Source organism: Pseudomonas sp. Lz4W (genome assembly GCF_000346225.2).
GTDB lineage: Bacteria > Pseudomonadota > Gammaproteobacteria > Pseudomonadales > Pseudomonadaceae > Aquipseudomonas > Aquipseudomonas paraversuta.
Genome location: NZ_CP017432.1, coordinates 2,452,573 through 2,510,243 on the forward strand (window position 1 = coordinate 2,452,573; position 57,671 = coordinate 2,510,243).

The window sequence follows — 57,671 nt, forward strand, 5'->3', positions numbered from 1 at the left end:
AAACTCGGCAGACTGGGCAATGGCTCCGCCAAATATCTCCTCTGCGCCCAGCAAGCGCTGCACGATCAGCGGGTCATCCTTGACCAGCGCCTGACAATAGTCAGCCCTGGGGTCGGGTATGGCATAGGTCTGGCCATTCTCGTCAACCCCCTTGAGATACAGGGCCCAGGCCGCCACCACCAGCGCTGCACGCTTGAGCTCGCGACCATCGGCAATCAAGCGGTTAATGGTCGGTACGGTGAATTTGGGGAATTTTGACGAACCATCGGAGCACACGCGCTCCAGCTGGTCGGCGATGGCCTGGTTGGAGAACCGTTGCACCAGGGTGTCTTTGTACGCCGTGAGGTCAATCCCGGGCACCGGCGCCAGTTGCGGGGTCACGTCCAGGTCCATGTAGGCGCGCATATAGGCCACGAACAGCGGGTCATTCATGGTCTCGTGGACGAAACGATAGCCCTTGAGAAACCCCAGGTAGGTTAGCGCCAGGTGACTGCCATTGAGCAGTTTGATTTTCATCTCTTCGTAGGGCGTGACGTCATCGGTCATTTGCACGCCAACGGTTTCCCAGGCCGGGCGGCCAGTGCTGAACTTGTCTTCAAGTACCCACTGGATAAACGGCTCGCAGACCACCGGCCAGGCGTCGTCGATGCCCAGTTGATCGTGCAGTTGCAGGCGATGAGCGTTGCTGGTCATGGGGGTGATGCGGTCAACCATGGCGTTGGGAAAGCTGACATGGGTCGCGATCCAGTCATGCAGGTCGGCATCGCTCAGGGCTGCATAGGCCAGCAGGGCTTTGCGCGCCACACCGCCGTTGTGGGGCAGGTTATCGCACGACATCAGAGTAAAGGCGTCCGTACCCGCAGCCCGGCGTCGGGCCAGGGCGGCAAACAGCACGCCAAACACGGTTCGCGGTTGTTTCGGGTGGGCCAGATCCCGCTGAATCCGGGGCAGGGTGGCCATGAATTCGCCGCTGCTGTCGTCGATGCAATAACCGCCTTCGGTAATGGTCAGCGAGACAATCCGGATGTCCGGGCTCGCGAGCTTGTCGAGCACCGCCTCGATACTGTCTTCGGCCAGCAGCATGTCACTGATGGAGCCGATGATGCGGCTTTGGGTGTCGTCGCTGTCGCCCAGTTCGAACAGGGTGTAGAGATAGTCCTGCCCGGCCAGGTCATCGCGCATTTTGCGGTCTTCGGCCCGCAGGCCGATGCCGCAGATGCTCCAGTCCAGGTCGCGGCCCTGATTCATCAGCGCATCGGTATAAAAGGCCTGATGCGCGCGGTGAAATCCACCGACCCCGATATGGGCTATGCCGTGCCGTCTGTCGCTCGCGAGGTAGGCTGGCTTTTCAACTTTACTGGTCAGGTTATCGAGGTTGCGGCGATTGAGTTTCATGGGTGCGATCTCAAAAAACGTTAGGCAGCAGCGCGCAGCGGGCGGGTGATCGCCAGCCCCTGTGCGTCGAATAGGTGGCAATGTTCACTGTCCAGGTGCAAGTGCAACTGCTCGCCGTACTGGCTCGCCATGTCCCCGCGAATGCGCATGGTCAGCGGTTCGCCGCAGGCAGTAATCACATGGCAATAGGTATCGCTGCCCAGGCGCTCGCCGACATCGGCGGTGACGGTCAGGGTGCAATCACCGGGTCTGGCCAGGTTCAGGTGTTCCGGGCGGATCCCCAGGGTAACCTCGCCGCCAATGCTCAATGACGCGCCGCTCAGGGGCAACTGGATACGGGTACCGGCGTCCAGTTCAACTTCGCAGCTTTGGCCATCGACCCGGCTGACCTTGCCTTTGAGGAAGCCCATTTTCGGGGTGCCGAGAAAACCGGCGACAAACAGGTTGACCGGCTGGTGGTACAGATCCAGCGGCGAGCCGACCTGCTCGACCTTGCCGGCGTTGAGTACCACCACCTTGTCGGCGAGGGTCATGGCCTCGACCTGATCGTGGGTCACGTAAATCATGGTCGCCTGCAGTTCCTGATGCAGACGCGCCAGTTCCAGGCGCATCTGTACCCGCAGGGCGGCATCGAGGTTGGACAGCGGTTCGTCAAACAGGAAAATCTTCGGGTTGCGCACGATTGCCCGGCCGATTGCCACCCGCTGGCGTTGCCCGCCGGACAGGTGCTTGGGCTTGCGCTCGAGCAAAGGCGCAAGCTCGAGAATACGCGCCGCTTCGTTGACCTTTTTTTCGACTTCGGCTTTGGCCACACCGGCCAGGTCGAGGGCGAACGACATGTTTTTACGCACGGTCATGTGCGGGTACAGGGCGTAAGTCTGGAACACCATCGCCAGATCACGCTTGGCCGGGCTGACTTCGGTGATGTCGCGTCCGTCCAGCTCGATGGTACCGTCAGTCACTTCTTCGAGCCCGGCAATCAGGCGCAGCAGAGTGGACTTGCCGCACCCCGACGGGCCGACGAAGACCACGAACTCACGGTCGTTCACTTCAAGGTCGATGCCCTTGATGATCGAGAAACCTTCAAAGCCTTTTTGCAAATTCTTGATTTTCAGGTTGGCCATGATGGGCCTCCAAAGGTGATTTTTATTTGACTGCGCCAAAGGACAAGCCGCGAACCAGCTGTTTCTGGCTGATCCAGCCAAAAATCAGGATAGGGGCACAGGCCAGGGTCGAAACGGCAGACAATTTGGCCCAGAACAAGCCTTCGGGGCTGGAGTAGGAAGCGATCAGCGCGGTCAGTGGCGCGGCGCTGGATGACGTCAGGTTGAGTGACCAGAAGGCCTCGTTCCAGCACAGGATCAGCGACAGCAGCAGGGTCGAGGCCAGCCCGCCCTTGCTGATGGGCAGCAGTACGCGAAGCATTTCCTGCCACAGAGTGGCGCCATCAAGGCGGGCCGCTTCCAGGATGTCCATGGGGATGTCCTTGAAGTAGGTGTAAATCATCCAGACCACGATCGGCAGATTGATCAGGGTGTAGATGATGATCAGCGCGGTCCGGGTGTCCAGCAGGCCGAAGGATTTGGCCAGCAGGTAAATCGGCATCAGCACCCCCACCGGCGGCAGCATTTTGGTGGAGAGCATCCACAGCAACGTGCCTTTGGTCCGTTTGGTCTCGTAAAAGGCCATGGAGTACGCGGCCGGGATGGCAATCAACATGCTCAGGGCAGTAGCGGTGAACGAGATCACCACCGAGTTCCAGGCGAAGTGGAAATACCCGCTGCGTTCTTCGATGTGCAGGTAGTTCTCCAGGGTCGGAGTGAAAATGAACTGCGGCGGCGTGGCGAATGCGTCGATCTCGGTTTTGAAGCTGGTAAGCACCATCCAGAAGATCGGGAAGAAAATCAGGATGGCGATGGCCCAGGCCAGGGTGCCCAGCAGCAGGCTTTGCAGGCGACGCGATTGTTGCAGTGTCATCACTTGGCCCTCACGGCTTGTCAGTCAGGTTTTTACCCAGCATGCGCACCAGGATGATGGCTGCGATGTTGGCAATCACGACCGCGATAAGACCACCGGCCGAGGCCATGCCCACATCGAACTGCACCAGCGCCTGGTTGTAGATCAGGTAGGCCAGGTTGGTCGACGCGTAGCCGGGGCCGCCATTGGTGGTGGTGAAGATTTCGGCAAACACCGAAAGTAAAAAGATGGTTTCGATCATCACCACCACGGCGATGGGGCGCGCCAGGTGTGGCAGGGTCAGGTGCCAGAAAATCGCGATGGGGCCGGCGCCATCCAGGCGAGCGGCTTCTTTTTGATCCTGGTCGAGGGACTGCATGGCGGTCATCAGGATCAGAATGGCGAAGGGCAGCCATTGCCACGACACAATGATGATGATCGACAGCAGCGGGTAGTGCGCCAGCCAGTCAACCGGCTGGGCGCCAAACAATTTCCAGACCGCGGCGAGCACGCCGGACACCGGGTGAAAGATCAGGTTTTTCCAGATCAGCGCGCCCACGGTGGGCATGATGAAAAACGGCGAAATCAGCAACACCCGCACGATGCCGCGGCCCATGAACTCACTGGCCTCCAGCAGGGCGCTGATCAACACCCCGAGGACCACACTGATCAGCAATACACTGCCCACCAGCAGCAAGGTATTGGTGGCGCCGGGCAAGAACCCCGAGTCGGTCAGGAAGTAGGTGAAGTTTTCCAGCCCTACAAACTGGTTTTCGCCCGGGTACAGCAGGTTGTAGCGAATCAGCGAAAAGTACAGGGTCATGCCCAGCGGTACGATCATCCACAGCAGCAATAGCGCCACCGAAGGCGTGACCAGGAACCAGCCGGGGTTGAACAGCCGTGATTTACGCACCGGCAACGGGGCGTCAATCGCCGGGGTAACAGTCGAAGTGGTCATGGTGAATGGCACCTGTGCTTTTGTGGGAGCTGGCTTGCCTGCGATGGCATCTACTCAATCTGAAAGTCAGATCGGGTTGTTAGCATCGCTGGCAAGCCAGCTCCCACAAATTCGGGAGGCTATCCCGCTTTTATTTTGGGTAACCCGCGCGTTTCATTTCGCGCTCGGTGGTCTGTTGTGCTGCGGCCAGGGCCTGGTCAACCGTCATCTGGCCAATCAGCGCGGCGGAGAACAACTTGCCGACCTGGGTACCCACGGCCTGGAACTCCGGGATGGTGACCAGCTGTATGCCGACGTAAGGCACAGGTTTGAGGGTAGGGTCATTGGGCTTGGCGGCCTTGAGCGATTCCAGGGTCACCTTGGCAAAGGGTGCAGCCTTGAGGTAGGCGTCACTGTAGGTCGAGGCGCGGGTGCCCGGCGGCACATTGGCAATGCCGTCTTTCTCGGCCACCAGTGCCCCGTACTCCCTGGACGTGGCCCAGGTGCTGAAGGTTTTGGCGGCGTCCTTGGCCTTGGAGGTAGTGGGGATGGCCAGCGCCCAGGAATACAACCAGGCGCTGCCTTTGTCGGTCACTGCATGGGGGGCGAAGGTGAAACCGACCTTGTCGGCCACTTTGCTCTGGGTCGGGTCGGTAACGAATGAACCGGCGACGCTGGCATCGACCCAGATCGCGCATTTGCCGCTGTTGAACAGCGCCAGGTTTTCGTTGAAGCCGTTGCTGGTGGCACCCGGAGGGCCCGAGGCTTTCATGGTGTTGACGTAAAAGTTGAGGGCGTTCTTCCACTCGGGGCCGGTAAATTCAGGCTGCCACTTCTCATCGAACCAGCGCGCGCCGTAGGCATTGGCGACCGTGCTGATCAGCGCCATGTTTTCACCCCAACCCGCTTTGCCCCGCAGGCAAATCCCGTATTGCTCTTTTTCGGGTTTGTTCAGGGTTTTGGCGAATTCTGCAATCTGCTCCCAGGTCGGGTGCTCGGGCATGGTCAGCCCGGCTTCCTTGAACAGGTCGGTGCGGTAGTAGGTCATCGAGCTTTCGGCATAAAACGGCAGGGCGTAAAGCGTGCCCTTGACTGACAAACCATCGCGTACCGAGGGAAATACATCTTCAATGGCGTAGGACGCAGGCAGCTCGTTCATCGGTTCCAGCCAGCCCTTGGCTCCCCAGAGTGCAGCTTCGTACATGCCGATGGTCAGTACATCGAATTGGCCGCCCTGGGTGGCAATGTCTGTGGTGAGGCGTTGGCGCAGTACGTTTTCTTCCAGCACCACCCAGTTCAGCTTGATATCCGGGTGTTCGCTCTCGAAGGTTTTGGCGAGCTTCTGCATGCGGATCATGTCGCTGTTGTTGACCGTCGCAATGGTCAGCGTTTGTGCGCCCAGGCTGATACCGCTGAGGGTCATGCACATGGCTACACATAACGCTTTGACAGGAATATTCATTGAGCACTCCACTTCTTCGGCCAAGGCGGCCTTGAAGGACGGTTATTGTTTTTATGGCTGCCCGCTGACACGAGCGCATAGGGCCGATTACAGCCCTCAATCACCGGCGTGACAAATCACTGGTAGCACTGCAACCGATACTATTTTGCAATGCGCAGACGTTCGCTCAGCACCGGCAGGTTTTGCTCGGTCAAACGCTGTACGGCCAGACGGCGGTAGTGTGACGGGGTCATGCCTTTAAGTTGCTGAAAGCGCCGGTTGAAGTTGGAAATATTGCTGAAACCCGACTCGAAGCACACATCCGTTACCGCTTTGCGGCCATCGGCGAGTAATTCGCAGGACTTGCTGATGCGCAGGCGATTGACGAATTCGATAAAGCAGCGCCCCGTGGCTTGCTTGAATACCCGGGAAAAGTAGGTAGGTTTCATGCCCATGTAGTCGGCGACTTCTTCGAGGGTCAGCTCCCGGGCATAGTGACTGAAGATGTAATCCACGGCGCGGTTGGTCCGCTCTATGGTGTGCTCGTCGGCCAGGTTGCCTGAGGTGACGCCGGACAGCAGTTGATAGTTGTCGCAGTCGGCCAGCAGCTCCATCAGGATCAGAAAGTGCCCGAGGCGAGTCACTCCGGTGGCATTGGCAATGGTCTGCATCAAGGCCATGGCTTTGCGGATGGTGGGCTTGCAGTGAAACTCGATGCCGTACTGGGCCCGCTCCAGCATCGGCGTGAGACCTTTGAGCTCGGTAAACACCGAGGCGGCGCTGCCCAGCAGTTCATCGGTAAAATTGACCAGCATGTCGCGCTTGGGCACCACTTCATCTGCGGCCACCTGGCTGATCCAGTTGTGGGGCAGGTTGGGGCCGGTGAGGAACAGCGTCTCGGGGTAGAAGTTACCGATATAGTCGCCTACGAACACTTTGCCGCTGCTGGCCACAATCAGGTGCAGCTCGTATTCCTTGTGGAAATGCCAGCGTACCAGCGGGCAAGGGAAGCCATGCTGGCGATAAATGATCGACAGGCCATTATGGTCATCCATCAATTCGTATGAAGGGTCTGTAGCTCGGGCGAGACGAGTCATGGGCTTGGCCGTTGGTGGTCTTGTTATGGGGCTGATCATGCTGTCTTTTGAAAATTCCTGCCAGCCACGGCTCAATTTCCTGCCTGTTCAAGGATAGACACTATGAAAACACTGTTATTGATTGGCATGGGCTCGGGCAATCCGCAGCAGATCACCGTGCAGGCAATTGAGGCACTGAACCGCACCTCGGTGTTCTTTGTGCTGGACAAGGGCAAAACCACTGACGACCTGGTGCGGTTGCGGCTGGAAATCTGCGAGCGTTACATCCGTGAGCCGGGTTATCGGGTGGTTCAGGTCAGTGATCCGCAGCGTGACAGTGCTACCCCGTCCTATATACAGGGGGTTGAGGACTGGCATGAGCTGCGGGCCGAGGTGTTTGCGCGGCTGATCGAGGACGAGCTGGGGGAGGGTGAGTGCGGGGCATTTCTGCTCTGGGGCGAACCGGCTTTGTATGACAGCACCTTGCGCATTCTGCAGCGGGTGCGGGCCAATGGCTGCAGCGGGTTCGACTATGAGGTGATCCCCGGTATCAGCAGCGTGCAGGCCCTGGCGGCCCGGCATCGGGTGGCACTCAATGACATCGGTCAGCCGATCCGTATCACCACGGGGCGGCGACTGGTGGCCGAAGACCTGGACAATGTGGTGGTGATGCTCGATGCCCACTGCGCGTTCCAGGCTTTTGTCCATGAAGACCTGGATATTTACTGGGGCGCCTATATCGGCACAGCGGACGAGATCCTGATTGCCGGCAAGCTGGCGGATGTCAGCCAGCAGATCAGGCATGCCCGCGAGGCGGCCAGGTTGCGCAAGGGCTGGATCATGGACACGTATTTGCTGCGCCGGTCAGCGAAATCGGACTGACCCCATCGCGAGGCAAGCTCGCTCCTACAGGCGACAGGAGGGATCTGTTGGGGTGACCTGTGGGAGCTGGCTTGCCAGCGATGGAGGCGACCGGGATGGAGGCTGGTGTTCTGTGGGAGCTGGCTTGCCAGCGATGGAGGCAACCGGGTGGTGGCCGGGTGCTGCCATCGCGAGGCAAGCTCGCTCCTACAGGGAGTGGCTACGGTTCTTGGCTTCGATCCACTGCGACATGTATTGGGTACTCTTGTGCTGGTGATGACGCAACATGGCCCCGGTGAAGTTGTTGCGCCGGTGCTGTTCAAGCTCCGCGCGGCAGGCTTCGATGCGTTGCACCAGCGCCGGGCCATGGCTGGCTTTGAGGTACCGCGCCTGCAGTAACGCCTGGCCGTTGTGTTGCGCCTGCTGCCACGCCTGGGGGTTGCGGTACAGCTCGACGGCCGCCTGCGCAATGGCGCTGGCACTCTGTTCTACGGCTCCGGCCCACGGCATGTCACCGTGCATGCCTTCCGCACCCACCGGGGTCGTGACATTAGGGGTGCCGCAAAGCATGGCGTCGGCGATTTTGCCTTTGATGCCAGCGCCAAAGCGTAAAGGGGCCAGGCAGATCCGTGCGTTGCTCATCACGGCCAGGGCATCCTCGGCCCAGTTGAGTACATGAAAACCCTGGGCCGGGTTATGCAGGGCCGTGGCTTTGGGCGGCGTGTAGGCACCGTAGACATGCAGTTGGGCGTCGGGCAGTTGCTGGCGGATCAGCGGCCAGATATGGGTTTTCATCCATAACACGGCGTCCCAGTTCGGCCCATGGCGGAAGTTGCCGATGCTCAAGAAATGCTGGCGCTGCTCGTAAGGCACGAATTGCTCAGGGACGCTGTCAACCATCAGCGGACACCAGTGCAACAGTGCCTCGGGTACCTGAAATTGCTCCACCAGAAGATCGATTTCATATTCGGAAATCATCAGGTTCAGGTCGCTGCGGTAGATCGCGGCGATTTCCCGTTGCGCAAGGTCGGCATCGGCCATGTGTTCAAAGGTGGTGCGTTGCCCCGGGGCGAACAGGCTGCTGAAGTCATCCTGCTCCGGGTTGTGCTTGAGCCGCGCCTTGAGTTGCAGGTGACGGGCGTCGCGCAGGCTTTGCAAGTCGGAGGTTTCCAGGACACGCAAGGCATTCGGGCAGTGCTTCTCAACGCGCCAGCCGAACTGCTCCTCCATCATGAAACGGTCGAACAGGACGATATCCGGGGCCAGTTCACTGATAAAGGTGTCGAAGCTGCTGTTATTGAGCTCGATCCCCACTTCATCGATGCCCAGCGCTGCCAAGTCGGCCTTGTGCTCGCCAACCCCGGCCGGGCTACTGAAGGTGATCTGCCAGCCGTGCTGCAAGAAACTGTCGATGATTTGCATCATGTGCCCGCCCGCCGCAGAAGAGCGAGGCTCGGGCCACACGTAGCCAATGATCAGGACGTGGGTTGGGCGAGGGGACGACATGGGCGGTTCCTTGAAGCCTGAGGCTGAAAAAAGGCGGCAATTAGAACACAACACTGCATTGATCATGTGTGGGAGCTGGCTTGCCAGCGATGAGGTCGCCATGATCGGTCCTGCAAGCCGGGTTGAATCCATCGCTGGCAAGCCAGCCGCCACAGGATGACATTGACCTGTTACAAAGCACTGCGTAGCCTTGCACGTTCGAGGTTCTTCGCCACGCGAAGCTAAGAAGGGAACGCGGTATGCCGCGGCTGCCCCCGCAACTGTAAACGGTCGATGACCTTGCAATGCCACTGCTGAACAAGCGGGAAGGCGCAAGGTCGGTGTCAGCCCCGGCTGATACCCCGCCGTAAGCCAGGAGACCTGCCTCGTCACAGATTCTTACTTCAACCGGGCGGGGTGATCCGGTGGCGAAGACTGACCGCGCACAGCCTGCGGTCGTCGTCCCGTATGCCCGCCGCTTGCCAAAGGGCATCCGATGAAAACACTGGCCAAAATCCCTGTCACTATCGTTACCGGCTTTCTCGGTTCGGGCAAAACCACACTGCTGCGGCACATGCTGGATAACGCCCAGGGCCGCCGTATTGCGGTGATCGTCAATGAGTTCGGTGAGCTGGGTATCGACGGTGAAATCCTCAAGCAGTGCACCATCGGCTGCACCGAAGAAGAAGCCAACGGCCGCGTTTATGAACTGGCCAATGGTTGCCTGTGCTGCACCGTGCAGGAAGAGTTCTTCCCGGTGATGCGCGAACTGGTGGCCCGTCGCGGCGATATCGACCATATCCTGATCGAAACCTCGGGCCTGGCCCTGCCCAAACCTCTGGTGCAAGCCTTCCAGTGGCCGGAAATCCGCAGCGCCTGCACGGTTGACGCGGTTATTACCGTCGTCGACAGCCCGGCTGTGGCTGCCGGCACTTTTGCCGCGTTCCCGGATCAGGTCGACGCCCAGCGCAAACTCGACCCGAATCTGGACCACGAGTCGCCTCTGCACGAGCTGTTTGCTGATCAGCTGGCCAGCGCCGATCTGGTGATCCTCAATAAAGCCGACCTGATCAGCCCTGAAGATCTGGCCCGGGTGCGCGCCGAAGTCGCCGAAGAGCTGCCACCTGCGGTGAAGGTGATCGAGGCCAGCAGCGGCCGCTTGCCTCTGGATGTGCTGTTGGGGCTGGGTGCCGGCTCCGAGGATCATATCGATGACCGCCACAGCCACCACGATCACCACCACGACGGTGATGATGACCACGACGATCATGACCACGATGCCTTCGATTCGATTTCCATCGAGCTGCCTGAAGGCGAAGAAAGCGTATTGATGCAAGCCCTGACGCAACTGGTGGTCCAGCACGGCATTCTGCGGGTCAAAGGCTTTGCCGCCATCCCGGGCAAGCCGATGCGCTTGTTGATCCAGGGCGTGGGTACCCGCTTTGACAAGCACTTCGACCGTGCCTGGGGCCGCGATGAAGCACGCAGCACCCGGCTCGTGCTGATCGGTCAGGATCTGGACGCGGCACTGCTCGAGTCCACCCTGCGCACAGCGTTGAGCGCTTAAACCATGCATTTGCTCAGGACCCAGCCTGGTGGCTTTGTATCGGACGACAACATTGCCGACCTCGGACAGACCCCCGCCGAGCTGGTGATCCTGTGCAGCGGTGATTCAAGCCTGGCACTGCTGGCGCAAGCCGCGCAGCAGTTGCCTGAAAATTATCCTGGCCTGCGTCTGGCAAACCCGATGCAGGTACAGAACCACGGCTCGGTCGACCTGTATTTCGATCAGGTGCTGCAACACGCCAAAGTGATCCTGCTGTCATTGCACGGCGGCATAGGTTACTGGCGCTACGGCATCGAGCGCTTGATGCAGCTGGCCGAACGTGGCGTCACCCTGATTCTGGTGCCGGGCGATGACCGTCCCGACCCGGAGCTCAGCGCACTGAGCACGGTGGCGGCTGGCGAGGGTGAGCGTCTGTGGCATTTCCTGCGCCAGGGCGGGTTGCACAATGCCTTGCAACTCTATCGTTGCCTGGCCACCCAGTGGCTGGGCCGCGACTATGGGTGGGACGAGCCGCAAACCTTGCCCCGTACCGCGATTTATCATCCGGTGCATTCCAGCCCGCAACTCAGTCACTGGCAGGCTGACTGGCAACCCGGGTATCCGGTGGCGGCGCTGCTGTTCTATCGCTCGCATTTGCAGGCGGCCAATACCGCGTTTGTCGATGTGTTCTGCCAGCGCATGCAGGCCGCAGGTCTCAATCCCTTGCCGGTTGCCGTGGCCAGTCTCAAGGAGCCGGGTTGCCTGGCAATGGTGGAGGACTGGCTGGATGAGGTTCAGGCCGCAGTCATTCTCAATACCACCGGTTTCGCTCAGTCGAGCCCCGAAGCCCCGCACCTGCGGCCGTTTCGGCGCAATATCCCGGTAATTCAGGCCATCTGCGCCCAGGACAACGAGCCCGGCTGGCGCGACAGCGAACAAGGCCTTGGCCCGCGAGACCTGGCGATGCACATTGCCTTGCCGGAACTGGACGGGCGAATCATCAGTCGCCCGATCAGTTTTAAAGACCTGGCCTGGCGCAGTGAGCGCAGCCAGTCGGATGTGGTGTGTTATCGCGCGCAACCGGAACGCATGGACTTTGTCGCGGAGCTGGCGCGGCGCTGGGTCGAATTGGCACGGGTGCCAAACCCGCAAAAGCGCATTGCGCTGATTCTGGCCAACTACCCGACCCGCGACGGTCGCATCGGCAATGGCGTGGGGCTGGACACACCGGCCGCCGCGCTGAATATCCTGCGGGCTTTGCAGCTCGAGGGGTATCCGCTGGATTGCCGGTTGCCCGAGACTGGCACTGCGCTGATTCAGGAGCTGCTCGGCGGGGTCAGTAATGATCCCGACAGCCTGGACCTGCGGCCCTGCATGCAAAGCCTGGCCCTGGAAGAGTACTGGACCATGTTCAATCGCTTGCCCGAGGCCAATCGCCAGGCAGTGATTGAGCGCTGGGGCATGCCGCAGACCGATCCAATGTTCCGTAGCGGACGGCTGATGGTCGCGGGGCTGCGTTTTGGCCTGACGTTTGTCGGGATTCAACCGGCCCGGGGCTATCAGGTGGATGCCAGCGCGGTGTATCACGACCCCGATCTGGTTCCGCCCCATGGCTATCTGGCGTTCTACTTCTGGTTGCGTAACACCTACAGCGCCCATGCCGTGGTCCATGTGGGCAAGCATGGCAACCTGGAGTGGCTACCGGGCAAAGGCGTCGGGCTGTCGGAACAGTGCTGGCCGGACGCAATTCTCGGCCCAATGCCCAACGTCTATCCGTTTATCGTCAATGATCCCGGGGAAGGCGCCCAGGCCAAGCGCCGGACCCAGGCGGTGATCATCGATCACTTGATGCCACCGCTGACCCGGGCTGAAACCTATGGTCCGTTGCGCGACCTGGAACTGCTGGCCGACGAATACTACGAAGCGCAGCTGCTTGATCCGCGCCGGGCCCGTGAATTGCAGCGTGACATCCTCAAGCTGGTGCGCGAAACCCGGATCGACCGCGAGTTGCAGCTGGACGAGAAACTCGACAGTGATGCCGATGCCGCGATCTGGTTGCCACGGCTGGATACCTATCTGTGCGACCTGAAGGAGTCACAGATCCGCGACGGCTTGCATATATTCGGCGAATCGCCGGCCGGGCGTTTACGTATCGACACGCTGCTGGCGCTGTTGCGCATCCCCCGTGGCGATGGCCGCGGGGCGCAATCCAGTGTGCTGCGGGCGTTGGCCAAAGCCTTTGAACTGGCGTTTGATCCGCTGGACTGTGCGCTGGCAGAACCCTGGACAGCACGCCAGCCGGCGGCGCTGGTGGCGGTCAGTGATGCGCTGTGGCGCACTGCCGGGGATACCCGCGAGCGTCTGGAACTGTATGCCGGGCAGCTGATTGAACAGGCATTGGCCGGCACTCTGCAATTGCCCGAAACCCCGCAATGGCTGGAAGTGCGGGGGATTTTCCAGGCCTTGCTGGAGATCGTGGCGCCGCGTCTGGATGCTTGCGGCCCGGCCGAGATGCAAGGCTTGCTGGATGCCCTGCATGGCCGCTTTGTGCCAGCGGGGCCCAGTGGTGCGCCGAGTCGCGGACGGCTGGATGTATTGCCCACCGGGCGTAATTTCTTTTCGGTGGATGTGCGCAACCTGCCAACCACCACCGCCTGGCGCATAGGTTTTCAGTCGGCCAATCTGATTCTGGAGCGTCACTTGCAGGACCACGGCGATCACTTGCGCCAGTTGGGCCTGTCCGTGTGGGGCACCGCAACCATGCGTACCGGCGGTGATGATATCGCCCAGGCCATGGCCCTGATGGGCGTGCGCCCGGTGTGGGCCACCGGCAGTCAGCGGGTGGATGATTTCGAAATCCTGCCGGTCAGCTTGCTGGACCGGCCGCGGGTCGACGTGACCTTGCGTGTGTCGGGCTTCTTCCGCGATGCCTTTGCCAATCTGATCCGCCTGTTCGATGCGGCGGTGCAAGCCGTGGCCGCACTGGACGAGCCGGATGATCTGAACCCGCTGGCTGCCAAAGTCCGCAGTGAACGTGAGCAACTGGTGCAGCAAGGGCTGGCGCCCGAGCTGGCGGCGCGGCAAGCAGGCTGGCGCATATTCGGCGCCAAGCCCGGGGCCTATGGCGCCGGTGTGCAAAACGCCATTGACGGTCGTTTGTGGCAGAGCCGCGATGATTTGGCGCAGGTGTATCTGAACTGGGGCGGTTACGCCTATGGTGCCGGTGATGAAGGCACCGGTGCCCGTGACCAGTTCGCCCGGCGCTTGAGTCAGGTGCAGGCAGTGGTACAAAACCAGGACAACCGTGAGCACGATGTGCTCGACTCCAACGACTACTACCAGTTCCAGGGCGGCATGCTCGCGGCGGTGGAGACCTTGAGCGGTGAAAAAGCCGCCAGTTATCACGGCGACCACAGTCAGCCGGACCTGCCGAAAATCCGCACCCTCAAGGAAGAGCTGAACAGGGTGATCCGGTCCCGTGCCGCCAATCCGAAGTGGATCGACGGGGTCAAGCGTCATGGCTACAAAGGCGCGTTCGAAATGGCCGCGACCCTGGATAACCTGTTTGCCTTTGACGCGACCACGCATCTTATCGATGACCATCAGTACGCGTTGCTGGCAGATGCCTATTTGCTCGACCCGGATACCCGTGAATTTGTTCAGCAGCACAACCCCCATGCCTTGCGCGATATGACCGAGCGTCTGCTCGAAGCCCAGCAGCGCGGGTTGTGGGAGGCGCCCGGGGACTACCGCGAGGCGCTGGAAAACCTGTTGCTGGATATCGAAGAAGATTGAGCTTGGCTCTACTGCAGTGCTCTTCGGCCCCCGTTGCCGGCATCGCGAGCAAGCTTGCTCCTACAGACTTTACGCAAGGATTTGGATACATGACTGACACCCCGCATTTCCCGTTGTCGGCGGTGGTCGGCGCGGACTCACTCAAGCTTGCGCTGTGCTTGACGGCTATCGACCCGAAAATTGGCGGAGTGCTGATCGAGGGCCCCCGCGGCATGGCCAAATCCACCCTGGCCCGGGGCCTTGCCGACTTACTGGCAAGCGGTCAGTTCGTCACCTTGCCATTGGGCGCCACCGAAGAACGGCTGGTGGGCACGCTCGATCTGGACGCCGCGCTGGGGCAGGGCAAGGCGCAATTCTCCCCAGGAGTGCTGGCCAGGGCCGATGGCGGAGTGCTGTATGTCGATGAAGTGAACCTGCTGGCCGATCATCTGGTGGACGTACTGCTGGATGTGGCTGCCAGTGGCACCAATGTGGTCGAACGCGACGGTATTTCCCATCGGCACGCTGCGCGCTTTGTCTTGATTGGCACCATGAATCCGGAAGAGGGTGAGTTGCGCCCGCAATTGCTTGACCGCTTTGGCCTTAATGTGGCCATGAACAGTCAGCCGCAGCCTGCCGAGCGCGGCGAAATCATTAGGCGGCGCTTGAGTTTTGACCTGGATCCCCAAGGGTTTTGTGAGCAGTGGGCGGCTGCACAGGATGCGTTGCGTGAGCGTTGCCAGCAGGCTCGTGAACGGCTGCAGGGCATTGAACTGGATGACCAGTCGCTGGCAGTGATCACCGCGCGCTGTTATGCGGCGGCGGTTGATGGCATGCGCGCGGATCTTGTCTGGCTGCGCGCGGCGCGGGCCCATGCCGCTTGGCGTGGGGCCGGGGTGATCAGTCTGGAGGATATTGATGCGGTGGCCGAGTTTGCCTTGCGCCATCGACGTCGCCAGCAGCCTGCTGAGGCGCCGACGCCACAACAGTCGCAACCGCAAGCGCAATCCGGCAGTGCCTCGTCCAGTACCGGCCAGGGCCAATGGGGCGAATTGCCTGCGCAGCCTCAGGCCATGGGTGGCCGGCGCGAAGTGCCGAGCTGGCCAAAAAAGCCTTAGGCATTCGCCCCCGATCCAGTGTGGGGGCGGATGCCAGACCCCGGGCAGGCCAACTGGGTGAGGGCAAACTGGGTGCCAGCCGCAGTGCAGCCGGCGGTACCGTGGACTGGGTGCAAACCCTGCTGCGCGGCCGCCCGCAACAGCGTACAGATCTGGCCTACAAGACCCGCCAGAGTGCAGCCCAAGAGCTGTGGCTGGTGGTGGTGGATGCTTCGTCTTCCACCCGTCGGCATCAGGCGCTGGGGGATGCCAAGGGGTTACTGGCCCAGGTGTTTGAGGATGCTTATCGGCAGCGGGTGCGGGTGGCGGTGATGACTGCCAGTGGCAGTGCGCCGCAATGGCAGGTCTGCGGCGCCAAAGCATCTGCGGCCTTGAACCAGTGGTTGCTGACGCTGGGAGCGGGGGGTGGAACGCCGTTGCTGGAAGCCCTGGCGGATGTTGCACAGTGGCTGAAAACCCGTCGCAAGCAGTTTGCAGAAGAACAACAACGTTTTTTATTGCTCACCGACGGTCGTCTCAAAGACGGTCCGGCTCTGCCCGCCATTGAATGTCCGGGGTTGTTGATCGATATGGAACGGGGGCCGATTCGACTTGGCAAGTCACGGCGGATGGCGGCTGATCTGGCTCTTGAATACACACATATCGATGAGTTGAAACAACTGTAGGAGCGAGCTTTCAAGCGCTCGCTAGCAAGCTCGCTCCTACAGGTTCGGGATCAGGCCGGCATTACCCAGGGTTGCAAGGTGTAGCCTTCGCTGCTCAGTTCGGCACGGGCTTGTGCCAGCAGGCTTGCAAGTTGGGCGGCGTCGGCGCAGGCGCTGCGCGGGATTTGTTTGCGACCGATACGGGTGTTGGTGCGGTCAATGACCGTCAGGCTCAATTCGCCATGACCGTCTTGTGCAGCCCAGGCAACACATTGAAAAGGTTCAAAGGCGTGGCCGGCAATCAAAAGTGCTTCGTTGAAACGGAGCGGGGCGTTCATAGGGTTGTCTCTCTGGTGTGCCCATCAAGTGATTAACCGTCGGCTGGGCTTACCGTTCGGTTGGTTACTTGTACTGATGACCTCAGACCCGCCTCAGGTCACACACTTTCATGACTTTTTTAAAAGTATTTTTAAAAGCCTGATGCAGATCAATTTTTAACCCCCTGAAAACCTCTGCCGCCGCTTTTCGATGGCCCCGCACGCCTTTGTACTCAAGTGCGTATTTGGCGATGAGGGTTATAGGGAATTGATCCAAGTGGCGGGCACAGTTTTGTCATACGTTACACCTACCTTAAAACCCTGCCTGTTCTCATCCCATTTATGCTTTTTGGCGTCAAGGAACAGTCATGCTTGTGATGTCCTCCCCGCGACGCCTTTTAGTTGTAGATCCCTGTGACGATTGCCACGCACTGCTGCCGGGGTTGCGTACCATTGGTTGGGCAGTGGACAGCTGTAGCCTTGAGTCGGTCAGCAGCCATTCATGTGATGTCGGATTGTTCCGGCTCCAGCCATTTCATCTAGAGCACCCCGAAGCCGTCAAAGACATGATCAGTCGCAGCGGTACCGAGTGGATCGCCGTACTCAGTGCTGACGTATTGAAGCTGAAAAACGCAGGCGATTTTGTTTGCGAATGGTTTTTTGACTTCCATACGCTTCCCTTCGATGTTTCGCGGGTCCAGGTCACCCTTGGCCGTGCATTCGGTATGGCCCGTTTACGTGGTCACGCCACCACTCACGCCAATAATCCAGGGCACGAGTTACTGGGCCAAAGCCGGGTCATTCATGACTTGCGAAAACTGCTGGGCAAATTGGCACCTACCGAATCGCCCATATTGATCCGTGGCGAAAGCGGCACGGGAAAGGAACTGGTCGCCCGTACTCTGCATCGAGAGTCCCAGCGCAACGGCAAGCCCTTTGTGGCGATAAATTGTGGCGCCATCCCTGAGCACTTGATTCAGTCAGAGCTGTTCGGCCACGAGAAGGGCGCCTTTACCGGTGCGCATCAGCGCAAGATCGGGCGCATTGAAACGGCCAATGGAGGCACCCTGTTTCTGGATGAAATCGGTGACCTGCCGCTGGAGTTGCAAGCCAACTTGTTGCGTTTTCTGCAGGAGAAGCACATTGAGCGGGTAGGGGGCAGCCAAGCGATTCCTGTTGATGTGCGGGTACTGGCGGCAACCCACGTCGATCTTGAGACTGCCATTGTCGACGGCCGGTTTCGTGAAGATCTGTACTACAGGCTTAACGTATTACAGGTTGTCACCGCCCCTTTACGAGACCGTACGGGTGATCTGGCGTTGCTGGCCAATCATTTTGCGCATCTCTACAGCCTGGAGACCGGGCGTCGCCCGCGTACCTTCAGTGATGATGCATTGTTTGCCATGGGCATACATTTCTGGCCCGGCAATATTCGCGAGTTGGCCAACCGTGTGCGACGTGGTCTGGTATTGGCTGAAGGTCGTCAGATCGAGGCCACTGATCTGGGCCTGGAATCGTATCTACCAGTGATAGAGGTATCGGGCACGCTGGAGGATTACAAAAGCCGTGCCGAACGTCAGGCGCTGCACGATGTGTTGCATCGACACAGTAATAACTTGAGTGTTGCGGCCAAAGTGCTGGGTGTGTCGCGCCCTACGTTTTACCGGTTACTGCACAAGCATCAAATCCGCTAGGGCAGTATCAAAAGAAAAGCCCCGCAGCCTGTATCTGCTGCGGGTCTTTTTTCGTGCGGGCCCGGGGGCAGCCTAGAAGTAGTACGGGAATTTCAGACTGAAGGTGAAGTCAGGAGCATCCTCTGTCAGGCCTATGGACAGATTGGGCACAATGGTCAGCTTGTCGGTTGCAGCAATGGTCATACCGACGTTGAAGTAGCCTGCGTTGGCATCGCTGGTGGCGACGGTTTGCCAATCACCACCATCCTGTTTGAGCTTGCTCTTTTTCTGAATCAGGTCTGACACGGAGAACGACATGCTCATTTTTTCGTTCAGGGCAAATGCCACACCGGCACCCAGCTGGAAGCTGTCGCCCAGTTTGACCTTGCCAGGCTGAGACAGGCCGACTGTCGAACTGATGTCGTCGAATGAGCCTTCAAGGTTATGGGTGTAAGACAGCGTTCCGAACAGCACGGCGGGATCGAAGGTTTTGACCAGAGAGATGCCGGGGCTGATCGACCACACGCCATTGCCGGTGGGCAAGTCTTCCGGAGTGAAAATGTTGGTGTTGGCCCCGGACTGGATCAGTTTGATGCCGAACGGATCTTTGCCGGTCGGCGCTTTCACCCGCACGGTAAATACGGCATCCGGGGTGTTGGCCGACTCGTCGAGGAACTTGTAGGCCACACCAACGTTGACGTCGCCAATGGTCGGGTCGCGGGTGACGGTCTGCTCGGAGGTCGCTTGAGCATCACCGCCATTGGCCCCCCCTGACTGATAAGCCGATTCGCGATAAACCACGGGGACGTTAATGTCGAACTGCCAGCGGTTGTCGAAGTTGTATCGACCGGTAAGGTCCAGAGTCCAGGTGTCAGCCTTGATGCGATCCAGGTTGAGATTGCCCAGAAATATTGAGTCCAGGGCCAAAAAACCATTGAGAATCAACTGCCGGGTATCGTAATGGGAGTAAGTGAGTCCGGATTCAAAACTGAACTTGCCACCGCCAAAAAAGCCACTGGCTTCGTCGTAAAGGTTGACCACACTTTTGGCGGGTGCGGAATCATCTTTCAGTGACTCTCCGTAAGAACTTCCGCCTGCTGCACTGCTACCGGTCGTGGCCACTTTCTGGTTGCCGGTCAAGTCTGCAGGCGACTTGGCCAATCGTTTAGGAACCGGTGTTGTCGGTTGATCTTCTACTTGTCGTACACGCTGTTCGAGTACGGCCAAGGCCTTTTGTTGTAGATCGTAACGCTGACGGAGCTCCAATAATTCTTGTTTTAATTGCTCTACATCAACATCAGGGGCTGCATAAAGCAGGGCTGATGGAAACAGAGTGCTTATGCATACAACTGCGCGAAAGGTAAACAATCGGTGCATGAAATAAGCCGTCCAGTGGTTCTAATTGTAAGGGGGGAGCCTAGTTCAATATCCCAAGTTGCGCAGGCCTATTAATTGATTAATATTGCAATTTGAAGCGGCGGTGGTCTGACTATTAGCGCCCATGACGACATTAAGTTGCGTCATATTCGTAATCGCATTACCAGCGCCCAATAGAGTTGTGCTCTGTAACACACCACCTTGAGCGATTTGTTGCAATGAGGCGCCTTGATTATTATTGGCCTCAATTGCCATTTGAATACCGCCCCCCGAGGCCGATACCGTCAAATTACCTGCACCGCTGGCGACTGAGACGGAATTATTTTCCGTTAATAATGTGCCTTGCTGATTAACCGCCGGTGCTTGACCGGCGTGGGAGATAGTGATGTCAACATTGTTGTAGGCGCTGTTATTGTCGCCGGCGGCCCTTACGCTTTGTGTGACCCCCTGTCCCGTACTCAGCCCTGCGCCCCCCGTGACGATGCCGGTACCCTTGGCCGCTGGCGTACCGTTCCCTTCGGCGCTGTAGGTCGATACATAAAACTGTGGCTTGACCGTATTTTGCAGTTGCATTGACGTGGTTGCACCGACCACATCCCCTTTGCTGCTGACCCAGGTACTACTCATGACGATCCCGAAGCTGATGATCCGGCCGGGCATGACAAAACGTCCGCGCAATTCAGCCATTTCATTGTCTTTGAGCTCCACCGGTTTGAATATCGAGGCTGCGTGGGCTGGCAGGCTGAGGGCAAGACAGGCGGCTATCAGCCAATAGGGCGTTTTCATGTGCTGCTCCAGGAGCGGGCGGCTCCATAGTCATCTTTGGCGCACTTAAAAAAAGTCGCTCTGGATAAACCCGAAATCCATTAGCTCTGCATCCTTGACCGGACTGAACATATCGAGCTTGTTCTTGACGGTCAGTGGGGCAGGGGGACTCAGCAAAGCGTTGGTCTTGTCGTAACCGGGGCCAATAATGGCGAATACAATGCCATTCCAGCCTTTGGCGAAGTCTTCATGTGAGAAGCGTTTATGTCCCAGCACCGGGTCGGCGATATACACCCAGTCTTTTTGTGCACGCTGCATGACTACAAAATGCTTGTAACCTCGAATTTCCAGCAGGACGACGACAGGAATATTGACGCTTTCCAGGCTTTGCGCCGGGATCCGGTAACCCCTTGCCCGCATGCCGATACTTTCGAGATAACGCTTCATGTCGAGCATTGAGAACCCCTGGGTACGTACCAGTTTTTGATCCGCATTGATCAACATGCCTTTAATGATTTCGTCTTCATTGACGTCCATCCAGTAGGCCTGCCGCAGCACAGTTGCCAGAGCTGCAGCGCCACAACTGAAGTCGGTTTTTTGCTCAACAATGTCTGCAAAGCGACGCTCGCGAATACTCTGTACATGCTTGAAAACCAGATTGCCGCCAGGCATGGCCGCAACCGGCATCTGCGCGGCCTGTGTGATGCCGGCCATACAGAGCAACAGCAAGAGAGAGGTCGTGCGCATGATGGATACGCCTTGAAAATTGAAACAAGGGCCTCGGGATCGAGGCCCTTGTGAAGGCCCCGGTTACATGCAGGCGCGGCAGCCTGCTGCGATTGACAGCGAGTTGCTTTGTTGGTTGCCCACACCCGAGGACACGTTGGCGCCACCGTTACCCGAGAAGTTGTTCATCGAATTGGTCATCGATGCGTGGTTGATTGTCGGGCTGGTCCAGCCGCTTGGAGTCAGCACTTGATAAGTCGCCACGCCACTGAGGCTGAAAGTGCCTTCTTCATGAAACTTGAGCGGTTGTGGACCGTTGTTGCCGCCCCCGTTACCACCGCCGTTACCGCCCTGAACACTACTGTTGTGATTACCGCCACCACCGCCACTGTTGCCCCCGACAGTACCTTGACCCTGGCCATGATAAGCGCCGTGCAGATTGATACTGGCCGTCAGGTTTTTGGTGTCGTATGTCTGAACGGCCTTATTAGACACGTTCAGGCTGGTAGAGGTTTGATCTGCCGAGGCTGCCGCAACCGCAACCCGACCGCCTGAAACGGCAATTGCCAGGTTGTTTTTCTGCTGGTTGAAACTGCCTGTGGTGACGTTGACACCGACATTGCCGGAGCCATTGTTGGCCGAATTGTTAAGGTTTGAGACATTCACCGCGGAGTAGTTTCTAACGGTGTTGCCATAGTTGCCCTGATCAGCCGTCGTCGCGGCCACTGCACTGCCAAAAATGAAGCTTTGATCAGCAGTTGCCAGCGCCGCCGCATTATCCTGCTGGTTGCCATCGCCTGCCGCGACGTTGGCGCCCATGTTACCGCTGGAGTTGTTGATCGAGCCGTTCACATTGGCGAGGTTGTGTGTGCCCTGGTTGAGTGCCTTGTTGTTTGCACTGGTTTGACCATCCTGGACCATGGCCGCTGCACCTGCGCTTAATTGCAGCTGGGTCAGCAACTGATCATTGTTGTTATTGTTTCCACCGCCATTGCCATTTCCGCCTCCGCCCGCTTGGGCAGCAACAGCCATAAGTGCAGCAATAGCGAAAACCAGCGGTTTAAGAGCCATTACAGGTTTCATGGTGATTCTCCGTGCTTTATTAGTTGAGTTACGTGTTGGCACTTTCTAATTGCACTGCGTTGTAATCGGGTCAGTCGGCAACCCGGACGTTCAGGGTGTTAGCCATGCGGTTCCCCACCCCTGCACTCTGGTTCAACTGCACGACCCCGCGGCTGCCGGTGAAGGCCTGGTCGCTGGTAACGACCTGGCGGCTGCCACTTACGGGGAGTACGGTTCCGGAGCCTGGTAACAGCGCCACGTTTTGCTGTGACAAAGCGCTGTCATCGATGCCTTGTGGCTGGGCACTAATGCCGATCCGCACTGCATTGATCATTTGATTGTTGGCACCGGAGGATTGGTTGACCCCCAGCACACCGCTGCCATTACTGAATGAGTTGCCCTGTATCGCGGCCTTGGCATTGAGCGAAGGGTCGGCCGCAGTGTTGAGTTTCTGACTGATCCGGGTTGAGGCAAGGCCCTGGGTGCCGATGGCAATTGCCCGGCTATTTACCTGCTGCTGTTGATCGCCCGCAGCCTGGTTTGCCGTAATGTTGCCGCGGTAGCTGAGGCCGGAATTGTTGATTTCGGCGTTGTTATCGGAGGCTGCGTGAACCTGAGCACTGGCAAGCAGCACAGCAACCAGCAAGGGCAGGGGAATGTTCATGATGTTATTTCCCCTGACTCAGAGCGGTGAGCGGGCTCATGCCCTGCTCGATGCTTCGATTGATGGTGTTGCTGATCGAACCGCCGCTGCCACCACCATGACCGCTGGCCATACCTGGCAGGCCATTGGCTGTATTCAAACCTGGCAGAGCGTTGCCGTTGGGCATCATCGAGTGGGTAATTGAGGCACCGCTGCTGACACTGGCGAAATCACCATCACTGAGCTCACTGGAAGCACTGGTGATACGCACTGCGGGGTTCGCGTTTACAGTCGTGGGGTTAGGGTCCGGATGCATGGCCGGGTTGCCGACTGCAAAAGGTTGAACATCGCGGGTAAGTACAATCACGCCATTACCACCTGCTTGAGCAGTGCTGTAGATACCGAACAGAACAGTCAGGCTGCACGCTGTCAGCAGGCGGTGTTTGCCACGATATATATTCCCCATGATTGTGTTCCTTCTTTATTGGAGCTGGCCCTGGTCGGCGCTACGAAGGGAAGAGCAGTAGTTGTGCCACTTTAAATTAAGTGATTAAAAACAAGCGCTCACAGAGCGTGATGAGTCAGTGCATGGCGTCGATGTTTCAAATATGAGACAGCGCGAGGCTATTATTGCGGAGGGAAACAAGGGATTTACGTTGCACTTGATACGAGAGGGGGTGTTTCAGAAACGTTACATTTATTCAGGATATTTTAGGGCGCCGCCAATAATCGGCCTGCAGGCTAACTCGGTGTTTCATGAATGGACATATTGGCGGCTCGAAGCGCTAACTTTTCCAGTGCCCATTGCAAACTCCCGGTGTCCTGATTAACAGACTGGAGATTGCTGAATAAGTTGCCTTGGCTTGGAGGATTTATTAATTGAGCACTACCCAGGCTGGCGATCACTCGCTGTTCAAACAAGCCAATATCGTCTGCTGCGTATCTTTAATTTGATTCACAAACAGGCGGCTTTTTATGAGCTTTCCTACACATATAAGCCATGCAGGGTGCAGACCACCGACCAGAAGGGGGGGAGGCAGCGGTCATGCACCCGGCTATTTACTTGGCTTGGGCTTTTTCCAGAGTTTCAATGCGCTGGTTCAGTTCGCGGATCGATTCGATCAGTGGAGCCACCAGTTTGTCGTAGTCGACCTGCATCAAACCATCCTTGGTGCGTGTCAGCTGTGGATACACCTTGGCCACTTCCTGGGCGATAACCCCGATGTCCTTGCGCCCGCCATCTTTCCATTCGAAGGTGACGCCCTGAATCTTCAGCAGATTCTCGGTAGCCGATGTCAGCGGCACGACTTTGGTTTTCAGGCTTTCATCGCTGAACGGGCAGCACTCGGCGCCAATGTCGCCGGGGCCGCCAAACGGAGGGCAGCCAGGGCCGGTCGGGTTGCTTGGTGAGCATTGGCTGCTATTGGCCAACGGTGCAGGACGGCTGTCAGCTTGAGCCAGGGCGTTGGCCGCAAAGGCCAGGGACATGGCGCCAAAGACACCCGAGACAAAGAATATTGATTTCATTATTTTCCTTGAGGTTGAGGTAGCCCGTCGTCAAATGTTTGACGACGGGCCTCAAGGTAAAACTTCCAGTTGCTGCTGGATCTAGGAATGCTCTGAATTTGTTAAGAATTTTCCTAAAAATTCTTATTGCGCCAGCAAGTGTTCGACCGCGGCACAAGCTTGTTGCTGACGGGCCTGCCAGTCACCTCTGATGATTTGCAGGGGTTGATGGTGGTGCTCCAGCCACTGAAGGCTGGCAGCGAAAAACCTTTGGCGTTCAGCCAGAGATGGCTGGCAACGCTGGCCGTCGGGTATCCATTCCACATCGTCGGGTGACAGCAGCAAGTGCAGGTCGTAATGCCGGCTGAGAAGCTCGGGTTCAAGCCATGCCGGGCAGTCGCCAAACAGGGTCTGGCTCCACAGGATGTTGCTCAACAAATGGGTGTCCAGAATCAGCAGTTCTGGCTGTTGGGCACGGGCTTGATCCTCCCATTGCAGTTGACCTGCAGCAATCGCCGGAATATCTGCCAGACAGGTGTCCCGGGGGTTTTGCTCGATAAAATAACGAACGTATTCGCCCACCAGTACGCCGCCAAATCGCTGCTGCAAGAGCGCCGCCAGCCAGCTTTTGCCACTCGACTCCGGCCCCGCCAGTACGACCACCTTCATGTGCGCAGCGCCGGATCGCGGCGCCAGTCACGCCAGCCCTGAATGGCAATAACCGTGAACAGTGCATACAGGCCTGCTGTCAGGTACAGCTCTTGCCAGGCAAAGAACAGGATGTATAGCACATCGATGACAAACCACAGGGCCCAGCATTGCAGGCGCTTTTGTGCCATCCACAATTGCGCGACCAGGCTGAATGCGGTCAGCGCTGCATCTTGCCAAGGGACGCCGGAGTCAGTCCAGCGGGCCATTGCCGCGCCCAGAACCAGACTGCCAACAGCGCCGGCGCTGAGGCCCGCGAGGACTTGCAAAGGGCTTAACCGGGTAACCACACGGCCCTCGTGCTGTGTCCCGGCGCGGGTCCACTGCCACCAGCCATAAACTTGCAGCAGGGCAAAGAAGACTTGCAGGAGCATGCCCGAGTACAGCTTCATGCCGAAGAATATCCAGCTATACAGCAGCACCATCACCAGGCCGATGGGCCAGCACCAGGGGTTTTGTTTGACTGTTAACCAGACGGCGATGACGCCAAGCGCGGCGGCAAACAGTTCGAGCCCTGACATTGGCATTTCCGGGATGAGTGAAGAAGGGCGGGGATTGTACCTGCAGGCAGGTGGCAGCTCTAGCAGGATTCACATCGTCGCTGATGAGGACCGAAGGCTGCGCAAAGCGATCGCAGCCTTGGTGCCTCGTCAGCGACTACAGGTTCAAGGGATGTGCAGCAACACGTAGTCATTCTTGTCGAAGCGACCACTCAACGCCGGTACTACATTGCCCAAGGCTGTGCCTTGCAGCCCCTGATAATCCTTGCGGTCCATAACGATCCATACCGGGGCTGGCAGGGCCTCCAGTTCGGCGTCGGCCCGGGTGAACAGCGGCAGCAGGTCGCGATTGACATTGACCATGAACTTGATGGCCTTGGCGTCTTTGCCCATGCCGTGCAGTACTAGCGGGGCAGGCTCGCGGTCGATCATGCGCATGGCGTTTTCGGTAAAGTTACGGGTGTCATACAGTTCGCGCTCCACCGGTTCGAACACCATGATGAAGCAGGCCCACAACGCCAGAACGGCGCATGCCGCCAAACCGCCCGTTCGCCATTGCGCCTTGAACAGCAGGGCCAGCGCCGCCACTTGCAGCACGCCCAGCACCATAAAGATCGCAGTCAATGAAGGCAGCTGGTCGTCAAAGCGTTTGCGCACAATGCTCAGGCCCACCATCAACAACGCGGGCAATAGCAGGAAAAGCCCCTGAATCAAACCGCGCAGCCCGGCATAGACCCGTCCCTGCAAACCTTGAAACGGATACGCCGCAATGATCGCCGCCATCGGCAACATGGGCAGCAGGTAACGGGCTTTTTTCGCCTGCGGGATCGACAGCCCGATCATTACGATCAAGCCGGCGCCCACGCAGTATTTGACCAGCTGCAGCCCCGGGCCCGATTGCTTGCGCCCGACGATCAGGGTCGCCACCAGTACCAGCACCGCCAGCGGGTACGCCAGTGCGTAGTTGCCCATGGAACTGGTGAAGTAATACAGGGTGCTGCTCGCACCTTCGGTACCGTCCATGCGGCCAGTCACTTGCATGCGGATCACTTCATGGACGAAGGCCTCACCGCCGCTGATCCAGGCCAGCAACAACAGGGTACCTATGCACGCCGCCAGCAGAACCAGCGCTTGCAGGCCAACGCTGATCAGCCGGCGCCATTGACCGCTGAGCAGGTAGTAACTGCAGAGCATGCCGGTGGGAATGACCAGGCCAATCGGGCCGCGTATGGCAAACCCCAGTACCAGCAAAAGCAGTAGCCAGTGATGCCGGCGCGGTGCAGAAAAATGGTCGTGTGCATAGGCCAGATAAAACGCTGCCAGGCTGACGGCTGCAAGCATTTGATCCAGGGAGACGGCGCGGGTTTCGGTGACAAAGGTCATGCTCAGCAGCAACAGCGCCACACTGACCAGCGCCCAGGTCCTGGACTGCGGTGCGACCAGGCGATACATCAAAGTAACAATCAGCGCACCGGCAATGGCTGTGGGCAGCCATGCGGTGAGGCTGGTCACCTGTCCAGACGGCAAGGACAATAACCAGGTGAACAGAGTCGAAGTGGCGCTGTAGTCAGCATATGGCTGGCCGTAGGTGGTCGGAAAAAAGCCCGGGCCGTGACGCAGCATTTCCTTGGCAAACATTACAAAGCGCGAATCAAAACCGATCGCCGCCAGTTGCGGTTCACCCAAGATGAACAGCACCAGTACCAGTGCGCCTAAAATCAATGACTGACGGTGCAGTGCACGTAAACTGCTGGAAGAATAATTGGCCTGCATCTCGAGTTTCCCTGCCTCAAAACAGTACAAAAAACAGTACAAAAAAAAACCCCCGCCATTGTTGCCAATGGCGGCGCTGTCATTTCATCAAACGGTCGTTGAACCTTGGGACACTGGCAAGTTGCAGGACTCGCCACGCCCCATCGGGTAGTACTGCAACCCTGCACGCGCCAGACGCTCGCCGTCATACAGGTTGCGTCCGTCGAAGATCACCGGGGTTTTGAGGCGGGCCTTGATCAGATCAAAGTCCGGCGCCTTGAATTGTTGCCACTCGGTACACACGATCAGTGCGTCGGCTCCGTTGAGGGTCGATTCCGGAGTCCCCATCAGGCTCAGGCGCGGTTCGTCACCGTACAACCGTTGGGTTTCCTGCATGGCTTCAGGGTCGAATGCGCGAACGTCGGCGCCGGCATCCCACAGTGCCTGCATCAATACGCGGCTCGGTGCATCGCGCATGTCGTCGGTATTGGGTTTGAACGCCAGGCCCCACAGGGCGAAGGTTTTACCTTTCAGATCACCTTTGAAGAACCCGTTGATGCGATCGAACAGCTTGTGCTTCTGGCGTTCGTTGATGGCTTCAACCGCCTGCAGCAGGTCGCTGGAGCAATTGACTTGCTGGGCACTGTGGATCAGCGCGCGCATGTCTTTGGGGAAACACGAGCCGCCATAGCCGCAGCCAGGGTAAATAAAGTGGTAGCCGATGCGGGTATCGGCACCGATGCCCAGGCGCACTGCTTCAATGTCGGCCCCCAGGTGCTCTGCCAGTTCGGCAATCTGGTTGATAAAGCTGATCTTGGTGGCGAGCATGCAGTTGGCGGCGTATTTGGTCAGCTCGGCGCTGCGCAGGTCCATGAAAATAATACGGTCATGGTTGCGGTTGAACGGGGCGTAAAGGTCGCGCATCACTTCGCGCACTTCTTCACGGGCGCAGCCGATGATGATGCGATCCGGACGGCGGCAGTCAGTCACTGCCGAGCCTTCCTTGAGGAATTCGGGGTTGGACACGACGTCGAATTGCAACGAGCGCCCGGTCTGGCTCAGCGCTTTATTGATATGGATCGTCAGGGCGTCGCCGGTGCCTACTGGAACGGTGGATTTTTCTACCAGGATCAACGGTTCAACGCGATGGCGGGCGACTGCGTCTCCGACCGAGAATACTGCGCCCAGGTCTGCCGAACCGTCTTCGCTGGGCGGGGTGCCCACGGCGATAAACAGCACCTGGCCGTGCTCAACCGCGAGTTTCTCATCGCTGGTAAATCGCAGGCGCTTGCTTTCAAGGTTATCCCGCACGAGGCTGGAGAGTCCCGGTTCAAAAATACTGACATGACCTTGTTGCAGCAGTTCGACCTTCTTCTGGTCGATGTCCATGCAGATCACATCGTGGCCGACTTCCGCCAATACCGTCGCCTGCACCAGGCCTACATAACCACTACCAAATACACTGATTTTCATGCGCAGTTCCTGGAACTTGGGGTACGTCGAGAGTTGATCGTTAGTACCCCCAGAATGACCAAGGTCACACCAAGGGTTTTCGAAAGGGTGAAGCTTTCATGGAACACCGGCAGGCTGGCGGCCAGCAGGTACACCAGGGCGTAACTGATGCTTAACAGCGAATAGGCGCGGCCCAGGGGCAAGTCCCGCAAGGCCAGCAGCCAGCAGAGCATCGATAGCGCGTAGGCCATGATGGCCGCAAAAACCACACCCAGCGCCGGCACTGATACCTCCCCCTGACTGATCGCGCTCAGCCATTGAGCAGGTTCCGGCAGGCGGGTCATGCTCCAGCGCATGCCCAGTTGGGCCGTGCTGACCAGCAACACGCTGGCCGAGGCAAAGACAAATCCACGGCGCAGGCTCATGTGTGCTGTCCTAACAGGACCACACCGGCAATTACCAGCCCTACACCTATCCAGTGACGCCGATCGATGTGTTCTTTGAACAGATAGCGGGCTACCAGGGTGATCAGCACAAAATTCAGGCTGAGCATCGGGTAGGCAACCCCGACTTCAAGCCGTTGCAGTACCAGCAGCCATACCAGCAAACCGAAGCCCAGGCACAGCAGTGCCAGCCACAGCCAGGGCGATTGCAGCTTTTGCGCAACCCCGGACTCGGGGCCGCGCCAGCTTTCGACTGCGTATTTTTGGGCAATCTGGCCTGCGCAGGTCAGCAGGCAGGCCAGCAACAGAAGTGCAAATGTCATTGGGCGCTCTGCGGGAAGATCAGAATCACCATGTTGCCGTCGTCATAACGCTGGCCATCTTCAGGCAGCATGTCCATTTCATGGCTTTCATCGCTGTCCTTGACCCGCATTACCACGCCCACCGGACCCTGGCGTCGCGCTTCAGTCATCCACGGGCCAATGTCGGCCAACGCAATGCTTTTGCCTTTGGCATCGTCATAGGTCAGGCCGTATTTGACTTCACCCTGGGTGTTGTACAGCGTCACATCGGGGCGGCGCAGGCGCCAGGACAAGGCAGAGGCTGCACCCAGATCGTTGCTGAGCAAGGTTTTGGCCTGGGACAGCTCCTGGATATGCTCAAGAATGAACTGATCGGGCATTTTGTTGTGCACAACGCTGCTGGGCATGCTGGCTGGTAACGCAAGCACCAGAACCCCCATAGCCAGGGCAGGCGCCGCCCACATCTTCAGCGGCCGGGAAAGTGTCAGCAGGCCGGTGACGATCCACGTCAGCAGCACGCCGACCAGCAACGCCATGTGTTGCGGCTCGTTGTCATAGAACGGTTTCTTGATCTGGAAGTAGATCAGGGCCGCCAGTCCCGCACTGCCCACCAGCAAGTTGACCAGGCCGTTAAAGCGCAAGGCACCGGTTTTGGCCTGTTCTACCCGCTGGATCATCCCGTGGCCCAGCAACAGAGCCAGCGGCAACATGCACGGCATGATGTAGGTCGGTAACTTGCCTTTGCTCAGACTGAACAAGGCCAGCGGCAGCAGAAACCATAGCGACACGAAAACTACGCTGGCATGGCGCTTGTTCTGCCACGCATCCTTGAACGTAACGGGCAACAGGGCTGCCCAGGGCAGGCTGGAAACCACCAGCAGCGGCAGATAGAACCACCACGGGCGCCCGTGCTGGGCATCGTCACCGGCAAAACGGCGAATATGCTCGTGCCAAAAGAAGAAGCGCCAGTAGTCAGGCTCCTGGGCGTGAACGGCGAGGACCCAGGGCAGCGATACAAGGGCGGCCACCAGCATGGCCACCAGACCGTATTTGACCAGCTCGACAAAGCGCTTTTGCCAGATCATGTAGGGCAGGGCAATCAACACCGGCAACAGCAGGGCCAGAAAGCCTTTGGTCATAAAGCCCATGCCACAGGCAAAACCCAGTACAGCCCAACTGATCAGGCGATCGCGCCGGGTGCTGCTGTCAACCGCAAACCACAACGCGACCAGACTCAAGTTAACCCACAGAGTGAACTGCGGGTCGAGGTTCGAGTAACCCGCCTGGCCGGCGATCAGGCCGAATGTCATGTAGACCAGGGCGCAGGCAAAGCTCTTGCGCGGGTCATTCCACAAACTGCGGGCCACGACATAGGCCAGGAACACACTGAGGCCGGTGGCAACGGCGGAGGCTATGCGCACGCCGAACAGGTTTTCGCCAAAAATGGCCTGGCCTATGGCGATCATCCAGTAGCCCGCAATCGGCTTCTCGAAGTAACGCAAGTCCATGAAGTGCGGGGTGATCCAGTTGCCGTCGACCAGAATTTGCTGGCCGATTTGCGCGTAGCGTGTTTCGTCCGGGATCCACAAACCGTGGGTGCCCAGCGGCAACAGATAAAACGCGATAAAAGCCAGAACCAGAAGCGGTATCGTCCAGCGCTGAGTCATGGTTTCTGCACTCCCAGCCAGCCTTCACGCCCGTCCAGTACGCCCCGGCTCAATTGTCCGGCTGCAATACTGTCGGGATCGGCGGGCAGCAAATCCCGCAAGGGCTGGAAATGAATGTCACGGGTACGGGCCTGCGCCAGTAATTGACGGAAGTCGTTAGCCATCAGAATCCCTTCTACTTCAGCGTGGATAGTGTACGCATTCAGCTTTTGTGGGCTGAAGCGATCAAGAATGTATGAATTGAAGTCGGCGGCACTCAGCTCTGGCCCGACCACTTCATCGAAAGTGGGTAGATCCACAGGGATTTGCGGCGCGCCCAGGCTGCCGTCGGCCAACCTTGGCCGAAACAGACTGTGCCCGCGGCAATCACTGTTGTAACGAAAGCCAAAGGTTTCCTTGGCCTGGACTACGCGCTCGTCTGCACGCCAGCCGGCGGCGGCCGAACATTCGACCGCCTGGCCGGTAATGTCGCTCAAGGTGTCGACGCCGCGCCGGATCTGCTCGATCAGTTGCGCCTCGCTCCAGCGCCCGGTGTTGGCTTGCCAGCCATGGTGATCCCAGGCATGCAAGCCGACCTCATGGCCCGCAGCCAGGGTCTGGCGCATTAAATGCCCCAGATCCTTGCCGATGGGCTTTCCTGGCCAGGCAGTGCCGGCCAGCAAAATATCCCAGCCATAGAGGCTGGCGGCCTTGGAACGCATCATCTTCCAGAAAAACTGGGGCTTGATCAGCCGCCATAAATGGCGGCCCATATTGTCAGGCCCCACGCTGAAAAAAAACGTGGCCTTGATCTGGGCTTCATCGAGCAGTTCGAGCAACCGCGGAACCCCTTCTCGGGTTCCACGGTAGGTATCGACATCTATGCGCAGTCCAGCTTGCATTAGCGTTTTTCCGCGATTTCAACCATGGCTTCACGCAGGAAGAAATCCAGGGTCTTGCCAATGGTTTCGCTGAGTTCGGTCGTCGGGGTCCAGTCGATCAGGCGACGGGCGTTCTCGACGCTTGGCTTGCGGTGGCTCACGTCCTGATAGCCGGTGCCGTAGAACGACTGGCTTTCAACATCGCGGAAACCGGCAAATGGCGGGAAGTTGTCACGCAGCGGATGCGCTTCGAACTGACGCAGCAACTCTTCACCCAGTTCACGGATACTGGCTTCGTTTTCCGGGTTGCCAATGTTGATGATCTGGCCGTCGCACTTGCCGCCTTTGTTGTCGATGATGCGCGCCAGAGCTTCGATACCATCGGCCACGTCGGTGAAGCAGCGTTTTTGTTCGCCACCGTCTACCAGACGAATCGGGGTGCCTTCCACGAGGTGCAGGATCAGCTGAGTGATGGCGCGCGAGCTGCCAACCCGTGCCGAGTCCAGACGGTCGAGACGCGGGCCCATCCAGTTAAATGGACGGAACAGGGTGAACTTCAGGCCTTTCTGGCCGTAGGCCCAGATCACGCGGTCCAGCAGTTGCTTGGAGACCGAGTAGATCCAGCGCTGTTTGTTGATCGGGCCAACAATCAGGTTGGACGTGTCTTCGTCGAAGTTCTTGTCCTGGCACATGCCATACACTTCGGACGTGGACGGGAAGATCACACGCTTGTTGTATTTGACGCAGTAGCGCACCAGCTTGAGGTTTTCCTCGAAGTCCAGTTCGAATACACGCAACGGGTTGCGGGTGTATTCGATTGGCGTGGCGATGGCCACCAGCGGCAGAACCACGTCGCATTTTTTGATGTGGTACTCGATCCACTCGGTGTGGATGCTGATATCACCTTCCACAAAGTGGAAGTTCGGGTGGCTGCGCAGACGCTCAATGGCGTCAGAACCGATATCCAGACCGTAAACTTCGTACTGGTCGTCCTGCAGCAGGCGCTCGGACAGGTGGTTACCGATAAAGCCGTTAACCCCCAGGATCAGGACGCGGGTACGGCGGGCCTTGCGACCCGACTCGCTACCGCGCAGACGCGAACCTTCTACCAGACCCAGTTCCCGGGCCAGTTGCGGGCCGCTCAGGTACAAGCCGTTTTCATTGCGCTGACCGGCAGTCACTACCAGCGAGTCCTGACCACAGGCGATGCGCAGCGGATCGCAACTGATGACCTGGCCCGGTGCGTGGCCCTGGTTACCGGCAACCACTTCGGCGCCCCAGACGATCAGTTTGTGCTCGCCCACTGCACAGAAGGCCCCCGGATAAGGTTGAGTAACAGCCCGAACCAGATTGAACAGCTCTTCTGCAGGGCGTGCCCACTGCAGCAGGCCATCAGCTGGCGTGCGACGACCAAAGTAGGTGGCTTTGGATTCGTCTTGCGGGGTTTCCTTGAGCTTGCCCTGGGGCAGCAGCGGCAGGGCTTCGGCCAGCAACTGGGCAGCGGTTTCGCGCAATTTGCCGTGCAGGGTCAGTGCGGTGTCGGTGCGTTCGATGCTGATCCGTTGTTGCGCCAGAATGTCGCCTGCGTCGGCTCGTTTGACCATACGGTGCAGGGTCACGCCGGTTTCGGTTTCGCCCTTGACCAGTACCCAGTTCGCCGGAGCGCGGCCGCGGTAGCGCGGCAGCAACGAGCCGTGCAGGTTGAAAGCACCCTGGCTGACGCTGGCCAGCAACTCTTCGCCCAACAGGTTGCGGTAGTAAAACGAGAAAATGTAGTCGGCGTTCAGCTTGCGGATACGTTCGATCCACAGCGGATGGTTGGCGTCTTCCGGTGCATGTACCGGAATGCCTTTGCGGGCACACAGCTGGGCGACTGAACCATAAAAGTTATTTTCTTTCGGGTCATCGGCATGGGTAAACACAGCAGCAATTTCGTAGCCTGCATTGAGCAAGGCTTCAATGCCTGTGCAGCCAATATCGTGATAGGCGAAAACAACGGCTTTCAAACTCATGATTGAACCTGTGTCGAAGTTGAAGAAGTCGGGGTGCAAGTTGAAACGGTAGAAGTTGCAGGTTCGGCGCGAACGATTTTTTCAATGAAAAACCGTGGCCGGGCCCGCACATCGCTGTACATGCGGCCCAGGTATTCGCCCAGTAGCCCCATGCCGATAAATTGGCCGCCGGTAAACACGAACAGCACCGCAAACAGTACGAAGGTGCCGTGTCCGGCCCACGAGGCGCCGAAGATCAGACGCAGCATGATCAAGGCAATGGCGAAGAGCACGCCCAGTACCGCCATGCTGAAACCGATGATGCTCAGCAGACGCAAAGGTGTGGTGGTCATGCAGGTGATCAGGTCGAACATCAGGTTGATCAGGCGCATGGGGCTGTACTTGGAATCACCGTGTTCGCGCTCGGCATGTTCGACCAGCACTTCAGTGGTGTGCCGGGCAAAACTGTTGGCGAGAATCGGGATAAACGTACTGCGTTCGCGACAGGCGAGCATGGCCTCAACGATGGAGCGGCGATAGCAGCGCAGCATGCAGCCGTAATCGCTCATGGCAACACCTGTCGAGCGTTGCACGGCCAGGTTGATCAGCCGTGACGGCCAGCGGCGCCAGGCGGAGTCCTGCCGATTGTTGCGCACTGTGCCGACCACGTCGTAGCCCAGGGCTGCCTGGGCGACCAGGCGCGGGATTTCTTCCGGCGGATTTTGCAGGTCGGCGTCCAGAGTGATGACAACATCGCCTTTGGAATGCTCGAAGCCCGCCATGATCGCAGCATGTTGCCCATAGTTACGATTGAGAATTACCGCAACTACCGGGCTGCCTTCGCGTGCAGCCGCGTCCTCGAGGATTTGCGCCGATTGATCCCGGCTGCCGTCATCGACCAGAACGATTTCATAGGCCTGCGTCAACTGTGCACAGGCTGCTTCAGTACGGCGCAATAGCTCAGGAAGACTCTGCTCTTCGTTGTAGACCGGTATGACGATCGACACGCACTGGATAGGGTAGGGTTTCAAATTATTCGTTCCAGTCAGTTTCAATGGCACAAGACGACTCGGTAAAAGTCGATCTACTTGCGCGCAGGCCAAGGCTCGCGTGCACGTGGAGTAAAGACTATTACGTCTAAAGGTAAAGTCATCGGACTACGATATCTGCATGATTTTGTTGCAGACTTTTGCGTACTTCCGTCGCAGGAATGAGCATACGTTAAACGCAGAGTTGTGAAAAACCTATGAAAGTTCGATCAAGGTCCCATGCTTTTAAGGGCTAGACAGCTGTTATTCAGGAAAGCATTTCTCGCGTCCAAACATCCAGCGTTTAGAGGCTTTTCAGTAACGCATTATCTTTTAGCGCTTGTTGCGCTAATAAAACAGTGATGCAGGTCGGGATAGGGCACATATAAATATTCAGTAATTAATGCGCCAACCTGCGGGCATGTGATGCGAGTCACATCGGTTGGCGCATTCAAACAGGCTATTAGTTCAGGCCGAGCTTGCCACGCAAGGTCGACAAGTCTTCGGCCAGGGTGTTGACGGGGCCAATCAACGCCTTGCGGTCGTTGTCCTTGACCTTGTCATAGGTTTCAAAGCCGCCGTCCTGGGTACGGTATTTGGCCAGAATCCTGTCAACAGTGGCGAAGTTCTTGTCCACCTTGGCTGCAAACGCCTGGTCGCTCTGCTGGATCTGGCTGCGAAACAGGTCGAAGATTTTTTTCGCGCCGTCAACGTTCCCCTGGAAGTCGTACAGATCAGTGTGGCTGTAGCGGTCTTCTTCGCCGGAAATCTTGGTAGCAGCCACTTCTTCCATCAGCGAAGCGGCGCCACCGACAACTTTCTCAGGCGGGAACGTCAGCCCGGCGACACGCTTTTGCAGGTCCTGGACGTCTTTGTTCAGCCCGTCTGCCAGTTCATTCAGGCCCTGGGTGCTGTTCTCGGAAAACAGGCTGTATTCGATGCGGTGAAAACCGGTGAAGTCCGGGGCTTTTACCCCTTGTTCATGATCGTCGACCCGGGAGTCGATCGACGCGTCCAGGTCGCTGAACAGTTCGGCAATAGGCTCAATGGACTCGTAATGGACGCGAGTCGGAGCGTAGAGCTTTTTGGCTGTGGCCAAATCACCCTTTTTTACCGCATCGGTAAATTGCTGCGTACTGCCGGCCAGTAGATCAAGCTGCTCGGTGACGTAAATCTTGTAGTCCGAGACCGGGCCCACCAGATCCAGCGGTGCAGTCGCTGCCAGGGCCGAGAGCGGGGTATGGAGCAAGCCAAGTGTGATGAGCAGTGCGAATGGCGTCTTCTTCATGGGGCTTTTCCGGTTGGGTTCAGATGATTGGGTCAGGCGTTGGCAACAGGTGCGGCGGCATTGAGCAAGGAACGCCCAATGAAATCCTGCTCGTCGCGCACCCCGGGCAGCGTGAAGAAGTAACCGCCGCCGACCGGCTTGAGGTATTCCTCCAGGGGTTCGCCATTGAGTCTGGTTTGCACCGCGATAAAGCCTTGTTCCAGATCGCTCTGGTAGCAGATGAACAGCAGTCCCATGTCCAGCTGGCCGTTTTTGTTAACCCCGTTGGAGTAGTTGAACGGTCGACGCAGTATCAGGCTGTTGCGGGTTTGTACCGTGCGCGGGTTGGCCAGGCGGATGTGTGCATCAAGCCTGGTCACTTTGCCATCGGGATCGTTGCTGTAGTCCGGGACATCGGTTTCATGGGCGCCATCCATGGGGGCGCCACTGGCTTTGTTGCGACCGAAAATACTTTGCTGCTCTTGCAGCGGTGTGCGGTCCCAGCGCTCCACGAAGTTGCGGATGATGCGTACCGCCTGGTAACTGCCGTTGACCGCCCAGTGCGGTTCGTCAGTTTCGGGCCCGACCCAGACAATGCTGTTCATCAGGCTGTTGTCGGTGGAGTCCGGGTTGGCCGAGCCATCGCGAAAGCCCAGAAAGTTGCGCGCGCTTTGCGCCGGCTCGCCGGGCTTGGTCGGCGCTTGTGGCGGCACTGTACCTTCCTGCTTCCAGCGCACCAGCAACAAATCCGGCAGGTTTTTCACAATGTCGCGCAGGGCGTGAATATTGGTGTCCGCAGTGTTGGCGCAAAACTGCAGGCTCAGATCGCCATGGCACTGTGCAGGCTCGAGTGCATCGTTGGGGAAACCTTGCATGCGGCTCAAGCGCTTGGGCTTGGCGGTCGCCAGGCCAAAGCGCTCATCGAACAGCGACGCCCCCACCGAGACCGTCACCGTCAGGTTGTCCGGTGTCACCTGCGGGCCGAGAATCCCTGAGTCAGGAGGCGGCAGCCTTGGGTCGGCCTGAGGGGCCGGGCCGCCCTTGACCAGGAACGCAATGCGTTGATTGAGGGTGCGAAACAGGCGTTCCAGGTCTTGCCGATCGCTGGCCAGCACATCAAAAGCCACCAGCATGCCCGCTGCGGGGCGCGGGGTGAGAATACCGTTTTGATGCTGGCCGTAATAATCATGCCGGTCCCGGGTTTTATCGCTGCTCGGGGCCTGGGTCACCTGAACGTTTTGCCCGCCACTGGCGGCCATGGCCGGGCAGCTCAAAGCGCCGCCTGCCAGTGCCGCCCCGGCGACTCCCATGCCCAGCAGCACACGACGGCGCTGCAGATTGAATGGATCAAGACTGTTTTCTGAGTCGCTCATGTGCATCTCGTCTGCAATTACAGGCCTCAAAGGCCAAGGGCGGGATCGATTCCATCGAGTGCATCGGCCAGAGCCTTGGCCTTGTTACTGATAGCTTGACGCCGCAGGTCGCTCACGGTGTCGTAAGTGATGTAACCCTGGGGTGTTTTGAGGCTGTTGATCTCAGCCTCGAGCGCGGTACTGGCAGTATCGATACGCTGCAGGAGCTCGGCATTGTTCTTGGCCAGTAAAGGACGCAACAGATCAACGACCTTGCGTGTGGTCTGCAGGTTGGCGGCAAAACCACTGAGGTCGATATGACTGTAACGCTCTTCTTCGCCGCTACCGGCGCGGGTATCGGCCAGGTTATGCAGGGTCCGGGCGACAATGCTGACTAATTGCCCGGGAGGCAGTGACTGGGCCAGCAACTGCTGCTTGAGCAACACCGCATTGGCATGCAGTTGCTGGGTAAAGACACCCAGGCCCTGGGTGCTGCTCTGGGAAAACAGCCCGTACTCGATGCGGTGGAAACCGCCGAAGCCGGGGTCCTGTTCACGTTTTTCGAAGTAGTCCGCGCGGGCGTTGATGGCGTTGTCCAGTTCGGCCAGGCGTTGCGCTGCCGGGGCCAGTCGCTGATAAGCCTCGCGGGCGGGCAGGTAAAGCGCCCGGGCCTGTGCGAGGTCGCCCGTGGCAATGGCTTGCGACAAGGCATCCACCGCCGTGATCAAAGCGTTGCCCTGGCTGTTCAGATAGACCCGGAACTCAGACAGCGGACCGATAAATGCCACCAGGGACGGTCGCGCTTTGGCGCTGGCCTGGGATTGGGCAGTAGGCGTGACGTGCAAGGTGCCGCGCGGGTTGCTGAGCAAGCCGCAGGTGATGGCGTAATCCCCGGGTGCCAGTGTGGCATTGATCACCTGACTAAGGCCGGGAGCGATGTTTTCACGCTCCTCGACCACCAGTACGCCATCCAGAATTTCCCACTCCACAGCCCGCTCGGAGGCGTTGACTATGCGAAAGCTATTGAAGCCTGCGGGTACCGACAGCGAGTCGGGCTCGCAACTGTGGGGGTGAATGGTCACGGTGATTTCAGAGCTGTGAGCCTTGCGTTTGGCCGCAGCCAGCTGGGAGGCGTAATAGAACAAAGCGCCGGCCGCGATCATCACGATCACCGAGCCGGCCACCGCCCAGCGCATGGCGCGAGGGGGTGTAACGCTTGCAGGGGTAGGCATGCAGGACCTTATGGGTTTGTCACTGAAGAAACGGGGGCGTTTTTGGGGCTGGCGGCAGGGCGAAAGAACATCGCCAGCGTCAGCAGCAGGTAAATCACATAGGCGCCAAGCACGCTCACTGTGGGCGCATCCTGATACCCGAACATGCCGGCCAGCACAGAACCCGCCGGTCCATCCATTGGCAGTGCGGCACTGATATCAAACACCACGCCTTGCAGGTGGTTCCACAAGCCGGCTTCGTGCAGGGCCTGTACCGAGTTGGCCAGAATGCCTGCGGCAACCAGCAGAATGAACAGTCCGGTCCAGCGGAAGAACAGGCCCAGATTCAAGCGCATGCTGCCGCTATAAATGGCGAAACCGACGAAAATGGCGAGGACCAGACCGAGCAGGGCGCCCAGCGGTGCTGCGGGGCCTTCGCTCTGCTGAAACACGGCGAGCAGAAAGAACACGGTTTCGAGTCCTTCGCGGGCAACTGCAAAGAACACCATGGCAATCAGTGCCGTGACTTGATGTTTTGACCCCGCGAGGGCGTGATCCAGGGAGGTGTGAAGAGAGTGCTTGATGGAGCGCGCCACTTTGCGCATCCAGAACACCATCGAACTGAGAATGCCGACGGCGATCAGACCGACAATGCCTTCGAAGAGCTCCTGCTGTTTCTGCGGGAACTCTGCACTCATCAGCTCCAGGCCGCCGCCCACCAGCAGGGACAGAGCGACAGCAAGGAAGACTCCGGTCCACACGGCGGGCATCCACTGTCCGCGCCCCGTTTGTTTGAGGTAACTGGCAATGATGCCGACTATAAGAGCGGCCTCGATTCCTTCGCGCAGCATGATCAGAAATGGAACCAGCATGGGATGAGTACCGCGTCACGAATTGGCCAGGTTGGCAATTTGTAACATTTTGATACTCATTTACAAACAGGAATCGATTGCATTTGCTGAACGCTAGCTGAACAAAGACTTGACCCGGGTAATCGCTGGCGAGGCTCAAGGCCGCGAAGGCCTTGTGCACGGCTCTCGGGCGTCGCGCACGGTCCTTCGCACCTTATCGCAGCCTCGTTCCTCGTCAGCGAGTACGGGTTTCTAGTCGGCTGTTTGTTCGGGTGTGTCGTCTTTCTGCGCTTTCAGGCTTTCAAGTGCTGCTTCGGCTTTTAGTGCCCGCAGGGTCAATGCCGTACTGGCTTCCTGCGCCTTGCTTTGCGCTTGTTGCAAGCCTTCGCTGTCCTCAAGTGCAACCCGCAAGCGTTCCTGGAGCAGGGTGCGCTCGTTTTCCAGCTTAGTTAACTGGCTGCTGAGCTGGCCATTGAGGTTGCTCAATTTGTGTTGCTGGTCGTTGGACTGATTCAGTTCCTTGCCCAGTGCGCGGCTTTCGCTCAATACGCGCTCGTTGTCGCGATGCAGCTGGGTGATCTCATCCTGGCGTACCAGTGCACTTTGTTGTGCCTGGCGCAGTTCCATCTGAATCTGCTGAACCTGTCCTTCGTGGCGGCGCTGATCCTGCTCGCGCTGCTCTTTGACGGCGCTGCGGTAGTGCTCAAGTGCTTCGCGGGCATGCAGGTGTTTGTCTTCCAGCGAGCGAATTTGCTCGTCGCGGTCTTTGAGGCGCAGCTCAAAGTCGCTGCAAGCCTGATTCAGCGCAGCGTTGCGGGTTTGCTCGGTCTGCAGCATGGAGCGTGTGGACTCAAGATTTGCCGTTTCCTGGCTCAGTGCATTGCCCTGGATCTCAAGTTGCTGCTGGAGCCGGGTTTGCGTCTGTTGTGCCTGGTCGAGCTGCTCCTGCAGCGTTGCCTGGAGTTGTTCGTAGTGTGCCCGGGCCCGATCGATCGGCTCCTGGGCTTGCTCTTGCAGGCGCTGGGCGAGGCGGGCGACCAGCTCCGCCAGTTCGTCTCCGAGCTGTTCCTGTGGCGCGCCCCGGCGTGAATCGACCTCCTCCAGCTCTTTCAGATAGCGGTGGATAGTGGTTTTCGACCCGGTATTTCCCATCTCGATACGTACTGCATCAATGCTCGGGTGTTCGCCACGGGCCAGGATTGCCGTGCGTGCAATTTGCACCACCGCCTTGTTTACGCCGCCACGGGCCATGGTCTTCTCCTACGATTATGTACTGTGGTATGTATCATGTAATTACATACTATATTATCGATTAAATTTTGTCTTTATTTAAGAATCAAGAGGCGGGATATACTGGTATTATCCCGTGTTAGAGCCTTGGAACTGCTTTTAAGGCCCGTTTTCAGTACGCCAATCAAGAGAACTGCCCATGAGCGAGCTGGATCGCTACTTAAACGCCGCGACCCGCGATAACACCCGCCGCAGTTATCGGGCAGCCATCGAACACTTCGAAGTCACCTGGGGCGGGTTCCTGCCTGCCACCAGCGACAGCGTGGCCCGCTACCTGGTGGCTCACGCCGGCCAGCTCTCAATCAACACGCTCAAGTTGCGCCTGTCGGCCATTGCCCAGTGGCATAACAGCCAGGGGTTTGCCGACCCGACCAAGGCGCCGGTGGTGCGCAAAGTGTTCAAGGGCATCAGGGCCTTGCACCCGGTACAGGAGAAGCAGGCTGAGCCGTTGCAATTGCAGCACCTGGAGCAGGTGGTCGACTGGCTCGAAAGTGAGGCCCGGGCGGCGCAAGCCAATGCCGATCAGCCTGCACTGCTGCGAGCACGACGGGATGCGGCTCTGATTCTGCTGGGGTTCTGGCGCGGGTTTCGCAGTGACGAGCTGTGCCGCTTGCAGATCGAGCATGTGCAAGCGGTGCCAGGCTCCGGCATCACCCTGTACCTGCCGCGCAGCAAAAGTGACCGCGACAATCTGGGCAAGACCTTTCAGACCCCGGCCTTGCTGCGGTTATGCCCGGTGCGGGCCTACATTGAGTGGCTCAATACCTCGGCGCTGGTCCGCGGCCCGGTGTTTCGTGGCATAGACCGCTGGGGCAACCTGGGGGAGGAGGGGTTGCACGCCAACAGCGTAATTGCGCTGCTGCGCCAGGCCCTGGAACGCGCGGGAATTGCTGCAGAGCAATACACCAGCCACTCGCTGCGTCGCGGTTTTGCAACATGGGCCCATCAAAGTGGCTGGGATTTGAAGTCGCTGATGAATTACGTCGGCTGGAAGGACGTAAAGTCCGCCATGCGCTATGTTGAAGCGACCCCGTTTACGGGGATGAGCATTACCGCGCAAAAAGTTATCGATGTCTGACGAGGGTTGAAATGGCGCAAGGTGGCCCCTATTTGGTTTTCTACTATCTATAGGCTCACCTGATAGCTAAAACCAATCGTCAGCATCAGCTTTGCCAATGAGCCAGATACGAAATGAGTTGTTAGGATTCACCCCATCAACTTTTCAACCCTGACGGAGAGACAACGATGCCTATCATCAACAGCCATGTAAAACCGTTCAAAGCTACTGCATACAAAAACGGCAGCTTCGTGGAAGTGTCGGACGCTGACCTGAAAGGCAAGTGGTCTGTCGTTTTCTTCTACCCGGCCGACTTCACTTTTGTTTGCCCGACCGAACTGGAAGACCTGGCTGACAACTACGAAGAGTTCAAAAAACTCGGCGTGGAAATCTACAGCGTGTCCACTGACACCCACTTTGCTCACGCTGCCTGGCACAACACTTCGCCAGCCATCGGCAAAATCCAGTACACCATGATCGGCGACCCTACGCTGACCATCTCCCGCAACTTCGACGTACTGATCGAAGAAGCAGGCCTGGCTGACCGCGGTACTTTCGTGATCAACCCTGAAGGTCAGATCAAAATCGTCGAGCTGAACGATGGCGGCGTTGGTCGTGACGCTTCCGAGCTGCTGCGCAAAATCAAGGCAGCCCAGTACGTTGCTGCTCACCCGGGTGAAGTTTGCCCGGCCAAATGGAAAGAAGGTGAATCCACCCTCGCTCCATCGCTCGACCTGGTCGGCAAGATCTAAGCCTGTGAGCCAGCCAAGGGCGGTGACCCGCACCTGAGTTGCACGCAGCATCGCCCTCAAAACGCCCGGGCGACATTCGCTCGGGCGTTTTTTTTACACAGTATTAAAGGTCAAAGGAGATCGCCCGTATGTTGGACGCCAATCTAAAAGCACAGTTGAAGTCATACCTGGAGCGGGTTACCCAGCCGATCGAGATCGTTGCTTCCCTCGACGACGGTGCGAAATCCCGTGAAATGCATGACTTGTTGAAAGAAATCGCCAGCCTTTCCAGCATGATTACCTTGCTGGACAACGGTACCGATGCGCGCAAGCCTTCGTTTTCGTTGAACCGCCCGGGCGGCGATATCAGCCTGCGTTTCGCAGGCATCCCAATGGGCCACGAATTTACTTCGCTGGTGCTGGCCTTGCTGCAAGTCGGCGGCCACCCATCGAAAGCCAGTCCTGAAGTGATTGAACAGATCCGCGCCCTCAAGGGCGAGTTCAACTTCGAGACTTATTTCTCGCTGTCATGCCAGAACTGTCCAGATGTGGTGCAGGCGCTGAACCTGATGGCTGTATTGAACCCGAACATTCGCCACGTGGCGATTGACGGCGCGCTGTTCCAGGACGAAGTCACCGAACGTCAGGTGATGGCAGTTCCCAGTGTTTACTTGAACGGCGTGAACTTCGGCCAGGGCCGTATGGGTCTGGAAGAAATTCTCGGCAAGCTGGACACCGGCGCCATCGAGCGTCAGGCCGAAAAAATCAGCGCCAAAGAGGCGTTTGATGTGCTGGTCATAGGCGGTGGTCCGGCCGGCGCAGCGGCTGCCATTTATGCGGCACGTAAAGGCATTCGTACCGGCGTCGCCGCTGAACGCTTTGGCGGTCAGGTGCTGGATACCATGGCCATCGAGAACTTTATCTCGGTGCAGGAAACTGAAGGGCCAAAGCTGGCCACCGCCCTTGAAGAACACGTCAAGCAATACGACGTCGACATCATGAACCTGCAGCGTGCCGACAAGCTGCTGCCGGGCAAGGCGGGCGAGTTGCATGAGGTGAAATTTGCCAGTGGTGCCTCGCTGAAAGCCAAGACCGTGATTCTGGCAACCGGTGCCCGCTGGAGAGAGATGAATGTACCCGGCGAGCAGGAATACCGCAGCCGTGGCGTCGCTTACTGCCCGCACTGTGACGGCCCGCTGTTCAAAGGCAAGCGCGTTGCAGTTATCGGCGGTGGCAACTCGGGTGTTGAAGCGGCAATCGACCTGGCGGGTATCGTTTCTCACGTCACCCTGCTTGAGTTCGATACCAAACTGCGGGCCGATGCGGTGTTGCAGCGCAAGCTCAACAGCTTGCCGAACGTAACCGTGATTACCAATGCCCTGACCACCGAAGTCACAGGCGACGGTCAGAAGGTCAATGGTCTGCGTTACAAGGATCGGGCCACAGACGAGTTGCACCACGTCGAGCTGGAAGGGATTTTTGTCCAGATCGGCTTGCTGCCGAACACTGACTGGCTTAAAGGTACGATCGAGCTTTCACCTCGCGGCGAGATCGTGGTTGATGCCCGTGGTGAAACCAGCATCCCCGGCATCTTTGCCGCCGGCGACGTCACTACCGTGCCATACAAGCAGATCGTGATTGCGGTGGGCGAGGGCGCCAAAGCTTCGCTGAGTGCTTTTGATCACCTGATCCGCTCGGAATAACCGGCTGAAACAAAAAAACCCATGAGCGATCATGGGTTTTTTTTGCATCCGGTTTACATCGGTTGCGGCTGGATAATCTCGACCCAGTAGCCGTCCGGGTCTTTGATAAATGCCAGCGACTTCATGCGCCCGTCAGTCAGGCGCTTCTGGAAGTCCACACCCAGCGCCTCGAAGCGTTCGCAGGCGGCAACGATGTCCGGCACCGAGATGCAAATGTGGCCAAAGCCGCGCGGGTCAGTGTTGCCGTTGTGGTAGACAACGCTGTCGTCGGTTTCCGAACCGTGGTTGTGGGTCAGTTCCAGAATGCCGGGAATCGACTTCATCCACAGGGTACGGGCGGCATCGTCAGCCGGGATCTGTGCCTTATCAACCAGCGCCAGGAAATACAGGCTGAATTCGGCTTCCGGGAAGTCGCGCTTTTCAACCAGCGAGAAGCCCAGCACCCGGGTATAGAAATCCAGGGACTTATGGATGTCCTTGACGCGGAGCATGGTGTGGTTGAAGACAAAATTCTGGGTAGCGCTGTCTGGTTCGCCAGTGACGCCAGGGATGTTGTTCAGGTCTTGCAGGCTCATGAACCCTCCGAAAGTGATACGTGGTGATCGGTCGCTACGGTGAGCGTGATGGGCGAATGATACGGAATCCGGTGGCTTGCGCCAAACCCGTTTTCAGCCGGGGCAGGCATCAGCGTGGCGGGTCTTGGCAAATTCCGGGCAAAAAGAAGCCCGCCGAAGCGGGCATGGGGCGCTAGTCCTTTAGCAGCCCCCATCCTGTGACCATTGGTGTGAAAAATCTGTGAAAGGACCTGTTATTTGAAGACTGTCTGTCCGCCCCGGAGCTTTCATGGCTGTCGTGCCTTATAAAACTGCGGTCGGCGCCAGAGATGGGCGCGGGACTGTGTTGAATTATTGACTTGTATCATTCCGGACATCTGGCTCCCGTGATATTGCCGCCCAATAAAAAGCCCTGCATGGGCAGGGCTTTTTATTGGGCGCAGACTTTAATGACGCAACCATGAATCCACGGTGCTGGCACCGTATTGTTCTTTCCATGCCTTCAAGCCATGGTGGTTGCCGCCTTTAGTTTCGATAAGTTCACCGGTATGCGGGTTTTGATAAACCTTAAGTACGCGGGCCTTGCGTTGTTTGGGGGCGGCACCGGACCTGGGGGCAACCGTGCCGGGGTCAAGAATGGCAATAATGTCCCGAAGGTTCTTGCCATAGAACTTCATCAAGTCTTTGAGTTTTTGCTCGAACTCAATTTCTCTTTTAAGTCCGGCGTTATTTTTCAATGCTTCGAGCTGGGCGATCTGCTCTTTAAGTGCTTTCTCAGCAGCGCGAAATTCAGCGAGTCTGGACAAAGTCATTACTCCATTCACTGGTCCGGCCTTGGAGAGCCGGAGTGTTTTAATGATGATTGAAGTGCATGGGGCAGGGGCCGGGTCCAGTACCTTGAACACCTGAACACCGTCCATGACCTTTTTAAATAACGTGACAACCTTTAAACAATCGAAAAAATTGTAGTTGTTAATTGTCACACTGCCAAGCCATGAACCCGCACAATTAACAAAAGACTTTGCCCCGAAGGGGGCAGGTTCATAGAGGCAAGTATTTATTGCGTCGGTGCAGGGCGCGCCACTAAAGATTTGATGAAGTCAGGGGCGGGCAAGGGGCGGGCGAACAGATAACCTTGTAAAAACACCACCCCTTTAGACGCCAGATAGTCGCTTTGCTCTTGTGTTTCAATCCCTTCGGCGACTATTCCCAGATCCAGTTTTGCACTGAGCTCGATAATACTGTCGAGAATGTGTCTGGACAGGGCATCCACGCCGATCATTGCGACAAAACTTTGATCGATTTTCAAGTAATCAATGTTGAACTCATGCAAGTAACTCAGGCTCGAATGGCCGGTGCCAAAATCATCAAGGGCAATCATCACGCCCAGGCTATGGAGTGCCGAGAATAATTGATGGGTGATTGCCGTGGGCACAATCAACTCGCGTTCGGTCAGTTCCAGAACCAGGGTGATTTGCCCTGCCGGGAAAGCGTCCAGGAACTCGCGGCAATCATCAATTAGTTCAAGGTTTTGACAATGGCTGGCCGCGATATTGAAGCCTATATGGAAGCCGGGCTCCATGCTGGAGGCGTGGGGCGCCAGTAGCCGGGCAGTTTGCTGCATCAGCGAGCGGGTCATTGGCACTATCAGGCTCGAGTGTTCGGCAAACGGAATAAACAAGTCAGGACGTACCAGTCCTTCTCTGGGATGCTGCCAGCGCATCAACACTTCGGCTCCGGCCCATTGCTTAGTATCGCTGCGTACGACCGGCTGGAAGTAAGGAATAAACTCTGCCGCGTCCAGACCCCGCTGCAATTCATGGGTGGGTGAAGATGAGCGCTTATTTAACCAGTGCACCGTTAAAGCAGACACCAGCCCCAAAAATACAAACAAGCCCATCAGTCCGGTGTATCGCGCCCATACAAAACGCCCGACCGTTCCGGGGCCGAATCCCGCAACAACCTGGTAGGGGTACTGGGTGGAGGCGACACTGACTTGTGCCACCGGAAAAGGCTCGGCCGGAGCATCACGCACCTGGCCATACTTATCGATCGAATCACTGCCCACTTGAATCAGTAATTGCGTGTACTGATTGATCAAGCCCAAAACATTGACCAGATGTGCGCCATACAGGCTGACCAGCACCCCTGCTTTGCCTTCCTCGCGCCTGTAGACCAGCAACGGGTCGTTGGGCGTTACCGGATTGCCGGCCATCAGCTTGAGCTCGCCTTTGGCATATTCATCCGGGTTTACGATTTCTTTGAAGGGGCCGAACAGGGAGGTGCAATAAATCAGGTTGTCCCACACCATGTTCACCGCGCGCACGAAAGGCCGGCGCGTCACCTGGTCACGCAACGCCAGCTCCACCTGGGCGCAATCGCGCCCCGCCATCGGCAGCATCACATCGGCTGCCTGTGCGGCATTGTCGAGCATCAAGTCAAACTGGCGAATGGCTTCTTGCGCGGTGTGGGTGGCCTCAAACTCCAGGGCTCGATTGGCCTGCCAAAAAATAATACACATGCCGAGTACCACGGGCAGCAATCCACTGAGCAGAACCAACGCATAGCGATCAGTCCATTTGCGGGTCGACTTCAGCGTTAATGGCATTGCATATCCTGGGCTAGGGGTAAAAGCTGATTAAAGACAGCTGGTTAACATGATGTAAGACAAACCGGATTACGCCATGTAGAATCGGCTTACGCATACAAGAATAATGACTTCTGCCAGCAGAAGCCCCTCCGCGTAAGAGATGGGTCGAAATGAAGATATTCGGGTTCCAATTGATCTACGGCGATTTCCTGGCTCGCAGTGTACGCGGGATCTCGTGCGCGCCTCCCGTCAGCCTCAGCATTCTTAGCAAATAACCTTCTGTTAATTCTAAAAATGACCATGATGAGGCGCCAAAATGGCCGATCTATACGAAAACCCAATGGGCCTGATGGGCTTTGAATTCATCGAATTCGCGTCCCCGGTACCCAACACCCTCGAACCCATTTTTCAAATTATGGGCTTCACCAAGGTGGCCAGCCACCGTTCCAAAGACGTGCACCTGTATCGCCAGGGCGAGATCAATCTGATCCTCAACAATGAGCCCCATAGCGTAGCTTCTTATTTTGCCGCAGAGCACGGTCCTTCGGTGTGCGGTATGGCCTTCCGCGTGCGCAATGCGCAACAGGCATTTTCCCGGGCGCTGGAACTGGGTGCGCAACCCATCGAAATCCCCACCGGCCCCATGGAGCTGAACCTGCCGGCAATCAAGGGTATCGGTGGCGCGCCACTGTACTTGATTGACCGCTACGGCGAAGGCAGCTCGATCTACGACATCGATTTCGTGTTCATTGAAGGTGTTGATCGTCATCCGGTGGGAGCCGGCCTGAAAATCATCGACCACCTGACCCACAACGTTTATCGCGGGCGCATGGCCTATTGGGCCAACTTCTACGAGAAGCTGTTCAATTTCCGTGAAATCCGCTACTTCGATATCAAGGGTGAATACACCGGCCTGACCTCCAAGGCAATGACCGCACCGGACGGCATGATCCGCATTCCTTTGAATGAAGAATCATCCAAAGGCGCAGGGCAGATCGAAGAGTTCCTGATGCAGTTCAACGGTGAAGGCATCCAGCATGTGGCCTTCCTGTGTGACGACCTGATCAAGACCTGGGATGCACTGAAGGGCATAGGCATGCGCTTCATGACCGCGCCGCCCGACACCTACTATGAAATGCTCGAAGGCCGTCTGCCTGATCACGGCGAACCGGTAGATCAGCTGCAGTCGCGGGGCATTTTGCTGGATGGCTCTTCCGAGCCGGGTGACAAGCGCTTGTTGCTGCAAATCTTCTCGGAAACCCTGATGGGGCCGGTGTTCTTCGAGTTCATCCAGCGCAAGGGTGATGACGGATTCGGCGAAGGCAACTTCAAGGCGTTGTTTGAATCCATCGAACGCGACCAGGTGCGCCGTGGCGTGTTGAGCACCGATTAAACATCCATCCTGTAGGGGCTGGCTTGCCAGCGATGGCAGTCTGCGGTTCACCAGTAACACCGCATGGACTGCATCGCAGGCCGGCTCCAACAGTTCGGTTACTTAAAACAATCCCGCCGCAATATTGATCGAGAAGCCCAGTACCGCAGTGTTGAACAAAAAGCCTAACAGCGAATGCACCAGCACGGCTTTGCGCATCTCACGGGTAGCGATGCACACGTCGGACGTCTGTACCGCAACGCTGAGGGTGAAAGAGAAGTACAGAAAATCCCAGTAATCCGGGTTCAGCTCCCCCTCCGGAAAACGCAAGGCCGGCTCCGGCCCCTCATTGTTATAAAACAGCCGCGCATAGTGCAGGCTGAAAATCACCCCGATCATCAGCCACGACCCCACCACCGTCAGCCCGGTAAACCCGTAGTGCATCAGTTGCTCGGACTGATCGAGTTTGCTGTTGCCTGACAGCTCGAGGGTGATGGCCGCCAGACTGGCAATGGCGGCGATGCAAACGGTGAACAACACCATGCTGGCATTTTCATCTTCGACTTCGGCGGTGCTTTTCACGTCGCTGGCTGCGGAGCGAATCACCAGCCACAGGGTCAATCCCAGATACAACCAGACACAGACATTCCAGCCCAGCAAGAACTTGGTCGTCAGGGTTGCAGCGGGAGCAAAGATGCCGACCGCGACCCCAAGCAGGGTGGCAACGGTCAGGCGAGGATGAGTGCGGGCAAGGTGCGACATCGACAAGACAATCCCTGTTACTAATTGATGCAGCACCTTACCACGGGCAGAACCTGTTACAGCTGGCGCGGCTTGCTTCTCACCAGTTTCATCACCACCACAAAGAACACCGGTACAAACACCACGGCCAGGGTGGCGACGATCATGCCGCCAATTACCCCGGTACCGATGGCCTGTTGACTGGCCGAACTGGCCCCGGTGGCAATCGCCAGAGGCACCACCCCGAGAACGAAGGCCAGTGAGGTCATCACAATCGGCCGCAAGCGCAGGCGTGCGGCTTGCACCGTGGCATCTACCAGATCATGCCCTTCGTCATACAGGGTCTTGGCAAATTCGATGATCAGAATGGCGTTTTTCGCCGACAGGCCAATGATGGTGATCAAGCCAACCTTGAAGAACACGTCATTGGGCATCCCGCGCAACGTCACGGCCAATACGGCCCCGAGTACACCCAGGGGTACGACCAGCAAGACCGCAGTCGGAATCGACCAGCTTTCATACAAGGCGGCCAGGCACAGGAACACGAACAGCAACGACAAGCCCAGCAAAATCGGGGCCTGGGCTCCGGACAGCTTTTCCTGCAGGGACAAACCGGTCCACTCCAGGCCCAGCCCGGCAGGCAACTGATCCACCAGACGCTGAACCTCGATCATTGCCTCGCCGGTACTGCGCCCGGGGGCTGACTCACCGGAAATACTGATGGCCGGGTAGCCGTTATAGCGCGTCAGTTGCGCCGGCCCCTGAATCCAGCGGGCTTCGACAAAGGCCGAGAGCGGCACCATTTTCCCCAGGTTGTTGCGCACATTGATCTTCAGCAAGTCTTCAACCTGACTGCGCTGATCACCCTCTGCCTGCACCACAACCCGCTGCATGCGCCCCTGGTTCGGGAAATCATTGACGTAGGCCGAGCCCACGGCCGTCGACAGTACGTCGCCAATGTCAGCGAACGAGACCCCCAGGGCATTGGCGCGTTTGCGGTCGACTTCAAGTTGCACTTGCGGGCTTTCAGCCAGCGCGCTTTCGCGCACGTTGGCCAGTACCGGACTCTTCTCGGCCAGAGCCAGAAATTCGCTACGGGCCTGCATCAGTGCGTCATAGCCGACGCTGCCACGGTCCTGCAGGCGGAACTCAAAACCGCTGGAGGTCCCCAGACCACTGACTGGCGGCGGCAGGATAGCGAAGGCTATTGCATCCTTGAGTTCGCCAAACACGGCGTTGGCCCGTTCGGCGATGGCCGAAGCCGAGTCCTTGGCGCCGCGTTCAGACCAGTCTTCAAGGGTGGTAAAGGCCAGGGCCGCGTTCTGTCCGTTACCGGAAAAGCTGAAGCCCAGAATCATCGTGGTGTTGCCTATGCCGGGCTCGCTGGCGTTGTGCGCCTCGATCTGCTCGGCCACCTTGATTGTGCGGTTCTGGCTGGCACCCGGCGGCAACTGGATATCAGTGATGATGTAGCCCTGGTCTTCAACCGGCAAAAACGAGGAGGGCAGGCGGGCAAAAAGCACCACCAGCACCACCAGCAGCGCGCCGTACAGCAACAGATAGCGGCCACTGCGCTTGATCAGGTGCACAACCCAGTGCTCGTATCCCTGTGACAGGTGTTCGAACTTGCGGTTGAACCAGCCAAAGAACCCGCCCTTGGCATGGTGCTCGCCCTTGGCGATCGGCTTGAGCAGGGTCGCGCACAGGGCCGGGGTCAGTGACAGGGCCAAAAATGCCGAGAACAGAATCGAAGTGGCCATCGACACCGAGAACTGCTGGTAAATGATGCCCACCGAGCCCGGCATGAACGCCATGGGGATAAACACCGCCACCAGCACCAGGGTGATGCCGATAATGGCACCGCTGATCTGGGTCATGGCCTTGCGGGTGGCGTCGCGCGGCGACAGCCCCTCGCTGACCATGATCCGCTCGACGTTTTCCACCACGACAATCGCATCGTCCACCAGAATGCCGATGGCCAGCACCATGCCGAACATGGTCAGCACGTTGATCGAGAACCCCATCACCAGCATGGTGGCAAAGGTGCCCATCAAGGCCACCGGCACCACGAGAGTCGGGATCAGGGTGTAGCGCATGTTCTGCAGGAACAGATACATCACCGCAAACACCAGGATCATGGCCTCGACCAGGGTGTAGATCACTTTGGTGATCGAGACCTTGACGAAGGGTGTGGTGTCATAGGGGATGGAGTATTCAACGCCTGCCGGGAAATAGCGGCTCAGTTCATCCATCTTGGCGCGGATCAGGTTACCGGTACTCAAGGCGTTGGCCTCGGGCGCCAGTTTCACGCTGAAAGCACTGGCCGACTTGCCGTTGAGGCGGGTGCCGTATTGATACTCCTGGCTACCGATCTCGACCCGTGCAACATCGCCAATACGTACGGTAGAGCCGTCCGGATTGGCGCGCAGGACAATATCGGCAAACTCCTGCGGGCTTGACAGCTGACCCTTGACCAGCACCGTGGCAGTGATTTCCTGGGTCTTGCTGCCTGGCAAGTCGCCGATGCTGCCGGCGGCAACCTGGGCATTCTGACTGGCAATGGCATTGTTCACGTCAGTGGTCGTGAGGTTGAAACCGATCAGCTTCTGCGGGTTGATCCAGATCCGCATCGCCCGTTCGGCGCCATATAGCTGGGCCTTGCCGACACCCTCCACGCGCTTGATTTCGTTCATCACGTTGCGCGCCAGATAATCGCTGAGCGCAACTTCGTCGAGGTTGCTGTCCTTGCTGGCTGTCAGGGTCACCAGCATCAGGAAGCCCGAGGAAATCTTCTCCACCTGCAAGCCTTGCTGAATCACGGCCTGGGGCAGGCGCGACTCAACGGTCTTGAGACGGTTCTGGACATCGACCTGCGCCATCTCCGGATCGGTACCGGGCTTGAACGTCGCGGTGATACTGGCGCTGCCCAGGCTGCTCTGGGATTCGAAATACAGCAGGCCGTCAGTACCGTTGAGCTCCTGCTCGATCAGGCTGACCACGCTTTCGTCCAGGGTTTGTGCCGATGCGCCGGGGTACACCGCATAGACCTCAACCTGTGGCGGGGCGACCACCGGGTATTTGGCAACCGGCAATTGCGGAATGGCCAAAGCCCCGGCCAGCACGATAAACAACGCAACGACCCAGGCAAAGACCGGGCGGTCGATAAAGAACTGCGGCATGCTCACTGATCCGTGGAGTGTGCGAGAGGGAGTTTCGGATCGTCGATCTGCACTTGCTCACCCGCACGGGCATGCTGCAAACCTTCAATCACAATACGGTCACCTGCCTTGAGGCCGGCATTGACGATCCAGCGATCGTTCTGAACGCTGCCCAGTTGTACCGGCTGCTGTTTGACGCGGTTATCCGCATCCAGCAACAACACTTGGGCAACCCCGGCACTGTCTCGCAAAATCGCCCGCTGGGGCACGCTGATGGCTTCTTTGTTGACCGCCTGCTCCAGGCGCACACGGACAAAGCTGCCGGGCAGCAAATCGTAATCCGGATTCGGGAACTCGCTGCGCAAAATGATCTGTCCGGTACTTGGATCAACACTCACGTCGGTGAACAGCAACTTGCCGGGCAGCGGATAAAGGCTGCCGTTATCACGGATCAGCGTGGCCCGGGCCTGGTTCTTGCCCACCTGCTGCAACTCGCCGGCGCGGAATGACTCGCGCAGATTGTCGAGGTCGCGGGTGGACTGAGTAAGGTCGACATGGATCGGGTTCAGTTGCTGAATACGGGCCAGCGGGGTGACTTCGCCCTGGCCCACCAGGGCGCCTTCAGTCACCAGTGCCCGGCCAATGCGCCCGGAGATCGGCGCCGTAACAGTGGCATACCCCAGGTTCAACTGGGCGCGGCGCACGGCGGCCTGATTGGCAGCCACATCGGCATCGGCCTGCTGGGCCTGGGCCCGGGCATTGTCATAGTCCTGACGACTGATGGCGTTACTTTCAACCAGCTCGCTGTAACGCTGATCCTGAAGTTTGGCCTGCATGGCAAGTGCTCTGGATTTGCTCAGGGCTGCCTGGGCGCTGTCCAGATCTGCCTTGAACGGAGCGGGATCAATCAGGAACAGCACCTCACCCTGTTTGACTTCACTGCCTTCGGTATACATCCGCTTCAATACCACTCCGGCGACCCGGGCACTGACTTGCGCCACGCGCGGGGCAACCACCCGGCCACTGAGTTCGTTATTGATCGACAGGGGCGCGGTGGCAATGACTTCGGTGCGAACTTTGGCCAAAGGAGCCTTGGTCTCGGCGACCGGGCTTTTATCACAGGCACTGAGGGTCAGAGCCAGTGCCGAGAGGCAGAGGGGGGCGAAGAGCTTTTTCAACGATCGTGCCTTCTTATATATGCGGGATATTTCTGTAAGTGCTCCTGCATGCTAAGGGCAGCACGCAAGGGGCGTTGTGAAGCTGTGTAGGTGGTATGTGAAAAAGTGTGAAGGTTGTGCGCCTATCCATGTGAGGTTGTATATCCTTCGGGTTTTCCCCTGGTTGTAAGCATTTATTATGCCCACTATTTTGCTGGTCGAAGACGACGCTGCCCTCTCGGAGCTGATTGCCAGCTATCTGGAGCGCAACGGTTACCAGGTCAGCGTGATTGCCCGAGGCGATCAAGTCCGTGAGCGCGCAAAAAGCAATCCACCTGATCTGGTTATTCTTGACCTGATGTTACCGGGTCTTGATGGCCTGCAAGTCTGCCGTTTGTTGCGAGCCGACTCGGCAAGTTTGCCGATCCTGATGTTGACAGCGCGCGACGATAGCCATGATCAGGTGCTGGGGCTAGAGATGGGCGCCGACGATTATGTGACAAAACCTTGCGACCCCCGTGTGCTGCTGGCCCGGGTTCGTACTTTGTTGCGTCGCAGCAGCCTGGTCGAACCCCACGTGGCCAGTGACCGGATCATTATCGGCAACCTCTGCATCGACCTGTCGGAACGTACCGTGACCTGGCGCGAACAGGGCATTGAATTGTCCAGCGGCGAATACAACCTGCTGGTGGTACTGGCCCGGCATGCCGGAGAAGTGTTGAGTCGCGATCAAATCCTCCAGCGTTTGCGCGGTATCGAGTTCAATGGCACCGACCGCTCGGTGGACGTGGCCATCTCCAAGTTGCGGCGCAAGTTCGACGACTGCGCCGGCGAAGCGCGCAAGATCAAGACCGTATGGGGCAAGGGCTACCTGTTCAGCCGCTCCGAGTGGGAATGTTGAGCCCATGTTCAAGCTCCTGCTTCGTTTGTATCTGGTAACGACGGTTACCTTTGCTGCTGCCATCTATGCCGTGCCTGAACTGGTGGTGACGCTGTTCCATGAGCGTTTCGTCAGCTACAACGCCGATATGTCGCGGGGCATGCAGACCCTGCTGGTCAAACAGTTTCAGCAACTCCCCGTCGGGCAGTGGCCGGACCTTGCCCGGGATCTGGACGCCCAGTTCAAACCCATACGCGTCAACTTGCTGCCCATCAACGACCCCAAGTTCACCCCCAAGGAGCAACACCAGCTGCAGCAAGGGCAGGGCGTGATACGCATCGGCGACTGGGGCTGGCGCACCCTGGTGGTCTCGCCGCTGAACCGGGAGCAGGCCATCGAGTGGGTGATGCCCCCTGATCCGCTGGAAATGAATCTGTTGTACTGGGGTATCAACGTCTTGATCGGCGCTGCCTTGCTCGGCGGCTTGCTGCTCTGGATGCGCCCGCACTGGCGCGACCTGGAGCGTCTGAAACACACCGCGGCGCGCATTGGCCAGGGACAGTTGAGCGAGCGCACGCAAATTTCACCGCGTTCAAACATTTATGCCCTGGCCACGGTGTTTGACACCATGGCCCAGGACGTTGAAAGCCTGCTCAATCAGCAGCGCGACCTGCTGAACGCAGTTTCCCATGAGTTGCGTACACCCCTGACGCGACTGGACTTCGGTCTGGCCCTGGTACTGTGCGACGACCTGCCCGAGGCCAGCCGCGAACGCCTGCAATTACTGGTCGGACACATTCGTGAACTGGATGAGCTGGTACTGGAGCTGTTGTCTTTCAGTCGCCTGCAGAATCCCCGGCTGGCACCGGAGCGGGTCGAGGTATCGCTGGACGAATTTATCGACAGCATCCTCGGCAGTTTTGATGAAGAACTGGAGACCCCCGACATAGTGCTGGATGTGCGCCTGCACGGGACTCAACAGCGCTTTGCCCTTGACCCGCGCCTCACGGCCCGGGCCCTGCAAAACCTGTTGCGCAATGCCATGCGCTACTGTGATCGCCGAATTCAGGTGGGCGTAAACGTAACGCCACAGGGCTGCGAACTATGGGTCGACGACGATGGCATCGGCATACCGGAGCCCGAACGCGAACGGATTTTCGAGCCGTTCTATCGTCTGGACCGCAGTCGGGATCGGGCAACGGGAGGTTTTGGTCTGGGGCTGGCAATCAGTCGACGCGCCCTGGAAGCCCAGGGCGGCAGTTTGAGCGTGGAGCAATCACCCTTGGGTGGTGCCCGCTTCAAATTATGGTTGCCCGGTTAATGAAACCGGTCATTGCTGCGCGGCTCAGATAGAGCGGCGCTGGCGGCTCACATGCTTGAGGCCTTCGATGATCAGCACCACCACCGCGAGCCAGATCGGACCATAGGTCAGCCACTGACCCTCTTCAAGACTGTCGCCGAGCAACAGGGCCACGGCTACCAGTAGCACCGGCTCGACATAGCTGAGCAGGCCAAACAGGCTGAACGGCAATAGGCGACTGGCCAGAATGTAAGCAAAGCCTGCGGCGGCACTGATAATCCCCATCAGCGGCACCAGTGCATACAGGGCCTCGCGCTGGGCGCCCAGATCTACATGGGGGCCTGCCATCACGAACCATAGCGAAACCGGGACCATCAACAGCATGTCCAGCCACAGACCGCCGAGGTTGTCGATACCGATTTTTTTGCGCAGTACGAAGTACATCGGGTAACCGATGGCGACCACCAGGGTCGTCCAGGAGAAACCGCCGGTGCGGTACAACTCGTTGGCAACGCCGATAACGGCCAGGGCCGTGGCTATTTTCTGCAGGTGCGACAGGTGTTCACCGTAGACGATGCGACCGGTGAGGATCATCGTCAGGGGCAGCAGGAAATATCCCAGTGACACATCCAGACCGTGCCCGTTCAGCGGCCCCCACATGAACATCCACAGCTGTAGGCCGACCAGGAAGCTGGTGAGCAATACGCAAGGAATCAGTAGAGGTTTATCGCTTAAGCGCTTGAAAATGATGGGAACCCATTTCCAGTCGCCGGAGAGGCAGATAAAGAGTGTCATGAATGGCAGCGATATGAGTATTCGCCAGCCGAAGATTTCCTGACCATCAAGGGGCCAAAGAAGAGAAGTGAAGTAGTACAGGACGCCGAACAAGCAGGAAGCCAAAATCGATAGAAAAATGCCTTTAGACACAACAACCTCAATGGATCTACAACGTTACTCGTTTGAGTGGGAACATAGCTTGAGGCTGTTCAGGGTCGTTGGCAAATGTCTTTTAAACCAACTACTTGGGACTGATTCTTGTTGAGTGCGCTCAAGAGACAAAACGCCAAGCAAATACTGGGCCAAAGTCGTTTTAAACGAGCGTTCGTGTTTCTGAAAAAAAAGATAAACGGTCTACCGCCACCGGGCAGTCGCTGCCGGGGCACGAGGCTGCGAGGTCTTTCAGGCCCCGCATACCTGGCCTCCGGACCTCACACCGAGCGACGTTGGCGCACCAGATGCTTGAAGCCTTCAAACATCAGAACCAATACCGCCAGCCAGATTGGCAAATAGGTCAGCCATTGTCCGGCGCTGATACTTTCCCCCAGCAGCAGCGCGACAATCACCAGCAATACCGGCTCTACATAGCTGAGCAAGCCAAACAAGCTGAATGCCAGCATGCGACTGGCCAGAATGTAGCTGATCAATGCCAGGGCGCTGATGCCCCCCAGCAGC

Annotated in this window: 50 protein-coding genes and 1 riboswitch (2 of these 51 only partly in view); of the genes, 12 read left to right on the forward strand and 38 right to left on the reverse strand. The window is 58.1% G+C overall.

All coding sequences use genetic code 11. The features are described 5' to 3' along the window. The 6 genes from B195_RS11340 to B195_RS11365 form a co-directional block, all read right to left on the reverse strand. On the reverse strand, positions 1-1,395 hold the 5' portion of the coding sequence (locus tag B195_RS11340; RefSeq protein ID WP_003445362.1) for a mannitol dehydrogenase family protein. 81 nt of this gene lie to the left of the window's left edge; only the first 1,395 of its 1,476 coding nucleotides appear in the window; the start codon lies at positions 1,393-1,395; its stop codon lies beyond the left edge, outside the window. 20 nt (positions 1,396-1,415) lie between these two features. Beyond that, complete coding sequence (locus B195_RS11345) at positions 1,416-2,519, reverse strand: ABC transporter ATP-binding protein (RefSeq protein ID WP_003445363.1); 1,104 nt, start codon at positions 2,517-2,519, stop codon at positions 1,416-1,418. A 22-nt stretch (positions 2,520-2,541) separates the two neighbouring features. Further along, positions 2,542-3,375, reverse strand: a complete 834-nt coding sequence (locus B195_RS11350; protein WP_003445365.1) for a carbohydrate ABC transporter permease — start codon at positions 3,373-3,375, stop codon at positions 2,542-2,544. A 7-nt stretch (positions 3,376-3,382) separates the two neighbouring features. Continuing rightward, complete coding sequence (locus B195_RS11355; RefSeq protein WP_003445367.1) at positions 3,383-4,309, reverse strand: carbohydrate ABC transporter permease; 927 nt, start codon at positions 4,307-4,309, stop codon at positions 3,383-3,385. A gap of 130 nt (positions 4,310-4,439) precedes the next feature. Then, entirely contained in the window at positions 4,440-5,750 is a 1,311-nt protein-coding gene (locus B195_RS11360) for a sugar ABC transporter substrate-binding protein (protein ID WP_003445369.1), read from the reverse strand. 140 nt (positions 5,751-5,890) lie between these two features. Further along, positions 5,891-6,826, reverse strand: a complete 936-nt coding sequence (locus B195_RS11365) for an AraC family transcriptional regulator (protein ID WP_051060447.1) — start codon at positions 6,824-6,826, stop codon at positions 5,891-5,893. Positions 6,827-6,928: 102 nt separating this feature from the next. On the opposite strand from B195_RS11365, the gene cobF reads away from it, so the two are divergent. Further along, on the forward strand, positions 6,929-7,687 hold the full coding sequence (gene cobF / locus B195_RS11370; protein ID WP_003445373.1) for a precorrin-6A synthase (deacetylating): 759 nt from the start codon (positions 6,929-6,931) through the stop codon (positions 7,685-7,687). Between the two features lie 186 nt (positions 7,688-7,873). Here cobF and B195_RS11375 read toward each other — a convergent pair whose 3' ends face one another. Next, positions 7,874-9,172, reverse strand: a complete 1,299-nt coding sequence (locus B195_RS11375; protein WP_003445374.1) for a glycosyltransferase — start codon at positions 9,170-9,172, stop codon at positions 7,874-7,876. Positions 9,173-9,356: 184 nt separating this feature from the next. Then, positions 9,357-9,555, forward strand: a riboswitch (cobalamin riboswitch). A gap of 92 nt (positions 9,556-9,647) precedes the next feature. On the opposite strand from B195_RS11375, the gene cobW reads away from it, so the two are divergent. The 4 genes from cobW to B195_RS11395 all read left to right on the forward strand — a co-directional run bounded on the left by cobW (position 9,648) and on the right by B195_RS11395 (position 16,254). Beyond that, a complete protein-coding gene (gene cobW / locus B195_RS11380; protein WP_003445375.1) occupies positions 9,648-10,718 on the forward strand; it encodes a cobalamin biosynthesis protein CobW in 1,071 nt (356 codons plus the stop codon). 3 nt (positions 10,719-10,721) lie between these two features. Continuing rightward, the gene (gene cobN / locus B195_RS11385; RefSeq protein WP_003445377.1) at positions 10,722-14,492 is read left to right on the forward strand and encodes a cobaltochelatase subunit CobN; all 3,771 of its coding nucleotides are present in this window, start codon (positions 10,722-10,724) and stop codon (positions 14,490-14,492) included. Between the two features lie 89 nt (positions 14,493-14,581). Beyond that, positions 14,582-15,589 (forward strand): ATP-binding protein, encoded by a 1,008-nt coding sequence (locus tag B195_RS11390; RefSeq protein WP_003445379.1) that lies wholly within the window; start codon positions 14,582-14,584, stop codon positions 15,587-15,589. A gap of 20 nt (positions 15,590-15,609) precedes the next feature. Continuing rightward, positions 15,610-16,254, forward strand: coding sequence for a VWA domain-containing protein (locus tag B195_RS11395; protein ID WP_003445380.1), 645 nt, complete (start codon positions 15,610-15,612; stop codon positions 16,252-16,254). Between the two features lie 50 nt (positions 16,255-16,304). On the opposite strand, the gene B195_RS11400 is transcribed toward B195_RS11395, so the two are convergent. Continuing rightward, the gene (locus tag B195_RS11400) at positions 16,305-16,571 is read right to left on the reverse strand and encodes a hypothetical protein (RefSeq protein WP_003445381.1); all 267 of its coding nucleotides are present in this window, start codon (positions 16,569-16,571) and stop codon (positions 16,305-16,307) included. A 347-nt stretch (positions 16,572-16,918) separates the two neighbouring features. Between B195_RS11400 and B195_RS11405 the strand changes: the two genes are divergently transcribed. After that, positions 16,919-18,244: a sigma-54-dependent Fis family transcriptional regulator gene (locus B195_RS11405; RefSeq protein ID WP_003445382.1), complete on the forward strand. Its 1,326-nt coding sequence runs from the start codon at positions 16,919-16,921 to the stop codon at positions 18,242-18,244. Between the two features lie 72 nt (positions 18,245-18,316). Here the strand turns inward: B195_RS11405 and B195_RS11410 are convergent, their stop codons facing one another. The 22 genes from B195_RS11410 to B195_RS11515 form a co-directional block, all read right to left on the reverse strand. Continuing rightward, positions 18,317-19,600 carry a transporter gene (locus B195_RS11410; protein ID WP_003445383.1) on the reverse strand — a complete coding sequence of 428 codons (1,284 nt, stop codon included), beginning with the start codon at positions 19,598-19,600 and terminating at the stop codon, positions 18,317-18,319. Positions 19,601-19,645: 45 nt separating this feature from the next. After that, positions 19,646-20,386: a hypothetical protein gene (locus B195_RS11415; RefSeq protein ID WP_003445385.1), complete on the reverse strand. Its 741-nt coding sequence runs from the start codon at positions 20,384-20,386 to the stop codon at positions 19,646-19,648. Between the two features lie 45 nt (positions 20,387-20,431). After that, positions 20,432-21,112 (reverse strand): C39 family peptidase, encoded by a 681-nt coding sequence (locus B195_RS11420; protein WP_003445386.1) that lies wholly within the window; start codon positions 21,110-21,112, stop codon positions 20,432-20,434. A 63-nt stretch (positions 21,113-21,175) separates the two neighbouring features. Then, complete coding sequence (locus tag B195_RS11425; protein WP_003445387.1) at positions 21,176-22,174, reverse strand: hypothetical protein; 999 nt, start codon at positions 22,172-22,174, stop codon at positions 21,176-21,178. Positions 22,175-22,244: 70 nt separating this feature from the next. Beyond that, complete coding sequence (locus B195_RS11430) at positions 22,245-22,817, reverse strand: hypothetical protein (RefSeq protein WP_003445388.1); 573 nt, start codon at positions 22,815-22,817, stop codon at positions 22,245-22,247. A gap of 4 nt (positions 22,818-22,821) precedes the next feature. Then, positions 22,822-23,262 (reverse strand): hypothetical protein, encoded by a 441-nt coding sequence (locus B195_RS11435; RefSeq protein ID WP_003445389.1) that lies wholly within the window; start codon positions 23,260-23,262, stop codon positions 22,822-22,824. A gap of 593 nt (positions 23,263-23,855) precedes the next feature. After that, positions 23,856-24,323: a tail fiber domain-containing protein gene (locus B195_RS11440; RefSeq protein WP_003445392.1), complete on the reverse strand. Its 468-nt coding sequence runs from the start codon at positions 24,321-24,323 to the stop codon at positions 23,856-23,858. A 123-nt stretch (positions 24,324-24,446) separates the two neighbouring features. After that, positions 24,447-24,971: an AAA family ATPase gene (locus tag B195_RS11445; RefSeq protein ID WP_003445394.1), complete on the reverse strand. Its 525-nt coding sequence runs from the start codon at positions 24,969-24,971 to the stop codon at positions 24,447-24,449. Continuing rightward, complete coding sequence (pnuC, locus tag B195_RS11450) at positions 24,968-25,531, reverse strand: nicotinamide riboside transporter PnuC (RefSeq protein ID WP_003445396.1); 564 nt, start codon at positions 25,529-25,531, stop codon at positions 24,968-24,970. The genes B195_RS11445 and pnuC overlap by 4 nt, the downstream gene beginning before the upstream one ends. 144 nt (positions 25,532-25,675) lie before the next feature. Further along, on the reverse strand, positions 25,676-27,283 hold the full coding sequence (locus B195_RS11455; protein ID WP_003445398.1) for a glycosyltransferase family 39 protein: 1,608 nt from the start codon (positions 27,281-27,283) through the stop codon (positions 25,676-25,678). 87 nt (positions 27,284-27,370) lie between these two features. Then, positions 27,371-28,735 carry a UDP-glucose/GDP-mannose dehydrogenase family protein gene (locus B195_RS11460; RefSeq protein ID WP_003445400.1) on the reverse strand — a complete coding sequence of 455 codons (1,365 nt, stop codon included), beginning with the start codon at positions 28,733-28,735 and terminating at the stop codon, positions 27,371-27,373. Then, positions 28,732-29,139 carry a 4-amino-4-deoxy-L-arabinose-phosphoundecaprenol flippase subunit ArnF gene (gene arnF / locus B195_RS11465; protein ID WP_003445402.1) on the reverse strand — a complete coding sequence of 136 codons (408 nt, stop codon included), beginning with the start codon at positions 29,137-29,139 and terminating at the stop codon, positions 28,732-28,734. The genes B195_RS11460 and arnF overlap by 4 nt, the downstream gene beginning before the upstream one ends. Further along, a complete protein-coding gene (arnE, locus tag B195_RS11470) occupies positions 29,136-29,480 on the reverse strand; it encodes a 4-amino-4-deoxy-L-arabinose-phosphoundecaprenol flippase subunit ArnE (protein ID WP_003445404.1) in 345 nt (114 codons plus the stop codon). Before arnE ends, arnF begins: the two co-directional genes overlap by 4 nt. Beyond that, positions 29,477-31,126: a lipid IV(A) 4-amino-4-deoxy-L-arabinosyltransferase gene (arnT, locus tag B195_RS11475; RefSeq protein ID WP_003445406.1), complete on the reverse strand. Its 1,650-nt coding sequence runs from the start codon at positions 31,124-31,126 to the stop codon at positions 29,477-29,479. Before arnT ends, arnE begins: the two co-directional genes overlap by 4 nt. Further along, positions 31,123-32,007 carry a 4-deoxy-4-formamido-L-arabinose-phosphoundecaprenol deformylase gene (gene arnD, locus B195_RS11480; protein ID WP_003445409.1) on the reverse strand — a complete coding sequence of 295 codons (885 nt, stop codon included), beginning with the start codon at positions 32,005-32,007 and terminating at the stop codon, positions 31,123-31,125. Before arnD ends, arnT begins: the two co-directional genes overlap by 4 nt. Beyond that, a complete protein-coding gene (gene arnA, locus B195_RS11485) occupies positions 32,007-33,998 on the reverse strand; it encodes a bifunctional UDP-4-amino-4-deoxy-L-arabinose formyltransferase/UDP-glucuronic acid oxidase ArnA (RefSeq protein WP_029612633.1) in 1,992 nt (663 codons plus the stop codon). The genes arnD and arnA overlap by 1 nt, the downstream gene beginning before the upstream one ends. Further along, positions 33,995-35,008: an undecaprenyl-phosphate 4-deoxy-4-formamido-L-arabinose transferase gene (gene arnC / locus B195_RS11490; protein WP_003445413.1), complete on the reverse strand. Its 1,014-nt coding sequence runs from the start codon at positions 35,006-35,008 to the stop codon at positions 33,995-33,997. The genes arnA and arnC overlap by 4 nt, the downstream gene beginning before the upstream one ends. Before the next feature lie 460 nt (positions 35,009-35,468). Further along, complete coding sequence (gene efeO / locus B195_RS11495) at positions 35,469-36,293, reverse strand: iron uptake system protein EfeO (RefSeq protein WP_003445415.1); 825 nt, start codon at positions 36,291-36,293, stop codon at positions 35,469-35,471. A 32-nt stretch (positions 36,294-36,325) separates the two neighbouring features. Further along, a complete protein-coding gene (efeB, locus tag B195_RS11500; protein WP_003445416.1) occupies positions 36,326-37,645 on the reverse strand; it encodes an iron uptake transporter deferrochelatase/peroxidase subunit in 1,320 nt (439 codons plus the stop codon). A gap of 26 nt (positions 37,646-37,671) precedes the next feature. After that, positions 37,672-38,856 carry an iron uptake system protein EfeO gene (gene efeO / locus B195_RS11505; protein ID WP_037001772.1) on the reverse strand — a complete coding sequence of 395 codons (1,185 nt, stop codon included), beginning with the start codon at positions 38,854-38,856 and terminating at the stop codon, positions 37,672-37,674. 8 nt (positions 38,857-38,864) lie between these two features. Continuing rightward, a complete protein-coding gene (gene efeU / locus B195_RS11510; protein WP_003445418.1) occupies positions 38,865-39,707 on the reverse strand; it encodes an iron uptake transporter permease EfeU in 843 nt (280 codons plus the stop codon). A 231-nt stretch (positions 39,708-39,938) separates the two neighbouring features. Continuing rightward, a complete protein-coding gene (locus B195_RS11515) occupies positions 39,939-40,937 on the reverse strand; it encodes a DNA-binding protein (RefSeq protein WP_003445419.1) in 999 nt (332 codons plus the stop codon). A 178-nt stretch (positions 40,938-41,115) separates the two neighbouring features. Here B195_RS11515 and B195_RS11520 point away from each other — a divergent pair, with 178 nt between their 5' ends. The 3 genes from B195_RS11520 to ahpF all read left to right on the forward strand — a co-directional run bounded on the left by B195_RS11520 (position 41,116) and on the right by ahpF (position 44,467). Beyond that, on the forward strand, positions 41,116-42,054 hold the full coding sequence (locus B195_RS11520; RefSeq protein WP_003445420.1) for a site-specific integrase: 939 nt from the start codon (positions 41,116-41,118) through the stop codon (positions 42,052-42,054). Positions 42,055-42,221: 167 nt separating this feature from the next. Beyond that, entirely contained in the window at positions 42,222-42,785 is a 564-nt protein-coding gene (gene ahpC, locus B195_RS11525; RefSeq protein ID WP_003445433.1) for an alkyl hydroperoxide reductase subunit C, read from the forward strand. Positions 42,786-42,913: 128 nt separating this feature from the next. Then, positions 42,914-44,467 (forward strand): alkyl hydroperoxide reductase subunit F, encoded by a 1,554-nt coding sequence (gene ahpF / locus B195_RS11530; RefSeq protein WP_003445435.1) that lies wholly within the window; start codon positions 42,914-42,916, stop codon positions 44,465-44,467. Between the two features lie 53 nt (positions 44,468-44,520). On the opposite strand, the gene gloA is transcribed toward ahpF, so the two are convergent. The 3 genes from gloA to B195_RS11545 all read right to left on the reverse strand — a co-directional run bounded on the left by gloA (position 44,521) and on the right by B195_RS11545 (position 47,629). Continuing rightward, a complete protein-coding gene (gene gloA / locus B195_RS11535; RefSeq protein WP_003445437.1) occupies positions 44,521-45,042 on the reverse strand; it encodes a lactoylglutathione lyase in 522 nt (173 codons plus the stop codon). A gap of 425 nt (positions 45,043-45,467) precedes the next feature. Continuing rightward, positions 45,468-45,827, reverse strand: coding sequence for a histone-like nucleoid-structuring protein, MvaT/MvaU family (locus tag B195_RS11540; RefSeq protein WP_003445439.1), 360 nt, complete (start codon positions 45,825-45,827; stop codon positions 45,468-45,470). A gap of 251 nt (positions 45,828-46,078) precedes the next feature. Beyond that, on the reverse strand, positions 46,079-47,629 hold the full coding sequence (locus B195_RS11545; protein WP_003445441.1) for an EAL domain-containing protein: 1,551 nt from the start codon (positions 47,627-47,629) through the stop codon (positions 46,079-46,081). Between the two features lie 298 nt (positions 47,630-47,927). On the opposite strand from B195_RS11545, the gene hppD reads away from it, so the two are divergent. Continuing rightward, the gene (gene hppD / locus B195_RS11550) at positions 47,928-49,004 is read left to right on the forward strand and encodes a 4-hydroxyphenylpyruvate dioxygenase (RefSeq protein ID WP_003445442.1); all 1,077 of its coding nucleotides are present in this window, start codon (positions 47,928-47,930) and stop codon (positions 49,002-49,004) included. Positions 49,005-49,106: 102 nt separating this feature from the next. Here hppD and B195_RS11555 read toward each other — a convergent pair whose 3' ends face one another. The 3 genes from B195_RS11555 to B195_RS11565 are packed head-to-tail and all read right to left on the reverse strand — an operon-like array spanning position 49,107 to position 54,060. Next, positions 49,107-49,745, reverse strand: a complete 639-nt coding sequence (locus B195_RS11555; protein ID WP_003445443.1) for a DUF1345 domain-containing protein — start codon at positions 49,743-49,745, stop codon at positions 49,107-49,109. 56 nt (positions 49,746-49,801) lie between these two features. Further along, positions 49,802-52,903, reverse strand: a complete 3,102-nt coding sequence (locus B195_RS11560; protein WP_003445445.1) for an efflux RND transporter permease subunit — start codon at positions 52,901-52,903, stop codon at positions 49,802-49,804. 2 nt (positions 52,904-52,905) lie between these two features. Continuing rightward, entirely contained in the window at positions 52,906-54,060 is a 1,155-nt protein-coding gene (locus B195_RS11565; protein WP_003445446.1) for an efflux RND transporter periplasmic adaptor subunit, read from the reverse strand. A gap of 178 nt (positions 54,061-54,238) precedes the next feature. Here B195_RS11565 and B195_RS11570 point away from each other — a divergent pair, with 178 nt between their 5' ends. Beyond that, on the forward strand, positions 54,239-54,940 hold the full coding sequence (locus B195_RS11570; RefSeq protein ID WP_003445448.1) for a response regulator transcription factor: 702 nt from the start codon (positions 54,239-54,241) through the stop codon (positions 54,938-54,940). Positions 54,941-54,944: 4 nt separating this feature from the next. After that, positions 54,945-56,240 carry an ATP-binding protein gene (locus B195_RS11575; RefSeq protein WP_003445451.1) on the forward strand — a complete coding sequence of 432 codons (1,296 nt, stop codon included), beginning with the start codon at positions 54,945-54,947 and terminating at the stop codon, positions 56,238-56,240. 24 nt (positions 56,241-56,264) lie between these two features. Here the strand turns inward: B195_RS11575 and rarD (B195_RS11580) are convergent, their stop codons facing one another. Further along, positions 56,265-57,146 (reverse strand): EamA family transporter RarD, encoded by an 882-nt coding sequence (rarD, locus tag B195_RS11580; RefSeq protein ID WP_003445453.1) that lies wholly within the window; start codon positions 57,144-57,146, stop codon positions 56,265-56,267. Between the two features lie 281 nt (positions 57,147-57,427). Further along, positions 57,428-57,671, reverse strand: partial view of an EamA family transporter RarD gene (rarD, locus tag B195_RS11585; protein WP_003445455.1) — the 3' end only. Its footprint extends 641 nt past the window's final position; 244 of the gene's 885 nt are visible here — the last part of the coding sequence; the start codon falls outside the window, past its right edge; its stop codon occupies positions 57,428-57,430.

Coding starts and splice junctions, on each gene's coding strand:
- B195_RS11345 (WP_003445363.1), bottom strand. CDS start 2,519: ATGGCCAACCTGAAAATCAAGAATTTGCAAAAAGGCTTTGAAGGTTTC.
- B195_RS11355 (WP_003445367.1), bottom strand. CDS start 4,309: ATGACCACTTCGACTGTTACCCCGGCGATTGACGCCCCGTTGCCGGTG.
- B195_RS11360 (WP_003445369.1), bottom strand. CDS start 5,750: ATGAATATTCCTGTCAAAGCGTTATGTGTAGCCATGTGCATGACCCTC.
- B195_RS11365 (WP_051060447.1), bottom strand. CDS start 6,826: ATGACTCGTCTCGCCCGAGCTACAGACCCTTCATACGAATTGATGGAT.
- cobF (WP_003445373.1), top strand. CDS start 6,929: ATGAAAACACTGTTATTGATTGGCATGGGCTCGGGCAATCCGCAGCAG.
- B195_RS11375 (WP_003445374.1), bottom strand. CDS start 9,172: ATGTCGTCCCCTCGCCCAACCCACGTCCTGATCATTGGCTACGTGTGG.
- cobW (WP_003445375.1), top strand. CDS start 9,648: ATGAAAACACTGGCCAAAATCCCTGTCACTATCGTTACCGGCTTTCTC.
- cobN (WP_003445377.1), top strand. CDS start 10,722: ATGCATTTGCTCAGGACCCAGCCTGGTGGCTTTGTATCGGACGACAAC.
- B195_RS11390 (WP_003445379.1), top strand. CDS start 14,582: ATGACTGACACCCCGCATTTCCCGTTGTCGGCGGTGGTCGGCGCGGAC.
- B195_RS11400 (WP_003445381.1), bottom strand. CDS start 16,571: ATGAACGCCCCGCTCCGTTTCAACGAAGCACTTTTGATTGCCGGCCAC.
- B195_RS11405 (WP_003445382.1), top strand. CDS start 16,919: ATGCTTGTGATGTCCTCCCCGCGACGCCTTTTAGTTGTAGATCCCTGT.
- B195_RS11410 (WP_003445383.1), bottom strand. CDS start 19,600: ATGCACCGATTGTTTACCTTTCGCGCAGTTGTATGCATAAGCACTCTG.
- B195_RS11415 (WP_003445385.1), bottom strand. CDS start 20,386: ATGAAAACGCCCTATTGGCTGATAGCCGCCTGTCTTGCCCTCAGCCTG.
- B195_RS11420 (WP_003445386.1), bottom strand. CDS start 21,112: ATGCGCACGACCTCTCTCTTGCTGTTGCTCTGTATGGCCGGCATCACA.
- B195_RS11425 (WP_003445387.1), bottom strand. CDS start 22,174: ATGAAACCTGTAATGGCTCTTAAACCGCTGGTTTTCGCTATTGCTGCA.
- B195_RS11430 (WP_003445388.1), bottom strand. CDS start 22,817: ATGAACATTCCCCTGCCCTTGCTGGTTGCTGTGCTGCTTGCCAGTGCT.
- B195_RS11435 (WP_003445389.1), bottom strand. CDS start 23,262: ATGGGGAATATATATCGTGGCAAACACCGCCTGCTGACAGCGTGCAGC.
- B195_RS11440 (WP_003445392.1), bottom strand. CDS start 24,323: ATGAAATCAATATTCTTTGTCTCGGGTGTCTTTGGCGCCATGTCCCTG.
- B195_RS11445 (WP_003445394.1), bottom strand. CDS start 24,971: ATGAAGGTGGTCGTACTGGCGGGGCCGGAGTCGAGTGGCAAAAGCTGG.
- pnuC (WP_003445396.1), bottom strand. CDS start 25,531: ATGTCAGGGCTCGAACTGTTTGCCGCCGCGCTTGGCGTCATCGCCGTC.
- B195_RS11455 (WP_003445398.1), bottom strand. CDS start 27,283: ATGCAGGCCAATTATTCTTCCAGCAGTTTACGTGCACTGCACCGTCAG.
- B195_RS11460 (WP_003445400.1), bottom strand. CDS start 28,735: ATGAAAATCAGTGTATTTGGTAGTGGTTATGTAGGCCTGGTGCAGGCG.
- arnF (WP_003445402.1), bottom strand. CDS start 29,139: ATGAGCCTGCGCCGTGGATTTGTCTTTGCCTCGGCCAGCGTGTTGCTG.
- arnE (WP_003445404.1), bottom strand. CDS start 29,480: ATGACATTTGCACTTCTGTTGCTGGCCTGCCTGCTGACCTGCGCAGGC.
- arnT (WP_003445406.1), bottom strand. CDS start 31,126: ATGACTCAGCGCTGGACGATACCGCTTCTGGTTCTGGCTTTTATCGCG.
- arnD (WP_003445409.1), bottom strand. CDS start 32,007: ATGCAAGCTGGACTGCGCATAGATGTCGATACCTACCGTGGAACCCGA.
- arnA (WP_029612633.1), bottom strand. CDS start 33,998: ATGAGTTTGAAAGCCGTTGTTTTCGCCTATCACGATATTGGCTGCACA.
- efeO (WP_003445415.1), bottom strand. CDS start 36,293: ATGAAGAAGACGCCATTCGCACTGCTCATCACACTTGGCTTGCTCCAT.
- efeB (WP_003445416.1), bottom strand. CDS start 37,645: ATGAGCGACTCAGAAAACAGTCTTGATCCATTCAATCTGCAGCGCCGT.
- efeO (WP_037001772.1), bottom strand. CDS start 38,856: ATGCCTACCCCTGCAAGCGTTACACCCCCTCGCGCCATGCGCTGGGCG.
- efeU (WP_003445418.1), bottom strand. CDS start 39,707: ATGCTGGTTCCATTTCTGATCATGCTGCGCGAAGGAATCGAGGCCGCT.
- B195_RS11515 (WP_003445419.1), bottom strand. CDS start 40,937: ATGGCCCGTGGCGGCGTAAACAAGGCGGTGGTGCAAATTGCACGCACG.
- B195_RS11520 (WP_003445420.1), top strand. CDS start 41,116: ATGAGCGAGCTGGATCGCTACTTAAACGCCGCGACCCGCGATAACACC.
- ahpC (WP_003445433.1), top strand. CDS start 42,222: ATGCCTATCATCAACAGCCATGTAAAACCGTTCAAAGCTACTGCATAC.
- ahpF (WP_003445435.1), top strand. CDS start 42,914: ATGTTGGACGCCAATCTAAAAGCACAGTTGAAGTCATACCTGGAGCGG.
- gloA (WP_003445437.1), bottom strand. CDS start 45,042: ATGAGCCTGCAAGACCTGAACAACATCCCTGGCGTCACTGGCGAACCA.
- B195_RS11545 (WP_003445441.1), bottom strand. CDS start 47,629: ATGCCATTAACGCTGAAGTCGACCCGCAAATGGACTGATCGCTATGCG.
- hppD (WP_003445442.1), top strand. CDS start 47,928: ATGGCCGATCTATACGAAAACCCAATGGGCCTGATGGGCTTTGAATTC.
- B195_RS11555 (WP_003445443.1), bottom strand. CDS start 49,745: ATGTCGCACCTTGCCCGCACTCATCCTCGCCTGACCGTTGCCACCCTG.
- B195_RS11560 (WP_003445445.1), bottom strand. CDS start 52,903: ATGCCGCAGTTCTTTATCGACCGCCCGGTCTTTGCCTGGGTCGTTGCG.
- B195_RS11570 (WP_003445448.1), top strand. CDS start 54,239: ATGCCCACTATTTTGCTGGTCGAAGACGACGCTGCCCTCTCGGAGCTG.
- B195_RS11575 (WP_003445451.1), top strand. CDS start 54,945: ATGTTCAAGCTCCTGCTTCGTTTGTATCTGGTAACGACGGTTACCTTT.